Below are 56,182 nucleotides of genomic sequence, written 5' to 3' on the forward strand. Positions count from 1 at the left end.
TCAGCGGGTGGACGACGCGGACTACCTGATGGCCACGATCACCCCGTCCTCGGTTCTGCCGGAAACGCCATCGATCCCGCGCGAGCTCGTCTTCGTGATCGACAACAGCGGGTCGATGGGCGGCGAGTCGATGCGCCAGGCGCGCGCCAGCCTGGTGAAGGCGCCGGACACGCTGGCGCCCGGGGACCGCTTCAATGTGATCCGCTTCAATGACACCACCACCCGGCTGTTCGAGTCCGGTGTGGCGGCCACACCGGCCAATCTCGATATTGCCCGGCGCTATGCCCGATCGCTGGAGGCCGGCGGCGGAACGCAGATGCTATCGGCGGTCGAGGCGGCCCTGTCGACGGCGGTCGAGGATGAGAGCCGCCTGCGGCAGGTGATATTCCTCACCGACGGGGCGATCTCGAACGAAGCCGAGATCCTGGCCATGGTGGGCCGGCATGCCGGCACCACCCGGGTGTTTCCGGTGGGGATCGGCTCGGCCCCGAACAGCTACCTGATGACCCGCATGGCGAGTCTGGGTCGTGGCAGCTTCACGTATATCAGCCGGCCGGCGGATGTCGAGGCAGGGATGACGGCGCTGCTCGAGCGTCTGCGCCGTCCGGTGCTCACCGACCTGGCGGTGGAGACCAGTGATGCCGGGCTGCGCCTGACGCCCCACGCCCTGCCCGATGTCCATGCGGGCGAACCGATCGTGTTGCTGGGTCGGGCCGACGAGCTCACCGGGACCCTGACACTTCGCGGCCGGCGCGGTGGTCAGCCCTGGCAGGCCACCATGAAGCTCGCCCATGCCCAGCCCAGCACGGCCGTGGCCAAACGCTGGGCGCGGCGGCACATCGAAGCCATCGAGGCCGATCGCCTGCTGGGACGGCTCGACACGGCGGCAGCCGATGCGCGGACCGAGGCCCTGGGCATGCGCTTCGGCATTGTCACCCGGCGGACAAGCCTGGTCGCGGTGGATGACACGCCGAGCCGGCCGGACGGGGCGCCACTGACCGAGAGTGATCTGCCCATCAATCTTCCAGCAGGCTGGGATTTCGAGGGACTGTTCGGACGCGACCGGCAGGAATACATCGCACCGGATGGCGGGACGCAGCTGGCCGGCATCGATGGCGCACGCACGGCGATTCCGCTGCCGCAGACGGCAATGAATTTCGCTGGGCCGTTGCATACGGCGCTGCTGCTTACACTGCTCGCGCTTGCCGGTCTCACATTGACCCGTCGCCGGGTCCGTCCGGAGGACAAGTCATGCTGAGTGTGACGACACAACACCAGCCGCAACCGAGGATGCGGTTTCTCGTCCGGGTCCTGCTGATCGTCGTCGCCGCGCTGGGAATGTGGATGGCCGCCCAGGCAGCGGTCATCCCGGCCAAGGCGGTGGTCGCCCAGTTCCTGCTGAACTCGGCCTTCGAGGCATCGCAGACCACCGGTACCGCGCAGAAGCCCTGGCCGTGGGCGGATATGGCGCCGGTCGCCCGCCTGCGAGTGCCCCGCCTGGGCGTGGATCAGATCGTACTGAGCGGTGGCTCAGGCGAGGCGATGGCCTTCGGGCCGACGGTGCTGCCGGGCACGGCAGCGCCGGGTCAGCCCGGCACCACCGTCCTGACAGCCCATCGGGATACGCACTTCCGGTTTCTTCGGAATCTCGAACCTGGCGACAGGATCAGCCTCGAAACTCGGCGCGACGGATTCACGGAGTACGAAGTGGTGGGAACAGAGGTGGTGCGCTGGGATGCTTTTTCGATTCGGCAAGCGGCCGGGGAATCGCGGCTTGCACTGGTGACGTGCTTTCCTTTTGGTAACCAGGCGCCTACGCCGCGGCGATATCTCGTCCACACCTTACGAAGTCAAAGCGCAAATTGAGAGAAGCACTGCATTGGCCAATGGATGGTATACGCACTCCGACCGATTACCGCCGGCGGGTTCTGTATTGCTGTACGTATCGTACAACGAAACCAAAACGGTAACTTTCGTTACTAGGGCATTACACCCACTCGTAACGACATAACGCTGTTACGCCTCTTTGGACCATATGATGTCCGGCTTAAGTCGACCGCGTCATGATCAGGCATATCCTCCTAATCAAATTTGCCTCCGACTTGTCGGGTAGGAATGCAGCCATGTAGTCCACGCAACTGTGGCAACGTAAATGGAGCGTATTCATGAATCTCGACCAACCAATACCCGAAGCCATTTGGAAAGAGACAATTCGTCGTCACCACAAAGATGCGATCTTCTTTCACGAAACATGGGATCCGGAAGGATATTTTTTTGTTGCCTTGATACTGCGCCACCGCCCAACCATGCAGATAATTCAGGACTATATTTTCTCAACAGAGCTTTCTGCGAGCGGCGAATCGGAACGGCTAAACGACCTCTTAGGTTACGACATTATGCAAATGGTGAAACTGAAATGCAGCCATCTAAGCCGAGAAACAGGTGAATCAATACGCTTCATCGGCGATATACCTAACTGCATTGCTATCTGGGATTGTCCTCCTACCTGAATATCAACACAGCGGATATGCGCCGAGGCCTTACCAAGCAACGAGGAAGGGGGTTCTACCGCGTTTTCCGCGGGCGGTTGAGAAAAGGTTAATGCGTTCTTCCGTGCTCTGGCCATCGCGCAGGCCGCGATGGCGCTCGGCCTGCCGAACCCAGTTGCGCAGCGTCTCGGCCGTACAGCCGAACTTGCCTACAATCGAGCCGATCCCCGTCCACTGCGAGGCGTACTCGTCCTAGTGCTCGAACACCATTCGGACCGCTCGCCCGCGGACTTCCGGGAAATAACGTTTGCTTTGTTTCATGGCTCCAGTCTCTCAAGAGTTGGAGCCTCAGAGGAACCCGGGGCGATTCAAGTTGCCGACGGCCGGATCGGAAACATGTTGTCCGCGTCCCCGGTTGGCGCAGACGGTAACTGGCCGGCGGAAGCAGTGCGGGATGCGCTGGATCTATTTCGCAGCAACCGCATGATCGAAGGTTTCATTATCGGAACCTTCGATCGACGCGGCGTTACCACGCGGATGCCCGGCGACGGCGGTAACTTGGAACGTGATGAGGCTACCAAATACCGAGCTTGGGCAAAGACTATAACCTACGAGCATCCGCATACTGCGAAGGCCCTGGATCACCTCGCGGAAGATTATGAACGCGATGCTCAGCGTCACGACGAGGATGCTGAGCGCTTGGATTGGGAGTACTAATCCGGTTAGCCACCGAGACGGATTAGCAGTGGCTACGTATATTCCCGGCCGCGTAGCCTTTCCTGCTGACGCACCCACGCTCTGTCCTCGTCCGTCACGACGGGCGTGATATTGCCGTTTTCGTCCTCGTACAGCGTCGTAACCACGCATAACGGGTCACTCGGGATCTTTTGTTTGATTGACGCGACTTCCTCTCCCCGAAAATCCGTCAGCGGCGGCAGTTCGTTTTCGATGTTCGCAAACATATCCTCGAACAGGCCGGACTTGGAATCCATGACGGCGCGCAACGTTGTCACCCGCGCTCGCTCCGTCCCGTCAGCGAATGACACCGTAAGCCGAGCCGGCAATTCATAGCGCTTGGCCGTCACATGATCCGTGCGCGCCAGCGCCCTGAGCAGCGTCAGTTTCTGCTCGTCGTCCCCATCAACGTTATAGGCGCGCCCGGCCAGGCCATAGACGAGCCCGGTTCCCCCATCGTAAATGGCCCACAGGTTGATGATGAGTTCTGCCATCACTTCTTCGACTGATAATTGTATGCTGCGGAAGCGAAAAAACCCCCGAGTTCCAGAACCTCACGAAGGATGGAGGCAGTGCGTCCCGAGGCGCTATTCGCTTCGAACGATGATATCGCGCCATCCCGAAGTCAAACGCCCGCTACCACAAAGGACACGGCGGCAGGATGGCGCAGATCGGCTAGCCCCAGGCAGCCTGCCGACGCCTGATCCGTTGCCACCTGTCAGGGCTAGGCCGAGCACGCGCGTGGATCATTACCAGCCGGAAAGCGGCGATAAAATATAGCGGACAACAAGGTAACCTAGATCGGTAACCTGGTAGTAACCTTCACCGCCGCGCTTCGTTTCGGCAATCAGATCCAGTCTTAAAAGCTTGTTCTTGTAACTCCGCGCAAGCGCGTCGGTGTCCATTTCCTTTTGCCGACCAATCAGTGTATATCGGTCGCCTTTCAGTATGTTGCTGTGCCGGCGCTCAAATTCATCTTTATCGGGTAATTTCGTGTCTGCGCTTTCCGGGCTTAGCGGCTTTTTCGAACGGGTCGCACTATAAATCAACCAGATCAACTCGGGGTGTATCAACTCGTCGAGGATCCGAAGGATTTTCTGCGTGCGGTAATAATCCAGCTCTTCTTCAGTCATGGAGCGGGCCAGCAGGGAGCCGATAAACTTCCGCACCTCTTCGTCGGTTTCGTTAGCGGTTTGCACCAAACCTTCTTCGAGTAGGGCTCGTCCTTGCTGGCTAGCGAGATTCGCCTCAAGTACGGATTTCTCGTGCTTGAGTACGTCGATCTCATGCTGCATCTGCTGCATTTGCCGAACTACTCGGTCGAACCGCTGGTTCGGTATTGCGTTTGCCACGACTTCAGCAGCGACCGGTGCCAAGCCCGGCGCACATACGCTTGCAATCGCCCCGACAAGTCTTGTGTATGACACAAAACGGTCAGAGTTGTTCGGCTCAAGATCTTCCATAGTCGCAAATTAACGACTCAGGCATGTTGCCGGCGTGTGGTGCTCTCAGGTTGCCAGCCTGCCACAGTCTCGGTGATCCAGCCTTGGTGGTTCAGTTGTTGGTCGATCCAGCTAGTGAAGTAGTTACCGGGGCGAACGTCCATGGCTGGGTCGATATCGTTGTGCCATTGGCGTACCCACGGGAGTTGTTCGTGGATGGCGGCGAGTAATGGAATCAGGCGGGGGAGCTGCGTATTCCGAGTGATCGTGACCGATTCCGGGGGTTTGTCCGGAATAGCCGCCAACGCGCTGGAAGCCTGGAGGTTTTTCCGGCATACCTCGTCGCTTTTTGCCAAGCGGGAGACAAAGTATGCCGACACCGAGGGTTCCCATGCGAAAGATCCACGAGGTCCTGCGTCTGAAGTGGCAGGCGGGCTTGTCTCACGCCAAGATCGCCCGGGCGGTTGGGCTGTCCAAGGGCGCGGTAGCCAAATACGTCAGCCTGGCCGCGGCCCAGGGCATTGGCTGGCCGACGGGGCTGAGCGAGACCGAACTCTCGAGGCGCGGCTGTTTCCGGGCGCGCTGTCGGTGTCGGACCGGCCTTAGCCGCGATGCACACCGAGCTTATTCGCTGGTGGCCACCGCGCCAATCCATTGCGCCGCAACATGTGACATTACCCAGCGGATCGCTAGCGTGTCGCGCGTGATCGGCTGGCGCCAAGTATCGAGGCACTTGATGCGCATTCGCCATGCGGCAGAGACCTTAGTTGTCTGACGTTGTTTAGCGACCGGCGCCTGATCGACCTGGATGTTGACCCGCTCAGGGTCCGTCAGTCCACGCGCCCGTTCGACTTCGCCCGGCCCGTCGAGCTGCATGCGGCCGCGCTCACGTTCACTGGCATGAATCCATTTGTCGAGCAGCCACGCATAGTCATCCGGGCGGTTGGCCTTCAACGCGGCCAGCCATTCGCACAATGTGGCCGCCGCGTGGGTGGCCGTTCCAGCGGCCAGGCGCGGCGGCAGCCAAACACCTGGCTGCGTTTGCTCCAAAGGGTGGCGAGGCACGCTGGAGCCGGCTTTGCCTGTGGGTACCGAAGCCAAACCCTCCAGGCCCCGCTTCGAGACTCCCACCACCGCGGCTTGTCGCAGTAACTGCCCGTCCCGCAGTGACCGGTCGATGGCTTCGAGCTCATCGAAATTAATGGCGTCGCCGGTCGCCGAAGATGACGTTTCCGTGTCCACGGCGGCTGGGTTGGCCGGCAGGGGCGTTTCATCGCGCTCAATGCCGGCATCGGCGCATTTGCGTTCGATCCGGTCCCGGAGGAGCCGATTGATCTCATGGCGCCGGGCATCACCATCCGCCGTGTGCACCGCGTTATCCCGAGCCGTTGCCACCCAGCGCTGCACGCTCGCCCGGCTGGCGATGCGGTTCTCAAAGCTCCTGGTTATGTCGAGCGTATCCCGCGCCTTGAGCGCGCCGTACAAGGCGATACAGAGCGTATGCACGTAATGGCGGATCGTCGTGGTCGGGTGCGAATGGCCCAGCAGCGCCGCCACGGCACGCAGACCCTGGCCGGCGTCACCCTCGTTGCCCAGCAATCCGCTGATGCGCTTCTCGTCGATGATCAGGTCCTGAACCCAGGGCAGCTCGTCGGCTACGCCACCCAGGCACGCGGTATCGTGCAACAGCGTGAGTGCGAGGCGGCTGCCCAACGTATGCCGTAGGTGATGCGAACCGAGGCTGTTGTCCTGCGTAACCTGCTTGATCAGGCGGTTGATGGCGTCGTGGAAATTGTCCGGGTTGACCGGTCCGCTTGCATCAGGATCGATCAACCGGCCCTGGTTCGCTTGCCCCGCGTCGTTCAGCCACCCTCGGGTTTGCGGCTCGGCAAAGGCAGCGGGCAACACCCTTTCCGCCCAAGCGGTTTTCAGGCCATGATCGTCGTAAGCCTGGACACGCATCAAGTCCTGCTGCCAATCGACGCCGCGCAGGCCAACACTTTCGGAACGGCGCATACCATACGTGGCCATCAGCTCGACATGTCGGGCCGCGGCAATCCGCAAGGCCGAATTGCCGATCCCGGATTTGGCTGACGGGATGGTCGACGCCAGGGCGGTGAGTTCGTGCTGCCCCAGGATTTTCGCCGATACCGATCTCTCCGGCGGTTGCCCCAGCCGCCCGATCGTGAAGCCGGCATGATCGGCCTGTTCATCAGCCAGAAAAGCGTGAAACTGAAACCATGCACCGTGCTGGACCTTTTCGGGAAAGTGCTCGCGGCCGACCTCCGCCAGTGCGGCGAGCGTGCTGTCGTCGATCACCCCGGAGGTCCCGATCGTATGGCCGAGCACCGCGTAGGCCACGATTTTCACGCGGCTCACGTAATAGCGCTTTTCATGCGCTCCGAAGCGCGCCCCGCCCTTGCCCCGGGAGCGTTCCAGTAACCAGAGAGCGAAGTTACAAAGCAAATGCTCGGTGGCAGATGCCGGTTGATACTTGCGGATCAGGCGCTGCCACTCCGATTTGAGACGACCCTTGTGGTGCACCAGGGCGCGTAGAACCGGCGGAGCTACATCGGCCGGTAGGTCGGTGGCACCGAGGTCGAGTTCCTTGAATACCGGCAGCGCCTGCTCTTCGCCGGCTTGCGGAGTGGCGCGGGGCGCTAGGCCCGCTAGGCGGCGCAGTTCCCGGTCATCGATATCCTCACTGAATACCGCCCCGCGGGCGTAGGCCGCGATCACCGGGGCCGTCTCGCACATCAGCCACTGCACTGCGGCTTCGGTCATGGCTGCTACAGTGACTTCGAAACGCCCCGCCCCGATGGCCCGCAGATAGGTGTTCATTGCGGTCTGGACACGAGTGCGTCGGTTCTTGGGCCCGGATTCCCGGTTCTCCGGGGACAGCGGTGGTAACAGCTGGTTGCGAATGGTTTCCCGCTCGATCGTGAGATAGGCCGCCGAGAAAACGTCGAGCAACACCGTGCGCCGCATCGGTTCCCGGCTGGTCTCACTGGTTACCGGAAAGATCATCACGCGCAGCTCGCCCACCGCCAGAATGGGACTGCCCGCACGCAGGGCCTGTAGCCATGCCTCCAGCAGCGCCCAGCGGGTCAGGCCCAGCCGCCAGATGCCGATCATTACCAGGCGACCCAACTCGACACGGTTGCGGCGCAGTTGCTCGGATTCGTTCGTCGGTGCAAACCGCGAAGGTAGTTGTGCCAAGTCCCGGTGAAAGGCAGGCAATACCGATTTCTGGAGATACGCCAGCGTCCGCAAGCCAGCGGCATTCAGCAAGAACCTGTTGGCGAACAGTGGGCGCGGCCGCATAGCGAACAGCGGGATACGCCGTTTTTGGCGCACAAAGGCGCAGGCGGCTTCGGCGATTTCACGCTGGTCTTCCGTGGTGCCCTGGTATCGGCCCACCGCCTTGCGCACCAGTTCCAACGCGATTTCGCGCGGGCAGTCCCGATTCGGGTCGACAAGCCGGTCCAGCTTATCCTCGTCAGCCTCTCGCAGGATGGGCTCGACATCGATGGTCTTGGCCGGTGACGGCGCCGGTTTCGAGGCACTCTTTCCGGCGGACGCAACGGGTCGCTGCCCGGGCAGCCGCTGGGCGTCAGTATCCACGCCTGCTGGCCGAATCACCGTGAAACCGAGCTCGTGTTCCAGTGTCGCCTGCACGGTGAGCCACGCCCGGCGAAACCCACCGGTGTCCAGCGTGCTCGTAACATGCCAAGCGTGGCGCCCCCGCGCCCAGTGCCCCATTCCCGCGTCACGGAACCGCCCCGCCAGTCCGGTCGTCTCCGAGCGCACCAGTTTTCTCCCCCAGTTCGACGGCAGCGGCGTGAGCTGTTCGTCTTCCTCCTGATACTTGGGCTGAAACGGCACAGCCCCTTTGCTGACATGGATGTACTGGAGCCGGATTGCCATGCCGCCATCGGCGGTTACAACAGGATTCAGTGCGGGGGACTGCAACGATACGGCGTCTGCGAAGGCGACATACGCACGAATCTGCTCCCGTAAGCTTTCCGTGAGGGGAACCAACCGATCAGTGGATCCATCGGGGCGACGCTTGTCGGCCACCAGCGCCCAGTCGCCGGCGAGCAGGACGCTCGGCACCGGCTCCCGTGTCTTGCGTCCGGCGGTGCCCAGTCCCAACCAGTACGACAGGTACAACACGAGCAAATTGAAAACCCGGTACCACTCGCCGTTGGCCTCGGCAGTATGAAGCCGCTGCTGAATCTCGGCGAAGTAGGCTCTGAGACTGGCGGTGTCGAAGGCATGCACGGCCCCGGCATACGGCTTCGGCGCGGCCGCGCTCCTGCCGGCGGGCAGCGAGCCCACCAGCGTCTCGGCCGCTGCACGCCACCAGTGCTCGGCGCGGGCGACATCGTAACTGGCGTAGTGGATCACGTTCTGGGCGTTGGCTTCCGAACCATCGGTGATGAGTTTCTGCAAACCCAGATCACCGCGCGACTGCTCCCCGAGTGCCCGCACCAAGGCGTGGCGTACCCCCTTTTCCGTGACCTTCAAGGTAGCCGGTAAGCCATTGAGGTATGCGCGGGCGCGGGTCGCAATCGCCTGCCCCTGTTTGGCCTGGCCCGGACCGATCGCAGCAACCAAAGGTTGCCAACCCGCCGGCAAGGGCAATGTGAGGACCTGATCGATCGGCTTGCAGAACGGCGACGAGGCGGGTTTGTTGCGCAACTTCGGCTGGCCCGCGCGGATGGACAGGCGGTGATATTGCAGGCTGATCACGATCGGGTTGTCAGCGTCCGCCCTGCCCCCGCCCTCGACAATGAAAGGACGGGCGACTTCCATCAGAGCGCGCCCGGTTAGCAGGCTCAGCCCTATGGCCAGGCGCGCACAATGTGTGAGCCGATCACCGCCAGCAGTCGTGTCGGCGATCAGTGCCAGAACCGTCTGCAACGCAGACCGCGACAGGGTCGACCGATCCCAGGGAAGCTGCGCATTCTTGTACTCGATGGCGTTCTGCATTCCTTTGGCCGCGTAATAGCCGTTGATCAGGTCGTCACGGTCAGCCAAAAACAGGGAAAACGCGGGCTCGGCCTGGTCCTCCTCCTCCGGGTCGTCATCCGCGGGATCGCGGTCCGCGTCCTCGTAGGTGGCGTCGTCGGATCGTTCCAGGAAATCAACCACGGTGCCGGCATGGACCTCGTCCTCATCGGCACGGTTGTGGAGCTCGGTCAGACGCGCCCCACGGATAATCCGCGGGCGTCCAATTTGCCGACCGCCACTACCCCCTCCCGAGCGGCGGGTGACCCCGGCCCGCAGATCCAAGTGCTTACCCCAGACGGTTGTCAGCAACAACGCCATCGGCTGAGGCAGTAACGCACCAATTCGCGCGGCCTCTGTATCCAGGGCCGTCTCATCAACACCGAGTTTATCGACCGCGTATCGGTGTAACCGGCTACGCTCCTTACCACCGGACACGCGGTTCAGGCGCGCAAACAGGGTCAACGCCAAACTGCGGTCGGCATTCAGTTCGAGACCGCAAGCCGCCAGGTCACGCAGCTGTGTTTCGTTGCTCGAATCAGTGAGATGGCGCAGCGCCAGGAAGCTGTTGTACAAACGCGAACCATGGCGCTGTTTCCGAAGTTCCTGGCTGCTTGCCAACAGATAGTCCGCATACTGCTGATGAGTGGTGTGGGCCACATGAAATCGCTGTGCCTGCCACAACAGCCACGCCGCCAGCCTTGTGTAGGCGGGGGAGTCCACGCCTTTCGCCGGTTGTGTGAGCAACAGCTCACCGATAACCGAATCACCGGTCAGGGGCCGCAAGGGGGTCCAAGGGTTCCTGTAGCGAGCCAGGCTCGCCCCCGTGAGCTCTTCGTCCTCGATCACCAAGTCAGCAATAGCGTCCAGCAGACTCAGTCGACTGGCGTCGTCGGTCTGGTCCGGCAGGCTCGCCAGCTCCGGGTGGTGTCGGCGCCAATCCCTGAACTCGCGGGCCAGGGGGATAACGGCAGTTAACGTCCTGGGCGCGCGCAGCACATACAGGGCGTCTACCAGCGCACTTTTCGAACAGCCCACATGGTCGGTCAGCCGATCGAGCCGCTTGTTCACGAAGCCCTCTCGATCAGCCGGGCACTCCACGCACGGCTATACCCCGATAGCAATTGGGCATCCGGGAGTTTGCCAGCCGCGATGGCCGTTCGACGCCGGTTCGCGTCGAACAACGGGCGCATGACGTAATCGATCGCCTGACACATTTCAGCCAGCGTCCGCTGATGCGCAGTACGTTTGGCGAGGACCCGGACCCACACGGTCTGATCCGCGAGCAGTAGGCGGGCAATCAGCGCCGTGGTGTGATTGGCAAGGACACGTCGATGACCAGCCCGATCAGGTGGTGTCACCACCGGCGGCGCCCACTCCAAGGCCGACCAAACCAAAGATTCGGGCAAGCTATGCACGAATGACCGCGTTGCGGGTAGCGGATGAATAGCCAACGGACCCGACTCGGCCCATGCCATGCTTCGGGCCGAAACGCGAAAATTGCCGGGTACCAGACGTCGGGTCCAGCGCTTCGCCGCGGGGAGAGCCGGGTTGAGATCTAGATCCGCGAGCAGACGTGATGCTACTTGGACAGATAGGCCGCAAAGAAGGAAGGCGCGTTTCTGAGGACCACGGCGCTTGCGGTATGGTTCGCCGCAGAGCAGATCGTGCAACTGGGCGACCTCGATGCGCCTGCCACTCCGGCACCTGAGATGCGGCGCGAGCTCAAAGCGAAGACTGTTTGGTAGGTTTTGCAGCATCTAGCTGCTGCCCGACGGTCAACCTATCGTAGACTTTCACCGCCTCAATAGGAACGTGTCAAGCGGGGTAGATCGGGTTAACTAGATCACGATCGAAAAAGGCCTTGTCGGTTTTTTTGCTTTTACTAAGAGCATTTACGCCGACTTAAACCAACTGCCGCCAATTACTGCTTACTACCCAGTTCGGCTTATGAGCGACGAGCTGCCAGACTGCTCCACCCCGCAACCGGTGAGCGAGAATTATAAACATCGGCCCGACCCCGCGCAACCGGTAGCGGAAAATAAACCGAGGAATAATGGGTTAGGGCTCGGCCGGGCGGATGTCGTATAGCCGAATCAGGCAAGGCCTGGCCATGCCTCGACCTGCATCAGCTGGATTCGGCGCCCTCATGAAATCGTCCATCGCATGCAGCCAGACGCCGCAGACGCAATGACGGACGGTAACGGTCGTCGCCATGGGCGGCCTGGAGATGATTCAGCACCCGCAGGACGAACGCCGACCCGAGCCGATCCGCCCAGGTCAGCGGGCCGATCGGGTAATTGACGCCGAAGCACATGGCGTCGTCCACGCTACGGGCATCGGCAATACCTTCGTGAACGGCGTTGGCACCTTCGTTGGCCAGCATCACGGCGGTACGCAAGACCAACAGACCCGGCGCATCATCCAGCCAGCTCACGGCCAGACCCGCGGCCTGGAATACGGCCGCGGCGGCGGCGCGGGAGATATCGGCGGTAGTATCCGCGGCTGCCAGCGCGATGCGGCTGGCACTGCCGTAATCCAGGGCCAGGTCGAAGACGACCAGATTGTCCAGCCCCTCAGTCACCGCCCGTTCAGTGGCCAAACGGCCGTCGGACAGCAGCAGGGTTGCCCCGGCCACCTCGATAGTTTCGCCGCCACCATCGATCAGCGCAATCGTGACGCCGGCGGTGCGCAGGCGCTCGGCCAGAGGCGCAAGCAGGCCCTGCTCGCCGCCGCTGGTGATGATGGTGACCGACTCCGGCGCGGGGCGCGGATCCGCTGATTGCGGGGACGGTAAGCCGGCGTCCTCGCCGTAGCCGTAGAAGCCCAGACCGCTCTTGCGCCCCAGCCGGCCGGCGTCGACCAGTTCCCGTTGCACCAGCGACGGCCGGTACCGGGCATCGCCGTGGAAGGCGTGGAACACGGTGGTAGTAACCCTGGCGTTCACATCCTGGCCGATCAGGTCCATCAGCTGACATGGCCCCATGCGAAAGCCGCCGCATTCGCGCATCAGCGCGTCGAGCGTGGCCGCGTCGGCCACCTGCTGCTCGAGCAGATTGAGGGTTTCGGCATAGAACGGCCGGGCCACCCGATTGACGATGAAACCCGGGGTGTTGCGGGCATGGACCGGCACCTTGCCCCAGGCTTCGGCGGTGGAGAATACGGTGTCGGCCACGGCCGGATTCGTGGCCAGACCGGAAACGATTTCGACCAGCTTTAGCACCGGCGCCGGATTGAAGAAATGCATGCCGACCAGGTTCTGCGGGCGCGTCAGGCCGGCGGCGATGGCCGTCACCGACAGCGAGGAGGTGTTGGTGGCCAGAATCGTGTCGGCGCCACACAGCCCTTCAAGCTCACCGAAAACCTGCTGCTTGACCGACACATCCTCGACGATGGCCTCGATCACCAGGCTGGCATCGCCCAGATCGGCCAGCGAGGCCGCCGGCTGCAGACGGTTCAGGATGGCATCGCGTGCGGCGGCGTCGAGCTTGCCTTTCGCGACCCGGCCGTCAAGCTGGGCCGCCACCCCCTCAATACCACGAGCCACGGCCCCGTCGACGGCATCGAACAGGCGCACCGGGTGGCCCGCCTGGGCCGCCACCTGGGCAATACCCGCCCCCATGGTCCCGGCGCCAATCACCGCCACCGTTCGATCCGCTGCCAACGCCTTGCTCACCGCCCTACCTCATGCAATGGGAAACTCGAAGCGTCTTCCATCACCGCCCCCGGAAGACCGGTTTGCGTTTCTCGAGGAAGGCCGCAATCCCCTCGTTGCGATCCTCGGAGGCGGACAGCAGCGCCAGGCACTGGCGCTCAAAGTCGAGACCCGCGCTCAGTGGCGTCTCGAACGCCTGATTCAGCGCCTTCTTGGCCGCCGCCAGGGCCAGCGGCGCATTGCCGGCGATATCCGCGGCGACTTCCAGCGCCCGCGGCAATGCCTTGTCGGCCGGCACCGTTTCGGCCACCAGTCCCCGGCGCTCGGCGGTGGCCGCGTCTACCCGCATGCCGGAGAGCACCATCTGCATGGCAAATGCCTTGCCCACCGCCCGGATCAAACGCTGGGTGCCGCCCGCGCCCGGCAGAATGCCGAGCTTGATCTCGGGCTGGCCGAACACGGCATCCTCGCCGGCAATCAGAAGATCGCAGGCCAGTGCCAGCTCGCAGCCGCCGCCCAGGCAATAGCCGTTCACGGCCCCGATCAGCGGCTTTTCGAAATCGGCGATGCGCTGCCACTGCGCCGGGCGCCCGCTACGCCAGACCCCGACCGCCCCGAGACTCGCCATTTCGCGAATGTCCGCGCCGGCCGCAAAGGCCTTGCTGTCACCGGATATCACCACGGCGCCCACCGTCTCGTCGGCGGCCGCGACGGCCAGGGCGTCGGCGATTTCCGTCAGCGTCTGCGTACGCAGTGCGTTACGCACCTCCGGCCGATTTATGCGGATATGGCAGACACGTTCGGCCGGCCGGGTGACGTCGATGTCGTCGTATGTCATGTCGATCACGGGCGTTGTGGGTCAGACACGTTCGATCACCAGGGCAATGCCCTGACCGACGCCGATACACATGGTGCACAAGCCGTAGCGGCCCCCGCCGGTTTCCAGATAATTCAGCGCAGTGGTCGCCAGACGGACGCCCGAGGCGCCGAGCGGATGCCCGATGGCGATGGCGCCGCCGTTGGGATTCACGTGCTCGGCGTCATCGGCGACGCCCAGGTCCCGCAACACCGCCAGTGCCTGCGCCGAGAACGCCTCGTTGAGTTCGATCACATCCATGTCCTCGATCGACAGTCCGGCCAGGGCAAGTGCCTTGCGCGACGCCGGCGCCGGCCCCATGCCCATGATGCGCGGTTCCACCCCGGCAACGGCGGCGGACACGATACGGGCTCTCGGCGTCAGGCCGTACGCATCGACCGCCGTACGGCTGGCAATCAGCGCGGCACCGGCACCATCGTTGATACCGGAGGCGTTGCCAGCGGTCACGCTGCCATCGGGCCGCACGATGGGTCGGAGTTTCGCCAGCGCATCGATATCGGCATCGGGACGGGGATGTTCATCGCGTTCGAAGCGCAGCGGATCGGCTTTCCGGCGGGGCACGTCGACCGGCACGATCTCCCGAGCGAAAAACCCCGCCTCATCCGCTTTCGCCCAGCGCTGCTGGCTGCGGACGGCGAACGCGTCCTGATCCGCGCGACTGACCTGAAAATCGTCAGCCACATTCTCGGCGGTTTCCGGCATCGAGTCGATCCCGTACTGCGCCTTGAGCGTCGGATTGACGAAGCGCCATCCGATCGTGGTGTCGTACATCTCAGCGTTGCGGGAATACGCGGTTTCCGCCTTGGGCATAACCAGCGGCGCCCGCGTCATGCTTTCCACGCCGCCGGCAATCACGAGATGCATTTCCCCGCACTTGATCGCGCGGGCGGCGGTCGCGATGGTGTCGAGACTGGACCCGCACAGGCGATTCACCGTGCTCCCGGGCACGTCCATCGGCAGCCCCGCCAACAGCGCTGCCATTCGCGCCACATTGCGATTGTCTTCCCCCGCCTGATTCGCAGACCCGTAGAGGACATCGTCGAGCCGGGACCAGTCGACACCCGAGTGACGCGCCATCAGCGCCCTGATCGGTATCGCTGCCAGATCATCGGCCCGAACCGTGGCCAGCGAACCGCCGAAGCGGCCGAAAGCCGTCCGCACGGCATCACAAATGTACGCGTCGTTCATGAGGTCTCGTTACGTTGCAGTGATCAGGCGATCCGGCGTTTGTCGATCACGCGCCTGGCCTTGCCCACCGAGCGCTCGATTGACCCGCAAGCGGCGATCTCGATATCCGCGCTGGTGCCGATGTAACTCTTGATATTGTGCTTGAGTTGCCCGGCCGAGGTTGCCGCGGCGTCATCGGATAGCGGCAGCCCACCTCGCGGTTCCACCAGCACCTTGATGCGATCCATCTTGTCCTGACGCGATACCTCGATCACGTAGTGGGGCGACAACTCCGCCTGCTTGCAGATCAGCTCCTCGATCTGGGAAGGAAAGACATTGACGCCCCGGATGATCAGCATGTCGTCCGACCGGCCGGTGATTTTCTGGATACGGCGCATCGACCGGGCCGTCGGCGGCAGCAGCCGCGTCAGATCCCGCGTGCGATAGCGGATCACCGGGAATGCTTCCTTGCTCAGGGACGTGAAGACCAGCTCCCCTTCCTCGCCGTCCGGCAGCACCGCGCCCGTGACCGGATCGATGATTTCCGGATAGAAATGATCTTCCCAGATCACGGGGCCGTCCTTGGTCTCGACGCATTCACTGGCGACACCCGGCCCCATCACTTCCGATAGACCATAGATATCCACCGCATCGATCCCGCAGGCGGCCTCGATTTCGTGCCGCATCGCGTTGGTCCAGGGCTCGGCGCCGAAGATGCCGATCTGCAGCGAACTCTCCCTGGGGTCCATGCCCTGGCGATGGAACTCGTCGACCAGGTTCAGCATGTAAGAGGGTGTCACCATGATCACGCGGGGCTGGAAGTCCCGGATCAACTGAACCTGCTTTTCGGTCTGCCCGCCGGACATCGGCACCACGGTGCAGCCAAGCCGCGCGGCGCCATAGTGGGCACCCAGCCCGCCGGTGAACAGGCCGTAACCATAGGCAATGTGGACGATGTCGCCGGGCTTCCCGCCCGCGGCGCGAATCGAGCGGGCAACCAGGTTTGACCAGGTATCGATGTCGTTCGCGGTATAACCCACCACCGTGGGCTTGCCGGTGGTGCCACTGGAGGCATGGATGCGTACCACCTGTTCGCGCGGCACGGCGAACAGACCGAACGGGTAGGCATCCCGCAGGTCCTGCTTGGTGAGAAACGGAAAACGGGCAAGATCGGACAAGTCCCCGACATCGTCCGGCCGGACGCCCGCCTCGTCGAACGCTTTCCGATAATGCGGCACATTGTGATAAGCACGCTGCAGCGTCGCCTTGAGTCGCTCGAGCTGCAGTGCCGACAACTCGTCACGACTTGCCGTTTCGATCGATTCCGGACGCCCGTGATCGGTGGTCATTGTTGTCTCTCCTCCTGGTCCGTTTACCGGCATGCCGGCGACGGGCTGCTTATTCGATCGTGCTCCCGCTGATACGACGGGACTTTCCCCGAAACAACGCAATGGTTTCCCCGTTCTGGTTGGTAACCCGTACGTCGTAGATACCGCTCCGCCCCATGGCGGCCTGCTCCACCGCCTCGGCGGTGAGCACGTCGCCAACCCCGGCCGGATGCAGGAACTCGATACCGCAGCCGGCCGCCACGGTCTTTTCGTTGAAACGGTTGCAGGCGAACGCGAATGCCGAGTCCGCCAGCGAAAAGATCACGCCGCCATGGCATGTCCCCACCGCCTGGGTCATGTCGGCACGCACTGTCATGCTCACGCATACACGAGCCGCGCAAACCTCCCGGATCGACATGCCGAATGCCTGGCTGGCGGCGTCCCGCGCATACATGGCGGCTACCACGCGGGCGGCGAGTCCGTCGCGATCCGGGTCAGTTGCCATGGAAGTCGGGCGTTCTTTTCTCGACGAAGGCCGCGACCCCTTCACGATAGTCGTGACTGCGACCCAGCTCGCGCATGGTGTCGCGCTCGAGATCCAGCTGGGCGTCGAGCGTGTTATCGGCGCTGCGGTAGATCAGCCGCTTGGTCTCCGCCAGCCCGCGGGTGGGTGCCGCGGCCAGATGACTCACCAGACGTTCGACCTCCTCGATGAACGCGTCATCCGGGATCGATTTCCAGATCAGCCCCCAATCGGCGGCCTGGTCGGCGGACAGGACGTCGCCCAGCATCGCCAGGCCCATCGCCCGGGCCGTGCCGACCAGGCGCGGGAGAAAATAGCTACCGCCGGTATCCGGAATCAGCCCGAGCTTGCAGAACGGCTCCATGAACTTGGCCGATGCCGTGGCAACCACCAGATCGCAGGCCAGTGCCAGATTGGCGCCGGCGCCGGCGGCGGTCCCGTTGACCGCGCAGACCACCGGCATTGGCAGGGAACGTATACGGCGTACCAGCGGCGCATAGTATTTCTCCACCGAGGCACCGAGATCCGGTGGCGCCTCGCCCGGTGCCACGTGCCTGTCGCCGAGATCCTGGCCGGCACAGAATCCGCGACCGGCCCCCGTCAACAACAGAACCCGGAGGTTCTCGTCGGACGCGACCGTCGACAGCGCAGACGCCAATGCCTCGTGCAGCTCGACGTTGAAACTGTTGAGCTTCTCGGGCCGGTTCAGCGTGATTCGCGCAACCGGTCCGTCGATATCCAGAAGCACCACATCGGACGTCATTGTTGTCTCCCCCCGCGGTGAGTGACTCAGGCCGCCGTCGCGACCATCGTGAGAACGTCGTACTGGGCCACCGGCTCGCCATCCTGATTGGTCACAACCGTATCCCATCGCACCTCGCCATAGCCGGCACCCTCGCGGAGATTCTTCTCCTTGCAGGTGAGTGTGACGCTGAGTTCATCACCCGGATAGGCGGGCGTCATGAAACGAAGATTGTCGACGCCGTAGTTGGCAAGAACCGGGCCCGGCTCGGGCGCCACGAACAGACCGGCGGCCAGCGACACGATGTAGTACCCGTGCGCCACACGGCCGTCGAAGAAGGGATTGGCTTTCGCCGCTTCCTCGTCCATGTGGGCGTAGAAGGTGTCGCCGGTGAACTCGGCAAAATGCTCGATATCCTCGATCGTGATCGCTCTGGGCCCCGCCTTGACCGAATCCCCGATCCGCAGGCTGTCGAAATCCTTCCGGAACGGATGCTCGCCCTCGCGGCGCGACGCGCCGGGCATCCATCGCCCGGTAATCGCGGACAGCATGTCCGGTGATCCCTGTAATGCGGTGCGCTGCATGTAATGGAAAACGCCGCGCACGCCGCCCAGTTCTTCGCCGCCCCCGGCCCGTCCGGGGCCGCCATGGACCAGCGTCGGCATCGGGGATCCGTGCCCGGTCGACTCTTTCGCGCAGGTTCGATCCACCACCAGCAAGCGGCCATGGTGCGAGGCCGATCCCATCACGACCTCGCGGGCAAAATCCGTATCGGCGGTAAAGATCGAGCCCACCAGACTGCCCTGCCCGAGCCTGGCCAGATTCGCCGCGTCCGCCGCGGACTTGTACGGCATCACGGTGGACACCGGCCCGAAGGCTTCCACATCGTGAACCGGGCTGCCGGCAACGGGCGACGCGCAATGCAGAATCAGCGGGGACATGAAGGCACCGGCATCGCCATCCGCGCCACGTGGATCGCATCGATCCGGATTGCCATAAACCAGTTCCGCGGCCCCCAGCAGATCCTTGACTCGCTCACGCACTTCCTGCCGCTGATCCAGACTGGACAGGGCGCCCAGTGTTACACCCTCGTCGCCGGGGTGCCCCAGAACAACCTTGTCTTCAATGCGCTTGCTCAGGGCATCAATGACCGGCGCCACCAGCGACTCGGGCACCATGACCCGGCGAATGGCGGTGCACTTCTGGCCCGCCTTGACCGTCATCTCGCGGACGACTTCCTTGATGTAGAAATCGAATTCCGGCGTCCCCGGCACCGCGTCCGGACCCAGGATGCTGCAGTTGAGCGAGTCCGCCTCCATCGAAAAGCGCGTGGCGTTGTTGACGATCGACGGGTGACAACGCAATTTCCGGCCGGTCTCGGCGGAGCCGGTGAACGTCACCACGTCCTGCCCGGTGACGTGATCGAGCAAATCGCCGACACCGCCACAGATAAGCTGCACCGCGCCGGCCGGGAGCAGTTCCGACTCGATCATGCGGCGGAACATCAGTTCCGTCAGATAGGCAGTCTGACTCGCCGGCTTGATGATGGCGGGCATGCCGGCGAGAAGATTCGCCGCCAGTTTTTCCAGCATTCCCCAGCAGGGAAAATTGAACGCGTTGATGTGAACCGCGGCGCCCTCGAGCGGCACCCAAACGTGTTGCCCGATGAAGCTGCCACCACGGGACAGCGGTTCCATCTCGCCATCGATGACGGCGTGCCCGTTCGGCAGTTCGCGGCGCCCCTTGCCGCTGTAGGCGAACAGGGTGCCGATGCCGCCATCGATGTCGACCATCGAGTCCACCCGCGTGGCGCCGGTTTCCGTCGACAACGTGTAGAACTCGTCCTTGTGCTGACTGAGGTGCTTGGCCAGTGCCTTGAGCATGATCGCCCGCTGATGGAACGTGCAGGCGCGGAGGTTGGGGCCACCCGTATCCCGGGCGTAGGCCAGCATCCCGGCGTAATCCAGACCGCCCCGGGCAATGTCCGCAACCGGTTTGCCGGAGACCGCGCTCAACAGCGTCGTAGTTCCTCCCCCGCCGGACTGCCACTGCCCCTGGGCGTAACTGTGTAGCTTCATTTTCAGGTCTCTTGATCGAAATCCAGAACAACACGATCGCTGACCGGATAACTCTGGCAGGCCAGCACGAATCCGCGCTCTATCTCGTAATCCTCCAGGGCGAAGGCGGCATTCATGTCCACCTCGCCTTCGACCACCTTGCAGCGACAGGTGGAACAGACCCCCGCCTTGCAGGAGTAAGGCAATTCCACCGACTGTACGAGTGCCGCGTCGATCAGATTGTAACGACCCCGTTCAGCGGAGAAGACTCGCTTGCGGCCGTCAAGAATCACATCAATCTGGCTTTCGCCGTCCACCAAGCTTTGCTGCGCCGACTCGTTGTGCGATTGACGACGAGCGGCATCCTGCGCACTGGTGGCAAACAGTTCCATCTTGATGTCCGTCTTGGGCACGCCGTGGGCCTGCAATGCCTCGCTGACGTCGTTCATCATGTCGAGAGGCCCGCAGACGAAGGCCGTGTCGATATCCCCCGGATCGAGCCAGAGCCCCATCAGCGCATCGACACGCTCCCGGTCGATGCGGCCGTTGAACAGATCGATGTCCATCTGCTCCCGACTCAGAATGAAGACAAGCCGGAAGCGCTCGATGTAACGGTCCTTGAGGTCTTCCAGTTCTTCCTTGAACAGCACTGAACTCGCCGCCCGGTTGCCGTAGAAGAGCGTGAAACGACTCTCGGGCTCGGCTATAAGCGTGGTCTTGATGATGGAAAGAATCGGCGTAATCCCGCTGCCGGCAACGAAGGCGACGTAGTGCCTGGCGTTTGACTCGGCAAGATCGACACGGAACCTGCCCGATGGCGGCATCACGTCGAGGTCCATCCCCGGCGACAGTTCATCATTTACCCAGTTGGAGAACAGACCGCCGTGGACCCGCTTGACCGCAACCCGGAGCGTGTTGTCCTGCACGGCCGAGCATATGGAGTAGCTCCGGCGGACCTCCTCGCCCTCGAATTCGCGGCGCAGGGTCAGATGCTGCCCCTGCAGGTACTGGAATTCGTCTTGCAGGGACACCGGCACGTCAAGGGTCACGACCACGGCATCGCGTGTCTGGCGCTCGACCGAACCAACCTGGAGGCATCGGAACTGATGCATCAGTGTTCCTTGAAGTAGTCGAAGGGCTCCAGGCACGCCTGACACCGATAGAGCGCCTTGCAGGGCGTCGAGCCGAACTGACTGACAGGCTCGGTGGCCGAAGACCCGCAGTGCGAACACGCAATAACCTTTTCGCGCCGGTGCATGATTCGGCTGATGTCGATGACCTGCTCCGCGCGGCAGGCCGGCGGCGCAATGCCGTAATCCCTCAGCCGTTCGCGGCCGCGCTCGCTCAGCCAGTCGGTGGTCCAGGCCGGCGACAGGCGCGTTTCCAGGCGAAAATTCTCGACGCCGAGATCACGGACCGCATCGCTGATGCTTTCCTCGATCACCTGAATCGCGGGGCAACCCGAATAGGTCGGCGTGACCACCACCGTCAGCTCGCCCTCACCCCAGGCAACATCACGAATAATCCCCAGATCCACGACCGAGATCACCGGAATCTCGGGATCCATCACCGCTTCAAGTCGCGACCAGACTTCCGCCTCCGTTGGCGGGCGTTGCTTGGTTGTCACCATGCCGGTCACCACTCGGCATTCGGATGCGCGCGGCGCAGCCCCTGCATCTCGGCAAGCAGGCAGCTCAGGTGTTCGCTGTGCTGACCGGCGGTACCCCATCGGGACTGTGGTCGGTCGGGTACCGACAGGGTCGCCTCCGTCATCACCTCGCCGACATGACGCGACCAGGGTTCCTGCAGTGCTGATAATTCGGGCGCAATACCGGCCTCGACCAGCAGCGCATGATCCGGACCGGCCTCGAACAATTCACCTACATACGACCACTGGCGCTCGAGCGCTGCCTGCATCTTCTCGTGGCTTTCCGACGTGCCGTCACCGAGCCGAACCACCCAGTCGCAGCTGCGCTCGACGTGATAGCGCACCTCCTTGATCGATTTGCCGGCGATGTCGGCCACCGTCTGATCCGAGGATTCGGTCAGCTGCGCCAGCAACAGGTAATGCCAGACATCGAAATAGAACTGCCGGGCCATGGTGTCGCCGAAGTGGCCGTTGGGCTGCTCGACCAGTACCAGGTTGCGGAACTGATGGGCGTCCCGGAAGTAGGCAAGACTATCCGGGTCGCGCCCCTTCCCTTCCATCGCCCCGGCATGGGCCAACCAGTTCTGCGCCTGCCCGATCAGGTCCAGTGCCACGTTGGTGGTCGCGATATCCTCTTCCAGGGACGGGCCATGACCGCACAGCGCAGAAAGCCGCTGCCCGAGGATCAGGCAGCTGTCGCCGACACGGAGCATGAAGTCGAAGGTTGCGTCGCTGACCGTCATCGGCATGCTCAAATATTCTTGACGTCGTCCGGCATCGGATAGAACGTCGGATGCCGGTAGACCTTGGAGCGCGAGGGGTCGTAGAGGGCATCCTTGTCGTCCGGACTCGAGGCGGCGATGTCGGCGGCTCGAACCGCCCAGATACTCACGCCCTCGTTGCGGCGCGTGTACACGTCACGCGCATTCTGAATCGCCATCTCGGCATCCACGGCGTGCAGACTGCCGACGTGCTTGTGCGCCAGGCCGTGCTGGCTACGCACGAAGACTTCCCAGAGCGGCCACTCTTTCATGATCGCGCCCTCACGCCGCGACGGCCGACTTGGGCGCCCGATCAAAGGCCGTTGAAACAGACTCATGGCGCGCCTGGCGCTTCTCGGCATAGGCAACCGCGGCATCACGCACCCAGGCGCCGCCGTTGTGCGCCGACCGCCGGGCCTCGAGTCGCTCGCGGTTGCAGGGGCCGTTACCTTTCAGCACCGCCCAGAATTCGCCCCAGTTCGGCTCACCGTAGTCATAGTGGCCCCGGTCCGGATTCCACGTGAGATCCGGGTCGGGAATGTCCAGACCCAGATAGCTGGCCTGCTCGGCGGCTTCATCAATGAATTTCTGACGCAGTTCATCGTTGGAGAACAGCTTGATGCGCCACTGCATGGACTGTGCGCTGTTCACCGAATCCTCGTCGCGGGGGCCGTGCATCATGACCGACGGCCACCACCATCGATTCAGGGCGTCCTGGGCCATTGCCCTCTGCGCCTCGGTGCCCCGGCTCAGCACCATCATGATGTCGAAGCCCTGGCGCTGATGAAAACTCTCTTCCTTGCAGACGCGGACCATGGCCCGCGCATAGGGACCATAGGAACAACGGCAGATCGGCACCTGGTTGATGATCGCCGCCCCGTCGACCAGCCAACCAATGGCGCCGATGTCGGCCCAGGTCAGGGTGGGATAATTGAAGATGCTCGAGTACTTGGCCTTGCCGGACAGCAGATCGGCAATCATGTCTTCCCGCGATGCCCCGAGGGTCTCCGCCGCGCTGTAGAGATAAAGCCCGTGCCCGGCCTCGTCCTGCACCTTGGCCAGCAGAATCAGCTTGCGGCGCAGGGATGGTGCCCGGGTGATCCAGTTGCCCTCCGGCAGCTGGCCGATGATTTCGGAGTGGGCATGCTGGGAAATCTGCCGAATGAGCGTCTTGCGATAGCCCGCCGGCATCCAGTCCTTCGGCTCGATGCGGATATCCTGATCGACCCGGTCCTGGAAGGCCTGCTCCTCGGCGGACAGCTCATCTCGGGCCCGGAGCCTGTTCACGCCGGTATCAACGTTCTGTGCATACATGTGCCACACCTCCGGAATGATCCCGCATGGCATCCGGGCGGTCAGGCCCGGATGCGTGCTACGCCACGGACATTATGATACCGTTTTTATGTTGTCAATAATATTTCCGTATCATTTTTTAACGCATTGTTATCGCTTGCCTATCCTGGGAGATTTCAGAGTCTCGTCCGACGAACGATCACTGCCCGACGCCCCGCATCTGCCATGAACCAATCGCTACAACGGCATATCGACGACCTTGTGCACCGCGCCCGACCGCGCGCGAAGTCGCTGATCGTGTCGCTGCTAGGGGATGTGATCGAACCGCGTGGCGGTTCGTTCTGGGTGGGGACACTCATCAACCTGATGGCGCCGTTCGACGTCAACGAACGTTCCGTGAGAACGAGCCTGCAGCGGCTGACACAGGAAGGTTGGCTTGATGCCGAGCGGCATGGCCGCCGCAGCCGTTACCATCTGACCAGGACGGGTCGGGCAAGAATTCTTCAGGCACGGCGCCGGTTCTACGAGCCCCCGCTCGATCAGTGGCATGGACAGTGGCTTGTCGCCTTCGCGCCGCCCGGCTCCCTGCAGGGCTGGCAACGATCACGCCTGCGACAGCTCCTCGACTGGGAGGGCTACAGCATGATCGCGTCGGGATTGTTCGTTCACCCGCTGGGCTCGAGAGAAACCATGGCGGAGATCCTCTCGGAGCTGGAACTGGAACAGAAGGTCTTCGTGTTCGTGTCCGAGTCGATTGATGCACCGACGCTTCGCACATTGCGGGACGGCATCAGCGATTTCTGGGACCTGGAAGACGCGGAAAGCCGTTACCTCGACTTCGAAAGCCACTTTTCGAACTGGCTGCCAGTCCTCGAGGACGACCGCGGCGATAGTCGGCCGGCGCAGTATTTCCAGACTCGGTTACTGGCCATTCATTTGTTCCGGCGGGCATCACTCCATGCGCCGCGCCTGCCTTCGTCGTTGTTCCCGTCCGACTGGGCCGGACTGAGAGCCTATGAGACCTGCCGCTCGCTGTACCTGCGTGCTTGGGCAGGCGCCGACGAGTATATTGAAGCCGTCAGGGCAGAGGCCGGGGAACCCGCAGCCGAACTGGACCGGGAGTTCTTCGAGCGATTCGGGGGGTTACGCGACCGGGATCGCGTCGGCTCGCAGAGCAGAGCTAATGAATAACAGGCCAGGAATCCGTTCGGGCGGGGACCCGGTCATCCCGGCTGTTGTCAGCGAATGGCCTCGAAGGCACGCAGCACGTCGCTGCGGGTGATGCGTCCGACCAGCCGATTCTCGTCCATTACGGGGAGGGACTTGATCGAGGTATTCCGGAAGATGCGGGCCACCTGCAGGATGGAGGCGTCGGACTCCACGGTCATGGCTTCAGGCGTCATCAGTTCCCCCACCTTGCCGCCCCAGTCCTCGTGGTAACTGGCGTCCATGGCCACCTGCAGGCAGTCCTTCTCCGACAGATAGCCGACGATGTTGCCCAGCTTGTCGATCACCGGCGCGCCGGTGATCTGGTTTTCCAGCAACAGGTGAATGGCGCGCAGTACGTCCATGTCGGGACTGAACGTGACCAGCGGCGCGGACATGTAGTCGCGCACCGTCACCGAATGCAGCATCAGCGAGAAGCTCCGCGTTCGCCGGACTCGCAGCTGCCCTGACAGGGGCAGTCGCCTTCGGTGTTCAGGCCGCCGCAGCTGCCCTTGATCTCGCGGCCCGAAACCATGACGCCGACGGCCATGGCCGACACCGCCAGCATCATCACCGCGAATACCACCAGAAATGTCGTCATTGCTTGACCTCCGTCAGGCGATCGAATGCCTTGGTCGTGACTAAAGTATACGCATCCTCTTCACCCCGGATAAACAGCACCGCCAACTCGTGCTCCCGGGCGAATGCCATCCCCGTCTCGGGCTCCATCACCAGCAGCGCGGTCGCCAGGCCGTCGGCCATCTCGGTACTGTCGTGCAGCACTGTCACCGAACGCAGATCATGGGTGACCGGCCGCCCGGTGTCCGGATCGATGGTGTGCGAAAAGCGCTGGCCGTCCAGCTCGAAGAAGTCCCGGTAGTCGCCGGAGGTCGAAATGCCCTGGCCGTCCAGCGGCACCACCTGGGAGATGTCCCGCCGGCCCGCCACTGGCGCTTCCACCCCCACCTGCCAGGCGCGTCCGTCGGGGTTGTGGCCCTGGCCGTACAACTCGCCGCCCAGTTCCACCAGGAAGCGTTCCAGACCGCGGTCGGTCAGGAGGTCACGCAGCGTATCCACGCTGTAGCCCTGCGCGATACCGGACAGTTCGAGCTGTGTCTCCGCCGCGGACTTGCGCAGGCCCGGGGGCGTCAGCCTGACCTCGAGACCGGACACGCCGGTTGCCGACATGGCCTGATCGATGGCCGCGACCTCCGGGACGTTCTCCGGCGGTACCGCGCCGGGCCCGAACCCCCACAGGGCCAGGACCGGCTTCAGGGTGATGTCAAAGCTTCCGTCGGTGGTTTCCCCCAGCGACAACGACCGCTGCACCAACCGCGCCAGCATCGCGGACACATCGACCCACTGGTCCGCGCCAGCATGATTGAACCGGCTGATATCCGAATCGTCCTGCCAGGTCGACAGCGCCGCATCGATATCGCTCAGCCGCTGGCGAATCGCTTCGTCGAGTTGATCGCGGAATACGCCATCGGGCGGGTCGACCACGGTCACGGTATAGGTCGTGCCCTGGGCCGGCCCGGTCAGCCGCCATACCTCCGGCCCGGGCTCGGCGCAGCCGGCGACCAGCAGACCGGCAGCGGCCAGGCAGAACAACTGCCGGGCCAGGTGCAGGCGCATGGTCAGCCGCCGAAATCGTCGAGCAGGATGTTCTCGGGCTCGACGCCCAGATCCTCCAGCAGATTCACCACCGAGGCATTCATCATCGGCGGGCCGCACAGGTAGAACTCGCAGTCCTCCGGTGCCGGATGGTCCTTGAGATAGCGCTCGTAGAGCACATCGTGAATGAACCCGGTATCCCCGGTCCAGTTGTCTTCTTCCTTCGCGTCGGACAGGGCGACGTGCCATTCGAAGTTTTCGTTCTCTTCGGCCAGCTGGTCGAAGTCCTCGACGTAGAACATCTCCCGCTTCGAGCGGGCGCCATACCAGAATGTCATCTTCCGGTCAGTTCTGATGCGACGCAGCTGGTCGAAGATGTGCGAACGCATCGGCGCCATGCCGGCACCGCCACCCACGAATACCATTTCGGCATCGGTGTCCTTGGCGAAGAACTCGCCGAACGGCCCGGCAATCGTGACCTCGTCACCTTCCTTGAGGTTGAAGATGTAACTGCTCATCACCCCCGGCGGCACGTCGGGATTGCCCGGCGGCGGCGTGGCAACACGCACGTTGAGCATTATGATGCCGCGTTCTTCCGGGTAATTGGCCATGGAATAGGCGCGGGTGACGGTCTCGCGATTCACCGCCTTGTATCGCCACAGGTCGTGCTTGTCCCAGTCCTCGTGGAATTCCGGCTGGATCTCGAAATCCTTGAAGTCGATCTGATAGGGCGGCGCCTGGATCTGGATGTAGCCGCCGGCGCGGAAGTCGACGTGCTCGCCTTCCGGCAGTTCCAGTATCAGTTCCTTGATGAACGTGGCCACGTTCTGGTTGGATCTCACCCGGCAGGTCCACTGCTTGACCCCAAAGACCTCCTCGGGCACCTCGATCTTCATGTCCTGCTTGACCGTGACCTGGCAGGACAGGCGGTCGCCCTCGCGGGCCTCGCGTTTGCTGATGTGTTCTTCCTCGGTCGGCAGGATCGAGCCGCCGCCGTCATGAATCTTCACCCGGCACTGGGCGCAGGTGCCGCCGCCGCCGCAGGCCGAGGAAACATACAGCTTGGAATCGGCCAGGGCACCCAGCAGTTTGCTGCCGACTGGTGCCTGGATGGTCTTCTCGCCGTTGATCTCGATATCCACGTTGCCGCTGGCCACCAGCCGCGAGCGGGCACCGAGGATCACCATCACCAGCATCACCACCACGCCGGTGAAAACACCGACCCCGAGAGCAATTTGCGCTAGTTCACCCATAGACTAAATCCATTGACCGCAAAGGGCGCAAAGGACGCAAAGCTCAAAAGACGATAATGGAACATTCATTCCCTCCTTCGCTGTCTCTGCGTCCTTTGCGGTTCAAGATTCTTATAGCTGAATGCCCGAAAACGCCATGAAGCCCAGCGACATCAGGCCCACCGTAATGAAGGTGATGCCCAGCCCCTGCAACCCGTCGGGCACGTCCGAGTACTTGAGCTTTTCCCGTATGCCCGCCAGCGCGGCGATGGCCAGCGCCCAGCCGATGCCGCTGCCCAGGCCGTAGGTCAGGGATTCGGTGAAGTTGTAGTCACGCTCCACCATGAACAGCGACCCGCCCAGAATGGCGCAGTTGACCGTGATCAGCGGCAGGAAGATGCCCAGCGCGCCGTAGAGCGCCGGCATGAATCGGTCCAGGAACATCTCCAGGATCTGGACCATCGCCGCAATCACGCCGATGTAGCTGATCAGACCCAGGAAGGACAGATCCACGTTGGGCAACCCGGCCCAGGCCAGTGCGCCTTCCTGGAGCAGGAACTGGTAGATCAGGTTGTTCACCGGCACGGTCAGACCCTGCACCACGATCACGGCCACGCCCAGGCCGATGGCGGTGGAGATCTTCTTGGACAGGGCCAGGAAGGTGCACATACCCAGGAAGAACGCCAGCGCGAGATTCTCGACGAATACGGCCTTCGCCAGAAGACTGAGATAGGTTTCCATGGCCGGTTATCCCTAAACGACTTCGGTGCGGTGCACCTGATGGATCTGGTAATCGGCGCGCTCGACTTGCTCGGTCTTCCAGCTGCGCAGCGCCCAGATGAAGAAGCCGATGATGAAGAACGCGCTTGGCGGCAGCAGCATCAGGCCCAGCGGCTCGTACCACCCGCCCTGGCTGACCAGCGGCAGAATCTGGTAGCCCAGCAGCGAGCCGGAGCCGAACAGTTCACGGATACTACCGACCACGATCAGGATCAGGCTGTAGCCGAAACCGTTGCCGAGGCCGTCGAGAAACGCCATGCCCGGCGGCTCCTTCATGGCGAAGGCCTCGGCACGGCCCATGACGATGCAGTTGGTGATGATCAGCCCCACGAACACCGACAGCTGCTTGGCCAGATCGTAGGCGAAGGCCTTCATCACCTGGTCCACCACGATCACCAGCGACGCGATGATGGTCATCTGCACGATGATGCGGATCGACGAGGGAATCTGGTTGCGGATCATGCTGATCGCGGCGTTGGAGCATGCCAGCACCGAGGTCAGTGCCAGGCACATCAGCAGTGATGTGGCCAGCTGCGTGGTAACCGCCAGCGCCGAACAGATCCCCAGGATCTGTAGCGCAATCGGGTTGTTGTTGAACAACGGGTCGGTGACGACCTTGACTGCCTGATTGGACATTGTTGCCTATCCCTTACCAATCTGTCCGTCGGTGATATTGCGCAGGAACGGCTTGAAGCCGCGCGGCCCGAACCAGTATTCGATGGTGCCGCTGACCCCGCGGCTGGTGAGCGTGGCACCGGAAAGGCCGTCCACCTTGTGTTCGGCATCGGGCGTGTCGCTGCCGACGTTGCCCTTGATCACACGCAGCTGCACCTCACCGTTGTCGTCGTAAATCTTCTTGCCTTCCCAGACCTGCTGCCACTTGGGGTTGGTGATCTCGGCACCCAGCCCCGGGGTTTCGCCCTGTTCGAAATAATTGATGCCCTTGACCGTTTCACCGTCCGGCGCCAGCGCGATGAAACCGTACATCTGCGACCACAGACCGTAACCGTGAATGGGCAGAACCAGCGTTTCGATCTCGCCCTGTTCGTCACGCACCAGATACACCTCGGCATGATTCGCGCGACGCTTGACGCCAGCCGGATCGTCACCCGGCGGGATCTTGGTACTGGTGGAGGGGTCCTTGGCCGCTTCGCGCTGATCGAAACCGGTGGCCTCCAGATCAGAAGCGTACTCACCGGTTTCCAGATTTACCACGCGCGCCTCGATGCGCTCGTCGAAGACCTTGTTGACGTCCACGCCGGGCCCGCCGAGTTCCGCCACCGCCAGGATGTTCTGACGCCGATCCGCCTTGGCGTTCTGGGTCTGCAGGGGCTTGAGATAGACCGCCGCGGCCGACACCAGCACCGAGCACACCAGACACACGCCTACCGCTACTGTCACCACGTAGGCAACGCCGTTGCGGTTCATGTTGAACAGGCCTGCCATGTCAGCTCGCCTCCGCGGGTTGCTGTTGCGACGACGCCGGTTTGCTCTGCGGGCTCTCGCCGTTAGCAGCCGCCAGACGCGCCTGGCGTCGCTTGATATTCGCCTGCGTCACGAAATAGTCGATCAGCGGCGCGAAGATGTTGGCAAAAAGGATCGCCAGCATGATGCCTTCCGGATAGGCCGGGTTCACCACGCGGATCAGCGCGGTCATGAAGCCGATCAATACACCGTAGTAGAAACGACCCTTGTTGGTCATCGCCGCGCTGACCGGGTCGGTGGCCATGTACACCGCACCGAAGGCGAAACCGCCCAGCACCAGATGCCAATACCAGGGCACCGAGAACATCGGGTTGGTGTCACTGCCAATCAGGCCGAACAGCCAGGTGCTGGCCACCAGGCCCACCACACAGCCCGCCATGATTCGCCAGGAGGCCACCCGCGTATACAGCAGGAAAGCCGCGCCGAGCAGGATCGCCAGCGTCGAGGTGGAGCCCAGGGAACCCTGGATGTCGCCCAGGAAGGCATCCCACCAGGTCATCTGGTTGACGATTCCGGCCATGCCCTCGGTGGCGCCGATGCCCAGCGCGGTGGCGCCGGTGTAGCCGTCGACCGCGGTCCACACCGCATCCCCCGACATGTAGGCCGGGAAGGTGAAAAACAGGAACGCGCGGCCGGTGAGTGCCGGGTTCAGGAAGTTCTTGCCGGTGCCGCCGAACACTTCCTTGCCGACCACCACGCCGAAGCTGATGCCCATGGCCACCTGCCAGAGCGGAATGTCCGGCGGCAGGGTCAGCGTGAACAGGATGGAGGTGGCGAAGAAGCCCTCGTTGATTTCGTGATTGCGCACCGCCGCGAACAGCACTTCCCACAGGCCGCCGACGATGAAGGTCACCATGTAGGCGGGCAGGAAATACCACAGCCCGTGCACGAAGTTGTCCCAGAAACTGGTCGGGTCGTAGCTGACGCCGAACAGGTGCAGCGGGATCTGGCGCCAGCCCTCGACGTCATCAAGGCCCATGGCCGCCATCGCCTGGTTGGCCTGGAAACCGGTATTCCAGCAGGCCATGAACATGCAGGGAATGGTGGCCAGCCAGACGTAGATCATCACCCGTTTCAGATCGATGCCGTCGCGCACGTGGGGCGCGCCGCGGGTGGTATCCGAGGGTGAATAGAAGAAGGTATCCACCATCTCGTAGAGGGCGTAATACTTCTCCAGCTTCCCGCCCTTGGCGAACAGGGGGTGGAGCCGATCCAGGTAATTGCGTAGGGCGGACATGGCTATCTCGGTTTCAGCGTCTCAACAGGTCCCGGCATCCTCAACCGTCGCGCTCGATCTGTTCGAGGCTGGCGCGCAGGTGGGGGCCGAAATCGTACTTGGCCACGTCCACGAATGACGCCAGCGCCAGATCCTCCTCGTCGAGCTCCATACAACCCAGTGCCTGGGCAGTATCGGTATCGCGCACCAGCAGCGACCGCAGCAGCTGCGTCGGCAGAATATCCAGCGGCATGACTTCCTCGTAGTTGCCGATCGGCACCATTGCCCGCGGGCTGCCGTTCTGCGACGTATTGAAGCGATAGCTCACCGGCTTGAGGATGCTGGAGATGAATACGTTGATCTTGGAGAATCTGTTGCGCCCTGGCATCACCCAGCCCATGAATTCGCGCTCGCGCCCCTCGGGCAACACCGAAACCTGGGTGTGATAACGGCCCAGGAAACTGGCCCAGCCGGCGGCCCGCCGCCCGGACAGCACCGACCCGGAAATCGCCCGGGAGTCATCGCCGATGATCTCGCCGTCCAGCAGATCGTCGGTGCTCGCCCCCACGCGGGTACGCAACAGCCGCGGCCGGCGCACGTTGGGACCACCCAGCGCCACCACCCGTGACAGGTCGAGCCAGCCTTCCGCGAACAACGCGCCCAGGGCGATCACGTCCTGATACCCGACATGCCACACGCAACTCCCCATGCCCACTGGTTCCAGCATATGGATATGGGTACCCACCAGCCCCGCCGGATGACAGCCGTCGAATCCGGCGGTTACCAGCCTGGGCGAGTCGGTGAGCGGCAATTCGGCGTCCGGCGCCTGGCACAGGTAGAGCTTGCCGTCGGTGAGCGTCTCGAGCACCTTCAGCCCGGCCCGGAAGCGGTCCGGCTGCTCGGCAATCACCTGCTCGGGCGATGCCGCCAGCGGATTGGTGTCGACCGCAGTCACGAAGATCGAACGCGGGACGGTGCCAGGCGCCGGCACCTTGCTCAACGGGCGAGTGCGTAACGCGGTCCAGAGGCCGCTGCGGATCAGGCGATCCTGCACCGCCTCGCGCCCCATCGCCGTCACATCGGCCACCGGCTCGAAGGTCTCGTGCGGCTTGTCGTCCAGTTCGGGGTCGATGCGTATGACCACCGACTGGAGCATCCGGCGGGCGCCGCGATTGATTGCCGTGATCTCGCCACCGGCCGGGGCGGTGTAGATCACCCCGGGGGTCTTCTTGTCCTCGAACAATGGCTGCCCGAACGTGACCTTGTCGCCTTCGGCCACGAACATGGTCGGTTTCATGCCGACATAGTCGCGCCCGATCAGGGCAACAGCGCGAATCGCCGCCCCATCCTCGACAACCGGGTCCGGGACCCCGTCGATGGGCAGATCCAGCCCTTTCTTGATCGTAAATCGATGTGCAGTGGCCATCGTTCGCAGTTCCAGAATGTAACGGTGTCCCCGATCAGCGGTGCTGCGGCGACAACGAGGCGCAACCCCGATGGGGTCGGCAATTCGAGTTGCCCGGCGTAACCCTTATTCGGGAACGCTGTCAGGCGACGGCGTCGACGGCTGCTGGTCCGGCGTCGACTCGTCGTTGAGCAGTTCCGAACCGGGCGCCTCGAGCTGATCGACTACGCTCTGTTCGGGGGCCGAGCCGCCGCCACCGACCAGATAGGCCAGCGACAGGCTCACCGCGAAGAACACGGTGGCCAGTGCCCCGGTCGCCCGGCTCAGGAAGTTGGCCGAGCCGCGGGACCCGAACACGGTGCCGGACGCGCCGCTACCGAAGGCGGCGCCCGCATCGGCACCCTTGCCGTGCTGAACCAGGATAAGACCGACCAGGCTGATGGCTACCAGCACCTGGACGATGACCAAGATGGTGTAGAGCATGCTTTTAAGTTTCGCCGTCAGTTCGCCCGACAGAGCGCGAGGAAGGAGTCGGCCTCCAGCGATGCACCGCCAACCAGGCCGCCGTCGACATCCTCGCAGGCCAGCAAATCGGCAGCGTTGTCGGGCTTGACGCTGCCACCGTAAACAATCCGCAAAGCGCTGGCGATTGTAGCATCTTCCGCCGCGATCTGGGCACGCAGGAACGCATGAACCGCCTGTGCCTGGGCCGGCGTGGCGGTATGACCGGTACCGATGGCCCATACCGGCTCATAGGCCAGCACCACATCAGCGAAGGCCGCCACACCATGGTCTCCCAGAACGGTGCCAAGCTGCCGGCGCAGAACATTCTCGGTCTGGTCGGCTTCGCGTTCGGCTAGGGTTTCCCCGACACAGAGCACCGGCACCAGGCCGGCATCGCGGGCCAGCGCGAACTTTTCCGAGACCACGTCATCGTCTTCGCCATAGAGCGCGCGGCGCTCGGAGTGACCGACAATGGCATGGGTGGCACCGCAGTCGGCCAGCATCCCGGCGCTGACCTCCCCGGTATAGGCACCCGGCCCGCCCTTGTCGCACACGTTCTGCCCGCCCACCTGCACGCCGGTGCCGGCCAGACGGGCGACCAGGTCGGCGAGATGAACGAACGGGGGGCAGATCAGCGCATCGATGCCGTCCGGCAACGGCTGTGCCGCCACGGCATCGGCAAAGGACGCCGTATGCGCGCGGCTACCGTGCATTTTCCAATTGCCGGCGATCAGGGGTTTTCGAGCCATGGGCGGCGCCCTTTCGTTGACACAACGGGCGCCGATGCTAGCACAGCCGACCCACCCAACGGCGGCCCGGAATCAGGCCTCGGCCAAGGTCCTCACAGCCTCGGCAATGCGCTCGGCGCCGGCCGCCACCGCCTCGATATCCAGCCCCTCGACCATCACCCGGATCAGCGGCTCGGTGCCCGAGGCCCGCAACAGGACCCGACCCCGGCCGGCCAGCTGCGCTTCGACCTCGGTGACCGCCGATGCCAGGCTCTCATGCTCGAGAATGATCGATGCCCGGTCCTTCTGGACCCGCACGTTGATGAGCTGCTGCGGGCACCGATCCACCTCGGCGGCCAGTTCCTGCAGCGTGCACGCCTGCCGCCGCATCGCCGCCAGCACCTGCAGCGCGGAGACGATGCCATCGCCGGTGGTGGTGCGATCCAGGCACAGGATGTGACCGGAGGACTCGCCGCCCAGCAGGCCACCCCGAGCCACCAGCCGTTCATGCACGTAGCGGTCACCCACCTGGGCCCGCTCGAACGTGATGCCCGCCTTTTCGCAGGCCAGTGCCAGCGCCAGATTGCTCATCTGGGTGCCCACAACCGGCCCCTGCAGTGCCCCGCAGGCCTGGCGGTCGCGGGCGATGACATACAGCGCCTGATCCCCGTCCACGATCTCTCCGCAGTGGTCGACGAACAGGCAGCGGTCGCCATCGCCATCCAGTGCGATACCCAGATCCGCCCCGCGCGCCCGGACCTCGGCTACCAGCGCATCGAGATGGGTCGATCCCACGTTACGATTGATATTCAGTCCGTCCGGCTCGGCGCCGATGGCGTGCACTTCGGCGCCCAGTTCGCTGAAAACGTGCGGGGCGACGTGGTAGGCCGCGCCGTGGGCGCAATCCACCACCATTCGCACCCCGGCCAGCGAGGCCTGCTGAACACGGAAGGTGGATTTGCAGAACTCAACGTAGCGGCCGGCAGCGCTTTCGATGCGTCTGGCCCGACCCAGGGCGGCCGGGGCCACGCAGGTGAGGGGCTGTTCCAGCCGCGCCTCGATGGCCGTTTCCACCGCGTCCGGCAGCTTGTCGCCACGGCCGGAGAAGAACTTGACACCATTGTCGTCGAAGGGATTGTGCGAAGCACTGATCACCACCCCGGCATCGGCGTGAAAGGTGCGGGTGAGGTAGGCGATGGCAGGGGTGGGCATGGGCCCGACCAGCAGTACGTCCACCCCGGCCGCGGCAAATCCGGCCTCCAGCGCGGATTCGAACATGTAGCCGGACAACCGGGTGTCCTTGCCGATCACCACCGAAGCTCGCGGTCCTGAGCCATTGTCACCATTGGGCGCCAGTTCGCGGCCGGCCGCCCAGCCCAGCCGCAGGGCAAAATCCGGGGTCATGGGCCACTCGCCCACTCGCCCGCGCACGCCGTCGGTGCCGAAATAGCGTCGCGTCACGCCGGCAGCGCCCAGGCCAGCTCCACCCCCTGGCGGGTGGCTTCGACATCGTGGGTCCGAAGCACCCGGGCGCCGCCGAGCACGGAGATGGCTGCCGCCGCCACGCTGGCAGGCACGCGTTGCTCGGGCGTCATGTCGCCGAGCAGCTTGCTGAACATGGATTTGCGGGACAGGCCGACCAGCAGCGGCACACCCAGCGACCCGAAACGATCCAGGTGCCGCAACAGCGCCAGGTTGTGCGCCAGTGTCTTGCCGAAGCCGAAGCCGGGGTCTACCAGCAGACGGCGGCGCGGGATGCCGGCCGCCTCGCAGGCAGCAAGTCGTCGGGCCAGAAACGTTCCTACATCTTCCACCACGTCATCATAACGTGGTGAAGCCTGCATGGTCCGTGGTCCGCCCTGCATGTGCATCAGGCAAATCGCCGCCCCGCTTGCCGCCGCAACATCAAGTGCTCCGGGCTCCTGTAGCGCACGAATGTCGTTGATCAGCCCGGCGCCGGCGACGCAGGCGGCCCGCATCACGGCGGGCTTGATCGTGTCGATGGAAATGATCGCGTCGATCCGGCCGCTGAGTGCCTCGATTACCGGCAGCACCCGGTCGAGTTCCTCGGTCTCGTTCACCGGTTCGGCCCCGGGCCGGCTGGATTCCCCGCCGATATCGATGATGGCCGCACCGGCTGCCACCATCGCGTGGGCCTGATCCACCGCGGTCCGGGTATCGACGAACCGTCCGCCGTCGGAGAAGGAATCCGGGGTGACATTGAGCACGCCCATCAAAACCGGCCGGTCGAGCGACAGCAGCCGGCCACGGCAATCGAGTTCCGACACGGGGGTGCGGGGAGCCCCCGGCGCCCGCGGCATCGATCCGCAGCCGCCGGTCACAGCGGCGCTAGCGCCGGTAGTGGGCCGGGCTGGGGGTGCCCGCATCACCCCCGGAAGGCCGGGGTTCGGCACCGGTATCGGCGGTCGGGGTGCCGCCACCAGAGCCCGGCGTGTCCGAATCGTCCCAGTTCTGCGGCGGGCCCGGCTCGCGACCCTGCATCACCTCGTCGATCTGCTTGCGGTCGATGGTCTCGTACTTCATCAGCGCATCGGCCATCAGATGCAGCTTGTCCATGTTTTCTTCGAGAATCTTCTTGGACCGCTCGTAGCAGCCATCCACGATCGACCGGATTTCCTCGTCGATAGCGTGAGCCGTCTCGTCCGAGATGTGCTTGTGCTGGGTGACCGACTTGCCCAGGAACACCTCGTCGTCGTCCGACCCGTAGGCCAGCGGCCCCATGCGTTCGGACAGGCCCCATTTGGTAACCATGTTGCGGGCGATGTCAGTGACCCGCTCGATGTCGTTGGAGGCACCGGTGGTCACGGCGTCCTTGCCGAAGATGATTTCCTCGGCCAGCCGCCCGCCGAACAGCGAACATATCTGGCTGTTCAGCCGCTCCTTGGAATAGCTGTAACGGTCCTCTTCCGGCAGGAACATGGTCACGCCCAGGGCGCGGCCGCGCGGCACGATGGTCACCTTGTGTACCGGATCGTGCGAGGGCACGGACAGGCCGATGATCGCGTGGCCGGACTCATGATAGGCGGTGAGGCGCTTCTCGTCCTCGGTCATCACCATGGAACGGCGCTCGGCGCCCATCATGATCTTGTCCTTGGCACGCTCGAAGTCGTCCTGGTCCACCAGCCGCTTATCGGTGCGGGCCGCGAACAGCGCCGCCTCGTTGACCAGGTTGGCCAGATCGGCGCCGGAGAACCCGGGCGTACCGCGGGCGATAACGCGGGGATCAACCTTGTCATGCACCGGCACGGTCTTCATGTGCACCTTCAGGATCTGCTCGCGACCACGCACGTCCGGCAACGGCACCACCACCTGCCGATCGAAACGGCCCGGGCGCAGCAGCGCCGGATCCAGCACGTCGGGCCGGTTGGTGGCCGCGATCACGATCACGCCCTCGGTGCCTTCGAAGCCGTCCATCTCCACCAGCAGCTGGTTGAGCGTCTGTTCACGCTCGTCGTGACCGCCGCCAAGGCCGGCGCCGCGATGGCGGCCGACGGCGTCGATTTCGTCGATGAAGATGATGCAGGGCGCGTGCTTCTTGCCCTGTTCGAACATGTCGCGCACCCGCGAGGCGCCAACGCCCACGAACATCTCCACGAAATCGGAACCCGAGATCGAGAAGAACGGCACGCCGGCTTCGCCCGCGATCGCGCGGGCCAGCAGCGTCTTGCCGGTGCCGGGCGGGCCCACCATGAGAACGCCGCGGGGAATCTTGCCGCCCACGCGCTGGAACTTGCCGGGATCGGACAGGAACTCCACCAGTTCCTGCACTTCGCCCTTGGCTTCCTCGACGCCGGCCACATCGTCGAAGGTGATCTTGACCTGATCGGCGCTCATCATCCGCGCCTTGGAACGGCCGAAAGACATCGCGCCACGGCCACCGCCGCCGCCCTGCATCTGACGCATGAAGTAGATCCACACGCCGATCAGCAGCAGGAAGGGGAACCAGGAGATCAGAATCTGGCGCAGCAGGGAGCCCTGCTCGGGCGGCTCGCCGGTCACCTCGACGCCATTGTCCAGCAACGTGCCGATCATGGCCTTGTTGTCCGATTCCGGACTGAAGGTCAGGAACTGGCTGCCGCCACTGGTAGTACCTTCCACACGGCTGCCCTGGATGTGCACTTCCCGGACGCTGCCCGACTGGACCTGCTCCAGAAACTGCGAATAGGCGATCTCGCTCCCGCTGGTGCTGTCCGGCGCGAAGCTGGAGAACACGCTCATCAGCACGAGGGCGATGACCACCCAGAGCAGGAGGTTCTTGGCTAATTCGTTCAAGTCGTCAATCCCCGGTTCGTCGTGCGAAACCGTTTGAAATGGCTGGCCAGTCGTTCAACCGCCCGAGTATAAAACATACGCCGCAATCACGCGGGCCGATGCCCTGCCCCGCGCTCAGTCACGCCAGTCGCGGCCGACCAGGTATATCTCGCGGCTGGCGTCGCGCGAGGCTTCCGGCTTGCGCACTGCCACCGACCGGAAATGCTCCCGCATGTCCCGCAGGAGCTCATCGAAGCCTTCGCCCTGGAATACCTTGACCACCAGATGGCCACCGGGTTTCAGGGACTCGTCACAAAACGCCAGCGACAGTTCGGCCAGATGCATCACCTTCATCTGATCCGCGACCGCCACTCCGGTCAAGTTGGGGGCCATATCCGACAACACAAGGTCGACCGCCGCCCCGGCCAGATGCTCGCGCAGCGTCGCCAGGCCGGCGTCCTGGGTGAAATCGAGCTGCAGGAACTCGACCCCGTCGATCGGCTCCATCGGCAGACGGTCAAGGGCGATGATGCGGCCGCGCCGGCCCAGCTGGCGCGCGCAGTACTGACTCCAGCCGCCGGGCGTGGCGCCGAGGTCGACCACCACCATGCCGGGCCGCAACAGCCGGTCGCGTTCGTCGATTTGCGCCAGCTTGAAAGCCGCGCGGGAGCGGTAGTTGCCGGCCTGCGCCGCCCGCACCCAGGGGTCGCGACGATGGGAATCCAGCCAGCGGCGGGTGTCGTTTTTGCGGGACACCGAACTAAAACCCGCAGGCACCGTTTACAATGGGGAAAACGTTCACAGAGCTTGCATGCCTCCCGAACTCGACGCCGAAACCCGCCGTAACCTGAAACGACAGGCCCATCATCTGAACGTGATCGTTACCGCCGGCGCGGCCGGCCTGACCGCGGCGGTGATGGCCGAAATCGATCAGGCCCTGACCGACCACGAACTGGTCAAGCTGCGGCTGGCTGCCGACGACCGAATCGGACGCCGGCAGATGGTCGATCGCATCTGCGACGAGCTTGATGCCAGCTGCGTGCAGCGCATCGGCCATACCGCCACCGTGTATCGGCCCCGGCCGCCCGCAGCTTGAGCGCAGGAGTAACTCGGAGAGTCCGTTACTCGTAGCGCACCGCCAGCACTTCCAGGGTGCGCTGGCCGCCGGGCACGGCCACATCCACCACATCGCCCTCGACACGCCCGATCAGACCGCGGGCGATGGGCGAGGCGAAGGACAACAGACCCGACTTGATGTCGGCCTCGTCCTCGCCGACGATCTGGTAAGTAAATTCGTCGCCGGTATTCTCGTCGGCCACCTCGACGGTGGCGCCGAACACGATCTTGCCGCCGGCCTGGGCCCCGACCTTGGCCACGTCCACGACCTGGGCATTGCCGAGCTTGCCCTCCACTTCTGCAATGCGGCCCTCGATGAAGCCCTGTTCTTCCTTGGCGGCGTGATACTCGGCGTTCTCTTTCAGATCACCGTGGGCGCGGGCCTCCTCGATCGCGGCAATGATGCGGGGGCGCTCCACGCTCTTCAGGCGCTTGAGTTCTTCGCGCAGGGCGTCGGCGCCGCGCTGCGTGAGGGGCGTCTTGTCCATAATCGGGTACCTCCAAAAACACGGCCGCTCCCATCCGGGAACGGCCGTGTCATGAACACTGCGTCGCGGTTCGGCTATTTAGGGACTATCTGGTCGAAATGCTAGCAACCTCGCCGGGTCACGTCGAGGTGGCAATATCGATGCCCTCGGCGGCTACCCGGGCGAGATGGCGGATCTGGTCGTCGGTGATCACATAGGGCGGCATGAAATAGACCACGTTGCCCAGCGGCCGCAGCAGCGATTCGCGGGTCAGCGCATGCCGGTAGACGCGCAGCCCGCGCCGTTCCTGCCAGGGATACGGGGTACGCGCCGACTTGTCAGCCACCATTTCCACCGCGGCAATCATCCCGTGCTGGCGCACGTCGCCCACGTGCGGGTGATTGGCCAGCGGTGCAATGGCCTCACCCAGCAAGCGGGCCTTGTGGCGATTGGCGGCAATCACGTCGTCCGATTCGAAGATGTCCAGCGTGGCCAGGGCCGCGGCACAGGCCAGCGGGTTGCCGGTGTAGGAGTGCGAGTGCAGGAAGGCGGTGAGGTTCTCGTAGTCGTCGTAGAACGCGTCGTAGACGTCGTCCGTGGTCAGCACCACCGACAGCGGCAGATAACCCGCCGTCAGCCCCTTGGACAGGCACAGGAAATCCGGCGTGATGCCGTCGGGCCCGGCCTGCTCGCAGGCGAACAGGGTGCCGGTGCGACCGAAGCCCACGGCGATCTCGTCGGCGATCAGATGCACGTTGTGCCGGTCGCAGGCCTCGCGCAGCAGCTCGAGATAGACCGGGTGAAACATCCGCATGCCGCCGGCACACTGCACCAGCGGTTCCAGGATCACCGCACAGGTCTCGTCGGCATGCTCGGCTAGCGCCACCTCCATGTGCCGGAACATCTCGCGGGTGTGCTGCTCCCAGCTCACGCCGGGCTCACGGTGGAAGCAATCCGGACCGGGCACCGTGATCGGCTCCAGCAGCAGCGGGCGGTAGGTCTTCTTGTAGAGATCGACATCCCCGACCGCCAGTGCCCCGAGCGTTTCGCCGTGGTAGCTGTTGGAGATGTTGATGAAGCGGGTCTTCTTCCCGTGCCCCCGATTGAGCCAGTAGTGGAAGCTCATCTTCAGGGCCACCTCGACCGCGGCGGACCCGTTATCGGCGTAGAAGCAGCGGGAAAGCCCGTCCGGGGAAGCCGCCACCAGCCGTTCGGCCAGCTCCACCTCGGGCTCGTGCGAGAAACCCGCCAGGATAACGTGCTCCAGCGTGTCGAGCTGGGTCTTGATGCGGTCGTTGATGCGGGGATTGGCGTGGCCGAAGATATTCACCCACCAGGAGGACACCGCATCGATGTAGCGATTGCCCTCGAAGTCCTCGAGCCAGACGCCCTCGCCTCGCCGGATCGGAATCAGCGGCAGGGTCTCGTGGTCCTTCATCTGGGTGCAGGGATGCCAGACCACGGCCAGGTCGCGGCGAATCAGGGACTCATTGCTCATCGTCACGTCACGGTTCGGCAGAAATGAACGGCGCGGTCATACGCCCAGGACCACGCCCACGAAGATCACGCCACCCAGCACATTATGGTTGAGAAAGGCACGGAAGCAGGCCTCGCGCTCCCGGTGGCGAATCAGCCACTGATGGTAGAACGCCAGCCCCACGGCGGCCGCCAGCATTACGTAATAGGCCGGCGCCAGGTCGAACAGCCGCCCCACCACCACCAGCAGCAGAAAGAACACCCCCTGGCACAGGCCGATGTACAGCCGGTCACGGCGGCCCCAGAGAACCGCGGTCGATTTCACGCCGATGCGCAGGTCGTCATCCCGGTCCACCATCGCGTAAATGGTGTCATAGACCAGCGCCCACACCAGCACCGCCGCGAACAGCAGCCAGGCACCGGCCGGCAGGCTGCCGGTCTGGGCGGCGAACGCCATCGGCACCGCCCAGGCGAAGGCCGCGCCCAGCGCCGCCTGTGGCCAGTGGGTATAGCGTTTGGTAAACGGATAGGTCGCCGCCAGGACCACCCCGCCCAGCGACAGGGCGATGGTAAGCGGGTTCAGCAGCAACACCAGGCCGAAGGCCGCCAGCGCCAGTAACGCGAACAGTGCCAGCGCCCCGGCTTCGCTCACCTCGCCGGTGGCCAGCGGCCGCTCCCGGGTGCGCTTGACGTACCCGTCGATGCCACGGTCGGCGTAGTCGTTGATCACGCAACCGGCCGAGCGCATCAGGATGCAGCCCAGCACGAACACGATCAGCACATCGGCATTCGGCAGCCCGTCCGCCGCCAGCCACAACGCCCACAGCATCGGCCAGCCCACCAGGAAGATCCCGATCGGCCGGTTGAGCCGGGTCAGCCGCCAGTAGGCGCTCACGCGCGGCGGCCAACCGAAATCCGCCTGCATGGTCAGTCTGCCCCGTCGGCCTGCTCAATCGCCTGCAGCAGCGTGTCCAGCAGCTTGCGACCGCGCTCGCCGGCCAGTTCCACATACTCGTCACGCACCGGCAACGACCGCTCCCGGAAGGCCGCCCGTTCGCTGTCGCCGAGTTCGACGATCTCGATATCGCTGCTGTCCTCGATCATCGCCAGGCGCTGGTCGTTGAGTTCGCGCTGCTTTTCGAAGATGAAACCGGCCAGCTCGCCACGGATCTCGTCGAGCATCGCGCGGCGTTCCCCGGACAGCCCGTCGATGAAACCGGGCGCCGAAGCCACGGTGGCGATGAACTGTGCATGCCGGGCCCGAGTCATGGCGTCCTGGACCTCGTGAAAGCTCATTTCCTGAATGGCGAACACCGGATTGACCTGGGCATCGATCATGTCCATTTGCAGGGCGCCGTAGACCTCGCCGTAGGGCATCGGCGAAGGCTTGGCCCCGTAGGCCTTGTACGAAGACAGGAGCAACGGCGACACCATGGTGCGGATCTTGACCCCGTCAAAATCCGCCGGCGTGCGCAGCGGCTTGCCCGCGGTCCACACCATCCAGCCCTCGGGCACGATCGAATAAAGCGTGAGCCCGCGTTCGCGATAGGCCTCGTCGAGCAGCTGGTTGAATCGCTCGTTGCCGGTGAGCACGTCGTGATTGACGCGGTTGTCGTCGGACAGGATGAAGTGCAGCGTCAGCAACTGAACCTCCGGCACCACCGATCCCAGATGCCCGGGCGAGGCGAACGCGAACTGCAGTGCCCCCTGGCGCAACTGCTGGGTAAGGTCCGCGGAGGTGCCGAGACTGCCGTAGGGGTGGATTCTGACCGTGATCTCGCCATCGGTGCGCGACTCGACCATGGATTTGAACTGCTGGGCGTAGGTCCACTGCACGCTGCCCTCGACTTCCTCGAGCGCGAACCGCCAGACCTCGCCCGACTCACCGCGTTCACCACAACCGGCCAGGGCCGCGAGCAACAGCAGCAGCGTTACGCATGGAAATCGCATTGGCGGGCTCCCGGTGATGTTTGAGTGAACCGGCCCCGGCCGATGTTCGGCGGAGCGCGGAAAACGGTAGCACGGGCCAGCCGCGACCGGCAGCGGCAGCGGCAGCGAAGGCCGGTTCCGGTACTGGTAATTACCTTAGGCCGGACCCGGAAAACCATGCTAGTTTCTGCGCTCCTTCAATCCCGGAGTGCGCGATGTCCGCACCCTCACAGTCCGGCGGCGAGCCGATTACCGATCGTCGGCAACTGATTGAATACTTTGAGTCCGCCTGCAAGCCGCGGGACAACTGGCGGCTGGGCACGGAACACGAGAAGTTCGTCTTCCGGCTGGATGATCATCGCGCGGTTCCCTACGAGGGGGAACAGGGCATCGGCGCGTTTCTGGCGGGCCTGCAGCGCTTCGGCTGGTCGCCGATCGAGGAGGACGGCCACACTGTGGCGCTGGCCTCGAACGGCTGCCACATCACGCTGGAACCCGGCGGCCAGTTGGAACTGGCCGGGGAGCCGCTGTTCACCATCCACCAGGCCTGCAACGAAGTCCACGAGCACCTGCGACAGGTCAAGGCGGTGGCCGCCGAGCTGGGGCTGGGCATGCTGGGCCTCGGCTTCGTGCCCACCGGTCGGCGCGAGGACATGCCGTGGATGCCCAAGTCCCGCTACCGGATCATGCGGGAGTACATGCCCAAACGCGGCGACCTCGGGCTGGACATGATGCTGCGCACCGCCACCGTCCAGGTAAACCTGGACTACGGCGACGAAGCACACATGGTGAAGAAGCTGCGGGTGGGGCTGGCCCTGCAACCCATTGCCACCGCCCTGTTCGCCAACTCCCCGTTTACCGAGGGCCGGCCCAACGGCTACCTGTCCTACCGCAGCCAGATCTGGACCGACACCGACCCCGACCGCAGCGGCATGCTGCCCTGGGTGTTCGCCGACGGCATGGGCTTCGAGCGCTATGCCGACTACGCCCTGGACGTGCCGATGTATTTCGTCGTTCGTGACGGCCGCTACATCGATGCCTCCGGCCAGTCCTTCCGCGATTTCCTGGCCGGCAAGCTGCCGGCGCTGCCCGGCGAGATTCCCACCATCGGCGACTGGGACGACCACCTGACCACCATCTTCCCCGAGGTACGGCTGAAGAAGTTCATGGAAATGCGGGGCGCCGACGGCGGCCCCTGGCGGCGGCTGTGCGCCCTGCCCGCGCTCTGGGCCGGCCTCTGCTATGACGACGCCGCACTGGAAGCGGCCTGGGCGCTGGTGCGGGACTGGACCGACGAGGAACGCCAGCGCCTGCGCGACGAAGTGCCGCGCACCGCCCTCAAGACCCCGTTTCGCAACACCACGCTCCAGGCGCTGGCGAAGGACGTGGTAACCATCGCCACCGACGGACTGCGGGCCCGCGGGTGCCGCGATGCCAACGGCGAGGACGAAACCGGCTACCTGGACCAGATCGCGGAAATCGCCGAAACCGGCCGCACGCCCGCCGAGGAACTGCTCGAGCGCTACCACGGCCGCTGGCACCAGTCGGTGGCGCCCGTTTACACCGATTTCGCCTACTAGGGCACTCGGGCCGCGCCGGTTCAGTCGACCACGTGCCGGCCGTAATTCGGGGGCAGCAACTGGATCTCCAGACGCCGGTTTTCGGCCCGACCCTGCGGGGTGTCGTTGTCCGCCACCGGCTCGTAGTGGCTGCGACCGACGACGTGGATGCGCGCCGGGTCGATGCCCGCCTCGTCGATCAGGTAGCGTGCGGCGCTGGCCGCCCGGGCCGATGACAGTTCCCAGTTGCTGGGGAAACGCCAGCGCAGCCATTTGCTGATGTCCAGATCGTCGCTGTGGCCGACGATCCGGATGATGCGCTCCGGGTAGTTCTCGAAGATGTAGGCGATCCGGCCCAGGGTCTCGGCGCCGCTGTCCTTGAGCCGCGCGGCACCGGAAGTGAACAGCAGGTCCGCGCCCAGGCGCACCACCGTGAGGCGTTCCTGCAGCCGGTCGATGGTGACGTCGCGGCGTTCCAGCTCGGTCCTGAGTTCCTCCCGCTGGCGATCAAAGCGGGCCTGTTCGGCTTCGCGTTCCCGGCGCAGCGTCGCGATGCGCTGCTCCAGCGAGCTGATCGACTCGTTTGCCGAGTCCAGTTCGGTTTCCAGCGCGGCGGCCTGCTCCCGTGCCTGTTCCACCTCGCTTTCCTTGGTGCGGATCGCTTCGTCGGTGGTCGCCACCTCGTCGCGCAGGCTTGATCGGGCCTGTTCCGCCGCAGCCAGTTCCGCCGCCAGCGTCTCGCGCTCCTCGGCCAGCGCGGTGCGCTGCTCCTCGGTTGTTTCGAGCTCCGTCGACTGGCTATCGATACGCTCGTTGACTGCCTGCAGCTGCTCGGACAGCGACGCCCGCTTCTCCCGGTTACTCTCCAGTTGTGCCGCCAGATCGGCGCGCTCGGCCACGATGGTGTCCAGTTCCGCGCGCAGGTCCTCGCGCACGCCCTGGACGTCACTGAGTTCGCTCTGGAACTCGTCGCGCTGATCGCTGACGGTTTCCAGCTCACCGGCAAGCTCGCGGCTGCGGGCCGCCAGCGCCTCGTATTCCTTTTCCAACCGGGCATTGAGGTCGCGCTGAACCTCGAGTTCCCGTTCGCGTTCGCTGGCCACGGACGTGACCTCGTCCAGTCGCTCATCACGGTTGCCGAGCCGCGAACGTAGTCGGTCCTGACGCCATTCGGCGGCCTCCAGCTCCTCACCCACCGCGCGCAATGCCTCGGTGCGCTTGTCCAGCGCCGCCTCGCGATCGGCCAGCCGCTGCTCGACGCTGTCGATGGTCGCCTGGCGTTCGCGCAACGCCTGCTCGCGTGCCGCCAGTGAATCCTGCAGCTCGGCCTGCCGGGCCTGCGCCTGCACCTTCGTCTCCGCCAGGGATTCACGCTCGAAATGAAAGAACATCCAGCCGGCCACCGCCATGGCCGCAAGCACCCCGGTCAGGCCCCACGGAATCAGTCCCCGCATACCTCGCCTCCGCGCGTTGTTCCCCCGCTTCTGCGGCGGTTGTCGGATCGCTACCCGGTTCCGTTGTTACCGAAATATGGCGCACGGGTCCAGTAATCCGGCGAACCGGTGGCCCTGGTGGAATGCGCTGCGGATGCCAGGTCATTGATTCTGCGAATGACGCGTAATCACTGGCGCCCGCGCCCCGATCAACGATGCCGGCATGGGCGCGCGAGACACACCGTGGCGGCGCCGGGCCAGCAAGGTGATAAACCGTAATACCGGCGATCAGAGGGTGCCGTATCCGGCTAACGGAACAACGGCCGGATGGCGCGTACCCCGGGAACCTGCCGCGCCACCGCCGCGAAGCGGCTGCGCACCATGGCCACGCTGCCCACCAGTTCCACCTGTTCGAACGGCAGCAGCACCTCCACGTCGACCGAGTCATTGAGATAATGCAGCGTCACCCGTTCGATGTGACCGGCGATGGGCAGGTCCGCCCAGGCCTCGCGCAGTCGTACCATCAGTTCGGTGCGCAGGGGCAGATCGAACGCGGCCGGGGCATCCTCGTGGCCGTCGGGCTCTATATGAATGCAGATGTCGGCGATCTCGTCGACGTGGGAGACCAGCCGGTCGCTGATTTCCTCGCTGATCCGATGCGCCTCACTCAGGCTGATGTACGGGTCCACCATCACCCCCACATCGGCATAGGCGGCGTGGCCGCCCATGGTACGGGTGCGCAGCCGGCGCATCCGGCGCACGCCGGGAACATCGCCGATGTGATCACGCACCACCGATAGGCGGTCCGGCGCCAGCCCGGTATCCACCAGTTCGCGCAGGCTCTGCCAGCCATAGCGCCAGCCGAAGGCGGCCAGCATCATGGCGATGAACACCGCGCCGACGGCATCCAGCAACGGCATGCCGGCCATGCTGCCGGCCACCGCCGCCACCGCGACTACCGACGACGCCGCGTCCGAGCGGTGATGCCAGGCGTTGGCCTCGAGCAACAACGAGCGCGTCCGGCGCGCCTGATGGCGGGTGTACCAGAACAGGCCTTCCTTGAGCACCAGCGAGGTCACGGCCGCGGCCAGCGCCGGCCAGCCGGGCACCTCCGGCGCCGCCCCGCCCAGCAGCACGGTGCCGGCGTTCCAGGCGATGAAACCGGCGGTGACGATCAGCAGCATGCCCACGAAGGCGGTCGCCACCGTCTCGATGCGGGCATGACCGTAGGGATGATCATGATCGGCCGATTTGGCCCCGACCCGGATGGCGGCCAGCACCACCGCGTCGCTGACCAGATCCGACAGCGAGTGGATGCCGTCGGCGATCAGCGCCTCCGACCGGCCGAAATAGCCCGCGATCAGCTTGAGCAGACCCAGCGGCAGGTTGACGGCCGCTCCCACCAGCGTCGCCCGTTGCTTGCGACGCACTTCCAGGCGCAGGCCGCCCCGCGCCGGGCGGGACTCGGCATCGGCCAGCGGCTGGCTCATGTCCGGGGGATAAAAAAGACCATGACGGTACCGATTATACCGTCAGCCCGGGCCGCCCGTGTGGACGGCGGCCCGATTCCCGGCGCGGGCTACCCGGGATCGTCGACCGTGCTGATCACCGCGTCCCGGGGTTCCGCGGTCGGAACGGCTTGCGGTCCGGTTGGCGTGCCGCCCGGCGCCGGCTGATCCGGACCCGCCACCTGAATCGGCGTGGTCGACGACGGCCGGCGGGAATTGACCGCGAGGGTGGTAAGCCCGGCCACATCCTGCTCGCCTACAAGAGCGTACTGTTCACCGGCCGACTGCCAGGTGACAACGTTCAGGCCATCGCCCCGGACCACGCGGTAGGCGGCCGCGTCGACATCGTCCCGCGGCGCCACATACAGCCCGACTCGCTGCCCCGAAGCATTGGTGAACCGATACTCGGTGACGCTGGCCGCATCCAGCATCCGGGCGCCCGCAAACTCGAAACCGATCGGTTGGAATTCCGGCATCGGGCCCGACGCCGTCGATACCGACGGCGACTCCCGGAACGAATCCAGTGCCACCTGCGTGAGCGCCGGCTGCCCGGACTGCGGCAGCGACCACCAGACCAGCGTTGCCGTCAGCAAGAGCAGTGCTGCCGCGGCCAGGGCCGGCGTCGGCCAGCGGCGGCGGCTGCCGCCCGGGTTGGCGGCCTGCAACCGGGCCGGCACCGGCGCCTCGAGTGCGTCGGCAAACGCCCGGGCAATCAGCCGGTCCTGGTCGATATAGGCATTGACTTGCGCCTGCGCCGCGGGGTCCCGGCGCAGGTAGGCCGCCACCTTCGCCGCCCGCCGTTGCGGCAGATGGCCATCGGCAAAGGCACTGAGTTCCTCGTCGCTGATGTTATCCGGTGAACGCATCACTTGACCCTCCGCAGTGCGCGAGGTGCCTCGCGCTGTTCCTGCATATCGCGCAGCGCTTCCCGGGCCCGCGCCAGACGTGACCGTAGCGTGCCCACGCGGATGCCCAGAATCGCCGCCGCTTCCCGATAACTGGGTTGTTCCAGCGCCATCAGCAACAGCGCATCGCGCTGCGGCGCCGGCAGCCGATCTACCAGGGCCAGTACCTGGCGGCAGCGCACATCCATTTCCCCGTCCTGCCACACATACTGGTCGCGGGCCGGGTCCGGATGGGTGGTCTCGCGGCGCGCGGTCGCGGTCTGCCGACTGTTGAGATAGAGCCGGTACAACAGCTTGAACAGCCAGGAACGCAGGCGACCCACCGGCCGCCACAGATGGCCCTTGCGCATGGCCCGTTCCAGGCAGTCCTGGACCAGGTCGTCGGCTGCCGACGGATCGCCGCAAAGCCCGCGGGCATAACGCCGCAGATGCGGAAGCTCCGCCGCCAGTCGCTGGTCGAATGTCATTGCCCGGCCGCTCCGTATCGCAATCGCCTGCCATAACAACAGGAATGGGACCGCATCGGTTCCTGTCGCATTGCCAGGGAACCGATCCGCCCCGGGTGTTGTTGTTCCCGTGACCGCGCCATCAGGCGGGTCGCAAATTTGCAATCGGAGAATCCATCAATGTCTTCTCACAATCGCATGGTTCGCAACATGGCGCTCGCCGCCATCCTCGGATTCGGCGCAACCGGTGCCGCCGTGGCCCAGCAGCAGCCGGCCCAGCAGCAGGCGCCCCAGGCCAAGGACTTCGACAAGGCCGAGCTTGAATCCTTCGTCGAGGCGCAGGCCGAGGTCAGCGATATCAGCCAGGACTACCAGCAGAAGATGCAGAACGCGGACAATCCGGAGGCCCAGGCCAGCATGCGCCAGGAGGCCAATCAGGAAATGGTGCAGGCCGTGAACGACGCCGGCCTCGACCCGTCCACCTATAACGCGATTGCCCAGGCGGCGCAGAGTGATCCGCAGCTGGCCCAGAAGATCGAGGGCATGCGCTAAACAAGAAGAACGGATGCCGGCACACGGCGCCTGCCGTGGCCGGTATTCACCAGTTTACCTGTCTGTCCCTCGCTCGCCCGCGGTTGCCCATCGATCGCGGGCTCTTTTTTTGCCGGCGCAGATCCCGGGCAGGAATGCCATGCTCAGTTGCGGCCGATCTCGTCGCGGCCGTAGAACTTCACCCCCTTCTGGATGCGCTCGCGCCCCCCGGCCAGCCGGTGGCGGTTGGTGTCGCGCAGGGAATACACGCAGCCGCAGTACTCCTGCTGGTAGAACGCCTCGCGCTTGGCAATCTCGATCATGCGCTGCGAGCCGCCCTTCTTGCGCCAGTTGAAGGTCCAGTAGTCAACCTGACAATAGCGCGAGGCCGCCCGCACGCCGGACTGGTTGATCTGCTGCATGTTCTTCCAGCGCGAAATGCCCAGGGTGCTGGAGATCAGCGGAAAACCGTGCTCGTGGGCATACAGGGCGGTGCGCTCGAAGCGCATGTCGAAGCAGACGGTACAGCGTCGACCCCGTTCTGGCTCCTGTTCCAGCCCCTGGATGCGGTCGAACCAGTTGTCGGTGTCGTAGTCACCATCCACGAAGGGCACGTCGAGGGCCTCGCAGAAGCGGATGTTCTCGTCCTTACGCTGCTCGTACTCGCTGCGGGGATGGATGTTCGGGTTGTAGAAATACACGGTGAAATCGATGCCCGACGCCTTCACCGCCTCCATCACTTCGCCGGCGCAGGGGGCACAGCAGGAATGCAGCAACAGCTGGCGGGCGCCATCCGGCGCTTCCAGGGCGGGACGCTGATAATCCTGTTCGTTATAGGGGTTCATGCACGTTGTTCGAGCCGCGAATTGGCGATAATGATGCCAGTAAGCCGGCACCCGGAAAAGCGCTGGCACCCCGTCAGGCAACCGGCTAAGGTGCCCGGGCTGAATAAATTGCGAAGGAGGCAGCAATATGGCGGACAACGAAGGCAGCATCCTCATGGGCATGATCTGGATGGCAGTGATTTCGCTGCTGCTGTTCTGGCTGCCCCTGCTCGGCCCGCTGCTGGCGGGCATCGTCGGCGGCCGCACGGCCGGCGGTGTCGGAGCCGGGCTGCTGGCCGCGGTATTGCCGGCGCTAGCGCTGTCCGGCCTGCTGTTCCTGATGGGCACGGCGCTGACCGGCCTGCCGGTCATCGGGTTGATCGCCGGGGCCGGGGTGTTCGTGTTGATCGCGTTCCAGATGGTGCCGCTGCTGATCGGTGCCTTCATCGGCGGGCTGCTGACATGAACGACACCGCGAGCCGCATCGAGCCGCTGATCGACGAGATCCTGGATGCCTGGCGGCCGGCTCTGGGGGACGCCTATCCGGCCTACCGCAATCATGCACAGCGGGTGCTGGCCCTGACCCTGCGGCTGGGTGAGTTCGACGACGACCAGCGCCGCAGCCTGGCGATTGCTGCCGCCTTCCATGACCTGGGCATCTGGAGCGACGGCACGCTGGATTACCTGGAGCCGTCCGTCGACCGGGCCCGGGCGTGGCTGGCGGATCATAACGACAGCCAGCGCGGCGATGCCGTGGCCGCGGTGATCCGCAATCACCATCGCGTGCGCGGCTGCCGCGACGAACACGCGGCGCTGACCGAACCGTTCCGGCGGGCGGACCTGATCGATGTCAGCCTCGGCCTGATCCGTTTCGGCATTCCCCGTCGCGACTACCGGGCGCTGGTTGCCGAACTGCCCCATCACCGCTTCCACCGCCGACTGATCCGGTTGTTCGGGGCGCATATCGTGCGCCATCCGCTGCAGCCCGCCCCGATGTTCAAGTGGTGAGGACATCGTCATGACCCGATCCGTCTTCGTCACCGGTGGCAGCGGCTTCATCGGCCGCAATCTCATCAAGGCCCTGATCGATACGGGTTGTTCCGTGCGCGCCCTGGCGCGCTCGGATGCCGCCGCGGACGCGGTCACGGCCGAGGGGGCCGAACCCGTGCGCGGCGACCTGCACGACCGGGCCGCACTGACACGGGGCATGACCGGCTGCGAGTGGGTGTTCCACGCCGCCGCCAAGGTGGAGGAATGGGGCGACCCGGCCGACTATGAGCACATCAACGTGGGCGGCACGAAGGCGGTCATCGCCGCGGCGGCGGCCGGCGTCAGGCGGCTGATTCACGTTTCCACCGAGGCCGTGCTCGCGGACGGCAGTCATCTGCACAACGCGGATGAAACCTGGCCGCGGCCGGCCAACCCCCTGCCCCGCTATCCGCGCACCAAGGCCCGGGCCGAGGCGGCGGTAGAAACCGCCAACGGAGACCACGGGCTGGAAACCGTGATCGTGCGCCCGACCTCGGTCTGGGGCGCCGGGGATACCTCGGTGCTGCCCAAGATCGCCGCCGCGGTGGCCAGCGGGCGCTTCATGTGGATCGGCGGCGGTGACTATCCGCGCGCCACCACCCACGTGCGCAATCTCTGCGAAATCCTGCTGCTGGCCGCGGAAAAGGGCCGTCCGGGCGGCTGCTACTTCGCCACTGACGGCGAGCCGGCCCGCTATCGGGATTTCCTGACCGCGGAACTGGCCACCCTGGGTGTGGCGCCGCCCGCCCGCTCCATCCCGCGCCCGGTGGCGAAAGCGACGGCTAATGTGTGCGATGCCATCTGGAACACCCTGGGCCTGGCCAGTCCGCCGCCCGTCAGCCGGCTGCTGGTAACCCTGTTCGGTTCGCCGGTGACCATCGATGATTCGCTGGCCCGCCGCGAACTGGGCTACGTCGGCCGGGTCACCCGGGAAGCCGGACTGGCCGAAATGGCGGATCAGTCGACAGGCGGGGCGTAAACCGCCAGCAACCCCGGATGCACGCGAAAGCTGGCCGGCGTCTTGCCGCCCGGTTCGCCGTCCACCGCGATGGTCTTGGGTTGCCGCGTGCGCACCTCGATGCGGCTCGCCGCCAGCGTCTCGATCTGGCCGTGCTCCCGGGTGCGCCCGACCCGCAGGGCCGGAATCATCGCCAGCAGGGACCCGTCCCGGTGGGCGGGGATGGCATAGAGATCGAGCCGGCCGTCATCGATGGCGGCATCCTCAGCGATCGGAATGCCGCCACCGTAGAATCGCCCGTTGCCCACCGATACCTGAATCGCCCGCAGCCGCCGCCAGGGGCCGTCATCGCCGCGGATTTCGGCCGTGAACCGCCGCCGGGTGCGAAACGCCGTCCAAGCGGCATACGGATAGGCCAGTGGCCCCATCAGTTTCTTGGTGTCACCGTCGGAGCGGCGGGCGATCTCCACCGCGAATCCGATGTGAGCCACGTTGACGAAATAGCGCCCGTTGCATTCACCCAGATCGATGCGGCGGACATGGTCGGCGGCAATCACGTCGCAGGCAGCTAGCGGCTCCAGCGGCACACCCAGGGAGCGGGCGAAGTCATTGGCGGTGCCCAGCGGCAATACGCCCATTGGCAGGCCGCTTGCCGCGACCCCGGGGAGCGCGGCATTGACGGTCCCGTCGCCACCTCCGACGATCACCCGGTCGATGCGCTGCCGGTGCTCACGAATGGCGGCGGCAATGTTGTCCGGCCCGTTCGGGGCAACCTGGATCACGCCGAGCCCGCCCTGCCGCAGCCGCGTGGTCAGCGCCTCGGCGCCGCCCGCACCACTGCGGCTGTTGGGGTTGATCAGCAGAAGCGCCTGTCGTTCGGTCACGCGGGATTCCTTATCATACCGGGCGCGGACGGCCGGGAGAGCGGCGCACAGTCAACCCCAACCGGCCCGCAGCGTCAATCGTCCGGGCCGGACTTGCGCCAACCGGTCCCCGGCCGGTTAGGCTTGTCCGGCAACCCATGTCGGCAAGTCCGATGATACAACCCGCGCGGGGACTGGCCCCGCTCCGCCTGCTGGACCGCGCCGTGGAGCGTCTGGAACAGGGCATTCTTGTCGGGGGCATCCTGGCGATGGCCTTGCTCAACATCGCCAACGTCATCAGCCGCAACCTGCTGGACGGCAGCATGTCGTTTGCCGAGGAGGCCAATCAGGGACTGATCGTGCTGGTGACGTTCATGGGGCTGGGCTACGGCGTGCGCCGGGCCCGGCACATCCGCATGTCCGCGTTCTACGACCAGCTCCGCGGCCGGATGCGCAAGGCGCTGATGGTGATAATCGCGGCGGGCACGGCGGCACTGCTGCTGCTGCTCACTTGGTTCGCCATCGCCCATGTGCAGCAGCTGTATCAATCCGGCACGGTCACCCCGGCCCTGCGGGTGCCGCTGTTCCTGATCCAGCTATCGGTGCCGGTGGGCCTGTTCCTGGGGGCGGCGCAATATCTGCTGACGGTGTGGCGCAACCTGACCACCGAGGGCACCTGGCTTTCGTTCACCGAGCCGGATGCCTACCACGAGGTGGCGCCGGAGTCCGCGTCATGGTGATTCTGGTGGTCACGGTAATGCTGGTCCTGCTGGCGCTGGGCTTCCCGATGATGGTGCCCCTGGCCGGGGCCGCCCTGGCACTGCTGTTCGGATTCTTTGCCGGGCTGCAGCCGGCGCTGCTGGTCCAGCAGATGGTGGGCGGCGTACAGCCGGTGGTGCTCACCGCGGTACCGATGTTCATCCTCGCCGCGGATATCATGACCAAGGGCCACACCGCCAACCGCCTGCTGGACCTGGTGGATACCTTCGTGCGCCACATGCGGGGCGGGCTGCCGATCACCACCGCCGCCAGCTGCACCCTGTTCGGCGCGGTATCCGGATCGACCCAGGCTACCGTGGTGGCAATGGGCGCCCCGCTGCGGCCACGGCTGCTCAAGGCCGGTTATCGCGACAGCTTCGTGATGGCACTGATCATCAACAGTTCGGATATCGCCCTGCTGATTCCGCCCTCGATCGGGATGATCATCTACGGCGTGGTGGCCGGGGTGTCGGTGGGCGAGCTGTTCATCGCCGGCATCGGGCCCGGCCTGCTGGTGCTGGCGCTGTTCTCGCTCTACTGCTGGGTGGCGGCCCGCCGACAGGACATTCCCCACGAGCCCAGGGCCAGCTGGGGCGACCGCCTGCGGGCGTTGCGTTCAGCCTGCCTGCCGCTGGGTTTTCCGGTGATCGTGGTGGGTGGCATCTATTCCGGATACTTCTCCCCCACCGAGGCCGCGGCGGTGTCCGTGCTGTATGCACTGATCCTGGAGGTGGCCGTGTTCCGCGCCGTGCGTATCGCCGATATTCCGGGCATCGCGCTATCCACCGGGCTGATTACCTCGGTGGTGTTCATTCTGGTGGCGGCGGGGGCGGCATTTTCCTGGATGATCTCGTTCGCCGGCATTCCGGACATGGTGCTGGGCGACTTTATCCAGGCAGCCGGCGACAGCCCCTGGCTGGCGCTGGCGGTGATCTGTCTGGCCTATTTCGTCGGCTGCATGTTCGTGGATCCGATCGTGGTGATTCTGGTGCTTACGCCAATCTTCGCGCCGCTGATCGCCGCATCCGGGCTGGATCCCGTACACGTAGGGACCTTGGTTGTACTGCAGGCAGCCATCGGCTCGGCAACGCCCCCGTTCGGTTGCGACATCTTCACTGCCATCGCGATCTTCCGGCGGCCCTATCTGGACGTAATCCGGGGCACGCCGCCGTTCATCGCGATCCTCGCCTTGGCGACGGTGCTGTTGATCGCGTTTCCGTCGATTGCGCTGTTCCTGCCCAACCTGCTGTATTGATTTTTACCGGAGGCTTCCCCTCATGCGGATGCGCGGTTGTTGTCTGCTCCTGGCCTGCTGCCTGCCGATGGCGGCATTGGCAGACGGTTACGTGTTCAGTTACGGCTTCGGCGAAATCGGCGCCCCAACTCCCCGCGGTGGCACCACCCGCGGCGCGCCGGTGGAGCCGGCAACCGACCCCGGCCCCCGCTATCGCGCCGTGCAGGCCGAGGGATTGTCGTCCAGGGAACGGGACCGGCGCGCCATTCTGGCGCTGGCCGGCGAGTTCAAAACCACCTTCGAGTTCGTCGAAACCGCCACGCTGATTCCCGACCTGCCCCGCGACGACCGGCCCTACCGATCCTGGGCCACGGAATATGTGTTCGTGCTTGAGGATTTACCCGAGCTGATCCGCCTTCAGCACGTGCTAGTGATGCGTTTCGTCGACGACGACGGCGACATCAGCGACCCCATGGTCACCAAGCACTGGCGCCAGGACTGGCACTGGCAGCCGGACCACCGATGGCGTTATCGGGGCGATGGCAAATGGACCCGCCAGGCAGTCACGACCGACCGGGGAATCTGGAAGCAGGCGGTGTATCAGGTGGGCGACGCGCCACGTTACGAAGCCCTCGGCCAGTGGCATCACCGGGACGGGATGTCGACGTGGCATAGCGAATCATTCGATCGCCCCCTGCCACGGCGGGAACACAGCGTGCGCGACGACTACGGCATTCTTGCCGGCCGCCACCAGATCACGCTGACCCCCACCGGCTGGCTCCACGCCCAGGAAAACAGGAAGCTGCGCCTGGATGAGGATGGCAACCGGCAGGCGATCGCCACCGAAACCGGACTGAATCGCTATCAGCGGATCGAGGGATTCGACATGACGCCCGGCCGCGAACTATGGGACCGCCAGTCGGCGTTCTGGGCGGCGGTGCGAACGGAGTGGCACCGGCTGCAGCAACAGCAC

At 64.6% G+C, this 56,182-nt stretch carries 55 protein-coding genes and 2 pseudogenes (1 of these 57 cut by a window edge); 15 read left to right on the plus strand and 42 right to left on the minus strand.

Translation table 11 applies throughout. The features are described 5' to 3' along the window. The 3 genes from RM532_RS03140 to RM532_RS03150 all read left to right on the plus strand — a co-directional run. Positions 1 to 1,258, plus strand: a 1,258-nt coding sequence (locus RM532_RS03140) for a VWA domain-containing protein (RefSeq protein ID WP_311651681.1), incomplete at its 5' end; no start/stop codon positions are given. Next, complete coding sequence (locus RM532_RS03145; protein WP_311651682.1) at positions 1,252 to 1,866, plus strand: class GN sortase; 615 nt, start codon at positions 1,252 to 1,254, stop codon at positions 1,864 to 1,866. The genes RM532_RS03140 and RM532_RS03145, both read left to right, overlap by 7 nt. Before the next feature lie 299 nt (positions 1,867 to 2,165). Beyond that, complete coding sequence (locus RM532_RS03150; RefSeq protein ID WP_311651683.1) at positions 2,166 to 2,510, plus strand: hypothetical protein; 345 nt, start codon at positions 2,166 to 2,168, stop codon at positions 2,508 to 2,510. A gap of 93 nt (positions 2,511 to 2,603) precedes the next feature. Here the strand turns inward: RM532_RS03150 and RM532_RS03155 are convergent. Then, positions 2,604 to 2,810 (minus strand): annotated as a pseudogene (locus RM532_RS03155) (transposase); the annotation flags it as partial. A gap of 75 nt (positions 2,811 to 2,885) precedes the next feature. On the opposite strand from RM532_RS03155, the gene RM532_RS03160 reads away from it, so the two are divergent. Beyond that, positions 2,886 to 3,206 carry a hypothetical protein gene (locus RM532_RS03160; RefSeq protein ID WP_311651685.1) on the plus strand — a complete coding sequence of 107 codons (321 nt, stop codon included), beginning with the start codon at positions 2,886 to 2,888 and terminating at the stop codon, positions 3,204 to 3,206. 32 nt (positions 3,207 to 3,238) lie between these two features. Here RM532_RS03160 and RM532_RS03165 read toward each other — a convergent pair whose 3' ends face one another. The 3 genes from RM532_RS03165 to RM532_RS03175 all read right to left on the minus strand — a co-directional run bounded on the left by RM532_RS03165 (position 3,239) and on the right by RM532_RS03175 (position 5,046). Continuing rightward, on the minus strand, positions 3,239 to 3,718 hold the full coding sequence (locus tag RM532_RS03165) for a hypothetical protein (protein ID WP_311651686.1): 480 nt from the start codon (positions 3,716 to 3,718) through the stop codon (positions 3,239 to 3,241). Positions 3,719 to 3,973: 255 nt separating this feature from the next. Further along, positions 3,974 to 4,687, minus strand: coding sequence for a hypothetical protein (locus RM532_RS03170; RefSeq protein WP_311651687.1), 714 nt, complete (start codon positions 4,685 to 4,687; stop codon positions 3,974 to 3,976). Between the two features lie 17 nt (positions 4,688 to 4,704). Next, positions 4,705 to 5,046: a DUF7008 domain-containing protein gene (locus tag RM532_RS03175; protein ID WP_311651688.1), complete on the minus strand. Its 342-nt coding sequence runs from the start codon at positions 5,044 to 5,046 to the stop codon at positions 4,705 to 4,707. Between RM532_RS03175 and RM532_RS03180 the strand changes: the two are divergent. Beyond that, positions 5,037 to 5,198: pseudogene (locus RM532_RS03180) on the plus strand (winged helix-turn-helix transcriptional regulator); the annotation flags it as partial. The gene RM532_RS03175 and the pseudogene RM532_RS03180 sit on opposite strands and share 10 nt — an antisense overlap. Before the next feature lie 92 nt (positions 5,199 to 5,290). Here RM532_RS03180 and RM532_RS03185 read toward each other — a convergent pair. From RM532_RS03185 to paaA, 13 genes are all read right to left on the minus strand, one after another. Further along, on the minus strand, positions 5,291 to 10,750 hold the full coding sequence (locus RM532_RS03185; protein WP_311651689.1) for a site-specific integrase: 5,460 nt from the start codon (positions 10,748 to 10,750) through the stop codon (positions 5,291 to 5,293). A gap of 1,057 nt (positions 10,751 to 11,807) precedes the next feature. Continuing rightward, positions 11,808 to 13,355: a 3-hydroxyacyl-CoA dehydrogenase PaaH gene (paaH, locus tag RM532_RS03190; protein WP_311651690.1), complete on the minus strand. Its 1,548-nt coding sequence runs from the start codon at positions 13,353 to 13,355 to the stop codon at positions 11,808 to 11,810. 40 nt (positions 13,356 to 13,395) lie between these two features. Next, positions 13,396 to 14,172, minus strand: a complete 777-nt coding sequence (locus RM532_RS03195; protein ID WP_311651691.1) for an enoyl-CoA hydratase-related protein — start codon at positions 14,170 to 14,172, stop codon at positions 13,396 to 13,398. Between the two features lie 21 nt (positions 14,173 to 14,193). After that, positions 14,194 to 15,399: a 3-oxoadipyl-CoA thiolase gene (pcaF, locus tag RM532_RS03200; RefSeq protein ID WP_311651692.1), complete on the minus strand. Its 1,206-nt coding sequence runs from the start codon at positions 15,397 to 15,399 to the stop codon at positions 14,194 to 14,196. A gap of 23 nt (positions 15,400 to 15,422) precedes the next feature. Next, the gene (gene paaK / locus RM532_RS03205) at positions 15,423 to 16,727 is read right to left on the minus strand and encodes a phenylacetate--CoA ligase PaaK (protein ID WP_311651693.1); all 1,305 of its coding nucleotides are present in this window, start codon (positions 16,725 to 16,727) and stop codon (positions 15,423 to 15,425) included. Positions 16,728 to 16,776: 49 nt separating this feature from the next. After that, the gene (paaI, locus tag RM532_RS03210; RefSeq protein ID WP_311651694.1) at positions 16,777 to 17,211 is read right to left on the minus strand and encodes a hydroxyphenylacetyl-CoA thioesterase PaaI; all 435 of its coding nucleotides are present in this window, start codon (positions 17,209 to 17,211) and stop codon (positions 16,777 to 16,779) included. Next, complete coding sequence (gene paaG / locus RM532_RS03215) at positions 17,201 to 17,992, minus strand: 2-(1,2-epoxy-1,2-dihydrophenyl)acetyl-CoA isomerase PaaG (RefSeq protein WP_311651695.1); 792 nt, start codon at positions 17,990 to 17,992, stop codon at positions 17,201 to 17,203. The genes paaI and paaG overlap by 11 nt, the downstream gene beginning before the upstream one ends. Before the next feature lie 26 nt (positions 17,993 to 18,018). After that, positions 18,019 to 20,049, minus strand: a complete 2,031-nt coding sequence (paaZ, locus tag RM532_RS03220) for a phenylacetic acid degradation bifunctional protein PaaZ (protein ID WP_311651696.1) — start codon at positions 20,047 to 20,049, stop codon at positions 18,019 to 18,021. A gap of 2 nt (positions 20,050 to 20,051) precedes the next feature. Then, entirely contained in the window at positions 20,052 to 21,140 is a 1,089-nt protein-coding gene (paaE, locus tag RM532_RS03225; RefSeq protein WP_311651697.1) for a 1,2-phenylacetyl-CoA epoxidase subunit PaaE, read from the minus strand. Then, positions 21,140 to 21,658 carry a 1,2-phenylacetyl-CoA epoxidase subunit PaaD gene (paaD, locus tag RM532_RS03230; protein ID WP_349255260.1) on the minus strand — a complete coding sequence of 173 codons (519 nt, stop codon included), beginning with the start codon at positions 21,656 to 21,658 and terminating at the stop codon, positions 21,140 to 21,142. Before paaD ends, paaE begins: the two co-directional genes overlap by 1 nt. 5 nt (positions 21,659 to 21,663) lie before the next feature. Then, on the minus strand, positions 21,664 to 22,419 hold the full coding sequence (gene paaC / locus RM532_RS03235; protein ID WP_311651699.1) for a 1,2-phenylacetyl-CoA epoxidase subunit PaaC: 756 nt from the start codon (positions 22,417 to 22,419) through the stop codon (positions 21,664 to 21,666). A gap of 8 nt (positions 22,420 to 22,427) precedes the next feature. Then, a complete protein-coding gene (paaB, locus tag RM532_RS03240) occupies positions 22,428 to 22,712 on the minus strand; it encodes a 1,2-phenylacetyl-CoA epoxidase subunit PaaB (RefSeq protein WP_349255261.1) in 285 nt (94 codons plus the stop codon). A 7-nt stretch (positions 22,713 to 22,719) separates the two neighbouring features. Further along, a complete protein-coding gene (gene paaA / locus RM532_RS03245; RefSeq protein WP_311651702.1) occupies positions 22,720 to 23,751 on the minus strand; it encodes a 1,2-phenylacetyl-CoA epoxidase subunit PaaA in 1,032 nt (343 codons plus the stop codon). Between the two features lie 204 nt (positions 23,752 to 23,955). Here paaA and RM532_RS03250 point away from each other — a divergent pair, with 204 nt between their 5' ends. Continuing rightward, positions 23,956 to 24,921 (plus strand): PaaX family transcriptional regulator, encoded by a 966-nt coding sequence (locus tag RM532_RS03250; protein WP_311651703.1) that lies wholly within the window; start codon positions 23,956 to 23,958, stop codon positions 24,919 to 24,921. Positions 24,922 to 24,968: 47 nt separating this feature from the next. Here the strand turns inward: RM532_RS03250 and RM532_RS03255 are convergent, their stop codons facing one another. The 15 genes from RM532_RS03255 to RM532_RS03325 form a co-directional block, all read right to left on the minus strand. Further along, a complete protein-coding gene (locus RM532_RS03255) occupies positions 24,969 to 25,364 on the minus strand; it encodes a CBS domain-containing protein (protein WP_311651704.1) in 396 nt (131 codons plus the stop codon). Further along, entirely contained in the window at positions 25,364 to 25,537 is a 174-nt protein-coding gene (locus RM532_RS03260) for a hypothetical protein (protein WP_311651705.1), read from the minus strand. The genes RM532_RS03255 and RM532_RS03260 overlap by 1 nt, the downstream gene beginning before the upstream one ends. Further along, on the minus strand, positions 25,534 to 26,571 hold the full coding sequence (locus RM532_RS03265) for an FAD:protein FMN transferase (RefSeq protein WP_311651706.1): 1,038 nt from the start codon (positions 26,569 to 26,571) through the stop codon (positions 25,534 to 25,536). Before RM532_RS03265 ends, RM532_RS03260 begins: the two co-directional genes overlap by 4 nt. 2 nt (positions 26,572 to 26,573) lie before the next feature. Then, a complete protein-coding gene (nqrF, locus tag RM532_RS03270; RefSeq protein WP_311651707.1) occupies positions 26,574 to 27,803 on the minus strand; it encodes an NADH:ubiquinone reductase (Na(+)-transporting) subunit F in 1,230 nt (409 codons plus the stop codon). A gap of 111 nt (positions 27,804 to 27,914) precedes the next feature. After that, positions 27,915 to 28,523 (minus strand): NADH:ubiquinone reductase (Na(+)-transporting) subunit E, encoded by a 609-nt coding sequence (gene nqrE, locus RM532_RS03275; RefSeq protein WP_311651709.1) that lies wholly within the window; start codon positions 28,521 to 28,523, stop codon positions 27,915 to 27,917. A gap of 12 nt (positions 28,524 to 28,535) precedes the next feature. Next, entirely contained in the window at positions 28,536 to 29,198 is a 663-nt protein-coding gene (locus RM532_RS03280; protein ID WP_311651710.1) for an NADH:ubiquinone reductase (Na(+)-transporting) subunit D, read from the minus strand. A 6-nt stretch (positions 29,199 to 29,204) separates the two neighbouring features. Continuing rightward, on the minus strand, positions 29,205 to 30,008 hold the full coding sequence (locus RM532_RS03285) for a Na(+)-translocating NADH-quinone reductase subunit C (RefSeq protein WP_311651711.1): 804 nt from the start codon (positions 30,006 to 30,008) through the stop codon (positions 29,205 to 29,207). A gap of 1 nt (position 30,009) precedes the next feature. Next, the gene (locus tag RM532_RS03290; protein ID WP_311651712.1) at positions 30,010 to 31,284 is read right to left on the minus strand and encodes an NADH:ubiquinone reductase (Na(+)-transporting) subunit B; all 1,275 of its coding nucleotides are present in this window, start codon (positions 31,282 to 31,284) and stop codon (positions 30,010 to 30,012) included. A gap of 40 nt (positions 31,285 to 31,324) precedes the next feature. Continuing rightward, complete coding sequence (locus tag RM532_RS03295) at positions 31,325 to 32,689, minus strand: Na(+)-translocating NADH-quinone reductase subunit A (RefSeq protein ID WP_311651713.1); 1,365 nt, start codon at positions 32,687 to 32,689, stop codon at positions 31,325 to 31,327. A gap of 105 nt (positions 32,690 to 32,794) precedes the next feature. Next, complete coding sequence (secG, locus tag RM532_RS03300; protein WP_311651715.1) at positions 32,795 to 33,151, minus strand: preprotein translocase subunit SecG; 357 nt, start codon at positions 33,149 to 33,151, stop codon at positions 32,795 to 32,797. Positions 33,152 to 33,168: 17 nt separating this feature from the next. Next, positions 33,169 to 33,921, minus strand: coding sequence for a triose-phosphate isomerase (tpiA, locus tag RM532_RS03305; RefSeq protein ID WP_311651716.1), 753 nt, complete (start codon positions 33,919 to 33,921; stop codon positions 33,169 to 33,171). Positions 33,922 to 33,993: 72 nt separating this feature from the next. Next, positions 33,994 to 35,361, minus strand: a complete 1,368-nt coding sequence (glmM, locus tag RM532_RS03310) for a phosphoglucosamine mutase (RefSeq protein ID WP_311651717.1) — start codon at positions 35,359 to 35,361, stop codon at positions 33,994 to 33,996. Beyond that, positions 35,358 to 36,188: a dihydropteroate synthase gene (folP, locus tag RM532_RS03315; RefSeq protein ID WP_311651718.1), complete on the minus strand. Its 831-nt coding sequence runs from the start codon at positions 36,186 to 36,188 to the stop codon at positions 35,358 to 35,360. Before folP ends, glmM begins: the two co-directional genes overlap by 4 nt. A gap of 61 nt (positions 36,189 to 36,249) precedes the next feature. Beyond that, on the minus strand, positions 36,250 to 38,193 hold the full coding sequence (gene ftsH, locus RM532_RS03320) for an ATP-dependent zinc metalloprotease FtsH (protein ID WP_311651719.1): 1,944 nt from the start codon (positions 38,191 to 38,193) through the stop codon (positions 36,250 to 36,252). A 114-nt stretch (positions 38,194 to 38,307) separates the two neighbouring features. Further along, positions 38,308 to 38,928 (minus strand): RlmE family RNA methyltransferase, encoded by a 621-nt coding sequence (locus RM532_RS03325; protein WP_311651720.1) that lies wholly within the window; start codon positions 38,926 to 38,928, stop codon positions 38,308 to 38,310. Positions 38,929 to 38,983: 55 nt separating this feature from the next. Here RM532_RS03325 and RM532_RS03330 point away from each other — a divergent pair, with 55 nt between their 5' ends. After that, positions 38,984 to 39,268, plus strand: a complete 285-nt coding sequence (locus RM532_RS03330; protein WP_311651721.1) for a YhbY family RNA-binding protein — start codon at positions 38,984 to 38,986, stop codon at positions 39,266 to 39,268. Positions 39,269 to 39,293: 25 nt separating this feature from the next. Here RM532_RS03330 and greA read toward each other — a convergent pair whose 3' ends face one another. From greA to RM532_RS03350, 4 genes are all read right to left on the minus strand, one after another. Beyond that, positions 39,294 to 39,776, minus strand: a complete 483-nt coding sequence (gene greA, locus RM532_RS03335; protein ID WP_311651722.1) for a transcription elongation factor GreA — start codon at positions 39,774 to 39,776, stop codon at positions 39,294 to 39,296. Between the two features lie 118 nt (positions 39,777 to 39,894). Continuing rightward, the gene (locus RM532_RS03340; RefSeq protein WP_311651723.1) at positions 39,895 to 41,253 is read right to left on the minus strand and encodes an adenosylmethionine--8-amino-7-oxononanoate transaminase; all 1,359 of its coding nucleotides are present in this window, start codon (positions 41,251 to 41,253) and stop codon (positions 39,895 to 39,897) included. A 36-nt stretch (positions 41,254 to 41,289) separates the two neighbouring features. Beyond that, a complete protein-coding gene (ubiA, locus tag RM532_RS03345; protein ID WP_311651724.1) occupies positions 41,290 to 42,156 on the minus strand; it encodes a 4-hydroxybenzoate octaprenyltransferase in 867 nt (288 codons plus the stop codon). A 2-nt stretch (positions 42,157 to 42,158) separates the two neighbouring features. Further along, positions 42,159 to 43,181: a TRAP transporter substrate-binding protein gene (locus tag RM532_RS03350; RefSeq protein ID WP_311651725.1), complete on the minus strand. Its 1,023-nt coding sequence runs from the start codon at positions 43,179 to 43,181 to the stop codon at positions 42,159 to 42,161. A 194-nt stretch (positions 43,182 to 43,375) separates the two neighbouring features. Here RM532_RS03350 and RM532_RS03355 point away from each other — a divergent pair, with 194 nt between their 5' ends. Continuing rightward, complete coding sequence (locus tag RM532_RS03355) at positions 43,376 to 44,740, plus strand: glutamate--cysteine ligase (protein ID WP_311651726.1); 1,365 nt, start codon at positions 43,376 to 43,378, stop codon at positions 44,738 to 44,740. A gap of 20 nt (positions 44,741 to 44,760) precedes the next feature. Here the strand turns inward: RM532_RS03355 and RM532_RS03360 are convergent, their stop codons facing one another. From RM532_RS03360 to RM532_RS03375, 4 genes are all read right to left on the minus strand, one after another. Next, positions 44,761 to 46,173 carry an OmpA family protein gene (locus RM532_RS03360; protein WP_311651727.1) on the minus strand — a complete coding sequence of 471 codons (1,413 nt, stop codon included), beginning with the start codon at positions 46,171 to 46,173 and terminating at the stop codon, positions 44,761 to 44,763. Between the two features lie 287 nt (positions 46,174 to 46,460). After that, a complete protein-coding gene (locus tag RM532_RS03365) occupies positions 46,461 to 47,642 on the minus strand; it encodes a cation diffusion facilitator family transporter (RefSeq protein ID WP_311651728.1) in 1,182 nt (393 codons plus the stop codon). Between the two features lie 89 nt (positions 47,643 to 47,731). Next, positions 47,732 to 48,526 (minus strand): anti-sigma factor family protein, encoded by a 795-nt coding sequence (locus tag RM532_RS03370; protein ID WP_311651729.1) that lies wholly within the window; start codon positions 48,524 to 48,526, stop codon positions 47,732 to 47,734. Next, complete coding sequence (locus RM532_RS03375) at positions 48,526 to 49,032, minus strand: RNA polymerase sigma factor (RefSeq protein WP_311651730.1); 507 nt, start codon at positions 49,030 to 49,032, stop codon at positions 48,526 to 48,528. The genes RM532_RS03370 and RM532_RS03375 overlap by 1 nt, the downstream gene beginning before the upstream one ends. A gap of 159 nt (positions 49,033 to 49,191) precedes the next feature. Between RM532_RS03375 and RM532_RS03380 the strand changes: the two genes are divergently transcribed. Continuing rightward, complete coding sequence (locus RM532_RS03380; protein WP_311651731.1) at positions 49,192 to 49,563, plus strand: DUF4168 domain-containing protein; 372 nt, start codon at positions 49,192 to 49,194, stop codon at positions 49,561 to 49,563. Positions 49,564 to 49,706: 143 nt separating this feature from the next. Here the strand turns inward: RM532_RS03380 and RM532_RS03385 are convergent, their stop codons facing one another. Further along, complete coding sequence (locus RM532_RS03385) at positions 49,707 to 50,387, minus strand: epoxyqueuosine reductase QueH (RefSeq protein ID WP_311651732.1); 681 nt, start codon at positions 50,385 to 50,387, stop codon at positions 49,707 to 49,709. Positions 50,388 to 50,514: 127 nt separating this feature from the next. On the opposite strand from RM532_RS03385, the gene RM532_RS03390 reads away from it, so the two are divergent. From RM532_RS03390 to RM532_RS03400, 3 genes are read left to right on the plus strand one after another with little or no spacing between them, the layout of a single operon-like run. Then, positions 50,515 to 50,832 carry a hypothetical protein gene (locus RM532_RS03390; protein WP_311651733.1) on the plus strand — a complete coding sequence of 106 codons (318 nt, stop codon included), beginning with the start codon at positions 50,515 to 50,517 and terminating at the stop codon, positions 50,830 to 50,832. Further along, the gene (locus RM532_RS03395) at positions 50,829 to 51,374 is read left to right on the plus strand and encodes an HD-GYP domain-containing protein (protein WP_311651734.1); all 546 of its coding nucleotides are present in this window, start codon (positions 50,829 to 50,831) and stop codon (positions 51,372 to 51,374) included. The genes RM532_RS03390 and RM532_RS03395 overlap by 4 nt, the downstream gene beginning before the upstream one ends. A 10-nt stretch (positions 51,375 to 51,384) precedes the next feature. Beyond that, positions 51,385 to 52,374, plus strand: coding sequence for an NAD-dependent epimerase/dehydratase family protein (locus RM532_RS03400; RefSeq protein WP_311651735.1), 990 nt, complete (start codon positions 51,385 to 51,387; stop codon positions 52,372 to 52,374). Here the strand turns inward: RM532_RS03400 and RM532_RS03405 are convergent. Next, positions 52,353 to 53,237: a lipid kinase gene (locus tag RM532_RS03405; RefSeq protein ID WP_311651736.1), complete on the minus strand. Its 885-nt coding sequence runs from the start codon at positions 53,235 to 53,237 to the stop codon at positions 52,353 to 52,355. The genes RM532_RS03400 and RM532_RS03405 overlap by 22 nt on opposite strands. Before the next feature lie 152 nt (positions 53,238 to 53,389). Here RM532_RS03405 and RM532_RS03410 point away from each other — a divergent pair, with 152 nt between their 5' ends. The 3 genes from RM532_RS03410 to RM532_RS03420 form a co-directional block, all read left to right on the plus strand. After that, the gene (locus tag RM532_RS03410) at positions 53,390 to 53,956 is read left to right on the plus strand and encodes a TRAP transporter small permease (RefSeq protein ID WP_311651737.1); all 567 of its coding nucleotides are present in this window, start codon (positions 53,390 to 53,392) and stop codon (positions 53,954 to 53,956) included. Next, entirely contained in the window at positions 53,950 to 55,230 is a 1,281-nt protein-coding gene (locus RM532_RS03415) for a TRAP transporter large permease (RefSeq protein ID WP_311651738.1), read from the plus strand. Before RM532_RS03410 ends, RM532_RS03415 begins: the two co-directional genes overlap by 7 nt. A gap of 67 nt (positions 55,231 to 55,297) precedes the next feature. After that, positions 55,298 to 56,182: the 5' portion of a DUF6607 family protein gene (locus RM532_RS03420; RefSeq protein WP_311651739.1), read on the plus strand. Its footprint extends 150 nt past the window's final position; the window shows 885 of its 1,035 coding nt (coding positions 1-885); it begins with the start codon at positions 55,298 to 55,300; the stop codon falls past the right edge of the window.

Source organism: Spectribacter hydrogenoxidans, from assembly GCF_031846275.1.
Classification (GTDB): domain Bacteria; phylum Pseudomonadota; class Gammaproteobacteria; order Nevskiales; family Salinisphaeraceae; genus Spectribacter; species Spectribacter hydrogenoxidans.

Bases quoted from the DNA above. Each gene is read 5' to 3' on its own strand.
- RM532_RS03145 (WP_311651682.1), top strand. From the start codon at position 1,252: ATGCTGAGTGTGACGACACAACACCAGCCGCAACCGAGGATGCGGTTT.
- RM532_RS03150 (WP_311651683.1), top strand. From the start codon at position 2,166: ATGAATCTCGACCAACCAATACCCGAAGCCATTTGGAAAGAGACAATT.
- RM532_RS03160 (WP_311651685.1), top strand. From the start codon at position 2,886: ATGTTGTCCGCGTCCCCGGTTGGCGCAGACGGTAACTGGCCGGCGGAA.
- RM532_RS03165 (WP_311651686.1), bottom strand. From the start codon at position 3,718: ATGGCAGAACTCATCATCAACCTGTGGGCCATTTACGATGGGGGAACC.
- RM532_RS03170 (WP_311651687.1), bottom strand. From the start codon at position 4,687: ATGGAAGATCTTGAGCCGAACAACTCTGACCGTTTTGTGTCATACACA.
- RM532_RS03195 (WP_311651691.1), bottom strand. From the start codon at position 14,172: ATGACATACGACGACATCGACGTCACCCGGCCGGCCGAACGTGTCTGC.
- pcaF (WP_311651692.1), bottom strand. From the start codon at position 15,399: ATGAACGACGCGTACATTTGTGATGCCGTGCGGACGGCTTTCGGCCGC.
- paaK (WP_311651693.1), bottom strand. From the start codon at position 16,727: ATGACCACCGATCACGGGCGTCCGGAATCGATCGAAACGGCAAGTCGT.
- paaI (WP_311651694.1), bottom strand. From the start codon at position 17,211: ATGGCAACTGACCCGGATCGCGACGGACTCGCCGCCCGCGTGGTAGCC.
- paaG (WP_311651695.1), bottom strand. From the start codon at position 17,992: ATGACGTCCGATGTGGTGCTTCTGGATATCGACGGACCGGTTGCGCGA.
- paaZ (WP_311651696.1), bottom strand. From the start codon at position 20,049: ATGAAGCTACACAGTTACGCCCAGGGGCAGTGGCAGTCCGGCGGGGGA.
- paaE (WP_311651697.1), bottom strand. From the start codon at position 21,140: ATGCATCAGTTCCGATGCCTCCAGGTTGGTTCGGTCGAGCGCCAGACA.
- paaD (WP_349255260.1), bottom strand. From the start codon at position 21,658: ATGGTGACAACCAAGCAACGCCCGCCAACGGAGGCGGAAGTCTGGTCG.
- paaC (WP_311651699.1), bottom strand. From the start codon at position 22,419: ATGACGGTCAGCGACGCAACCTTCGACTTCATGCTCCGTGTCGGCGAC.
- paaA (WP_311651702.1), bottom strand. From the start codon at position 23,751: ATGTATGCACAGAACGTTGATACCGGCGTGAACAGGCTCCGGGCCCGA.
- RM532_RS03250 (WP_311651703.1), top strand. From the start codon at position 23,956: ATGAACCAATCGCTACAACGGCATATCGACGACCTTGTGCACCGCGCC.
- RM532_RS03255 (WP_311651704.1), bottom strand. From the start codon at position 25,364: ATGCTGCATTCGGTGACGGTGCGCGACTACATGTCCGCGCCGCTGGTC.
- RM532_RS03260 (WP_311651705.1), bottom strand. From the start codon at position 25,537: ATGACGACATTTCTGGTGGTATTCGCGGTGATGATGCTGGCGGTGTCG.
- RM532_RS03265 (WP_311651706.1), bottom strand. From the start codon at position 26,571: ATGCGCCTGCACCTGGCCCGGCAGTTGTTCTGCCTGGCCGCTGCCGGT.
- nqrF (WP_311651707.1), bottom strand. From the start codon at position 27,803: ATGGGTGAACTAGCGCAAATTGCTCTCGGGGTCGGTGTTTTCACCGGC.
- nqrE (WP_311651709.1), bottom strand. From the start codon at position 28,523: ATGGAAACCTATCTCAGTCTTCTGGCGAAGGCCGTATTCGTCGAGAAT.
- RM532_RS03280 (WP_311651710.1), bottom strand. From the start codon at position 29,198: ATGTCCAATCAGGCAGTCAAGGTCGTCACCGACCCGTTGTTCAACAAC.
- RM532_RS03285 (WP_311651711.1), bottom strand. From the start codon at position 30,008: ATGGCAGGCCTGTTCAACATGAACCGCAACGGCGTTGCCTACGTGGTG.
- RM532_RS03290 (WP_311651712.1), bottom strand. From the start codon at position 31,284: ATGTCCGCCCTACGCAATTACCTGGATCGGCTCCACCCCCTGTTCGCC.
- RM532_RS03295 (WP_311651713.1), bottom strand. From the start codon at position 32,689: ATGGCCACTGCACATCGATTTACGATCAAGAAAGGGCTGGATCTGCCC.
- secG (WP_311651715.1), bottom strand. From the start codon at position 33,151: ATGCTCTACACCATCTTGGTCATCGTCCAGGTGCTGGTAGCCATCAGC.
- tpiA (WP_311651716.1), bottom strand. From the start codon at position 33,921: ATGGCTCGAAAACCCCTGATCGCCGGCAATTGGAAAATGCACGGTAGC.
- RM532_RS03330 (WP_311651721.1), top strand. From the start codon at position 38,984: ATGCCTCCCGAACTCGACGCCGAAACCCGCCGTAACCTGAAACGACAG.
- greA (WP_311651722.1), bottom strand. From the start codon at position 39,776: ATGGACAAGACGCCCCTCACGCAGCGCGGCGCCGACGCCCTGCGCGAA.
- RM532_RS03340 (WP_311651723.1), bottom strand. From the start codon at position 41,253: ATGAGCAATGAGTCCCTGATTCGCCGCGACCTGGCCGTGGTCTGGCAT.
- ubiA (WP_311651724.1), bottom strand. From the start codon at position 42,156: ATGCAGGCGGATTTCGGTTGGCCGCCGCGCGTGAGCGCCTACTGGCGG.
- RM532_RS03350 (WP_311651725.1), bottom strand. From the start codon at position 43,181: ATGCGATTTCCATGCGTAACGCTGCTGCTGTTGCTCGCGGCCCTGGCC.
- RM532_RS03355 (WP_311651726.1), top strand. From the start codon at position 43,376: ATGTCCGCACCCTCACAGTCCGGCGGCGAGCCGATTACCGATCGTCGG.
- RM532_RS03360 (WP_311651727.1), bottom strand. From the start codon at position 46,173: ATGCGGGGACTGATTCCGTGGGGCCTGACCGGGGTGCTTGCGGCCATG.
- RM532_RS03365 (WP_311651728.1), bottom strand. From the start codon at position 47,642: ATGAGCCAGCCGCTGGCCGATGCCGAGTCCCGCCCGGCGCGGGGCGGC.
- RM532_RS03370 (WP_311651729.1), bottom strand. From the start codon at position 48,526: ATGCGTTCACCGGATAACATCAGCGACGAGGAACTCAGTGCCTTTGCC.
- RM532_RS03375 (WP_311651730.1), bottom strand. From the start codon at position 49,032: ATGACATTCGACCAGCGACTGGCGGCGGAGCTTCCGCATCTGCGGCGT.
- RM532_RS03380 (WP_311651731.1), top strand. From the start codon at position 49,192: ATGTCTTCTCACAATCGCATGGTTCGCAACATGGCGCTCGCCGCCATC.
- RM532_RS03385 (WP_311651732.1), bottom strand. From the start codon at position 50,387: ATGAACCCCTATAACGAACAGGATTATCAGCGTCCCGCCCTGGAAGCG.
- RM532_RS03390 (WP_311651733.1), top strand. From the start codon at position 50,515: ATGGCGGACAACGAAGGCAGCATCCTCATGGGCATGATCTGGATGGCA.
- RM532_RS03395 (WP_311651734.1), top strand. From the start codon at position 50,829: ATGAACGACACCGCGAGCCGCATCGAGCCGCTGATCGACGAGATCCTG.
- RM532_RS03400 (WP_311651735.1), top strand. From the start codon at position 51,385: ATGACCCGATCCGTCTTCGTCACCGGTGGCAGCGGCTTCATCGGCCGC.
- RM532_RS03410 (WP_311651737.1), top strand. From the start codon at position 53,390: ATGATACAACCCGCGCGGGGACTGGCCCCGCTCCGCCTGCTGGACCGC.
- RM532_RS03415 (WP_311651738.1), top strand. From the start codon at position 53,950: ATGGTGATTCTGGTGGTCACGGTAATGCTGGTCCTGCTGGCGCTGGGC.